The sequence below is a fragment of the Oceanicoccus sp. genome, from assembly GCF_029238675.1.
GTDB lineage: Bacteria > Pseudomonadota > Gammaproteobacteria > Pseudomonadales > Dasaniaceae > Oceanicoccus.
On the sequence record NZ_JAQWFR010000002.1, the window covers coordinates 230,686 to 286,494 of the forward strand.

Sequence of the window (55,809 nt, forward strand, 5' to 3'; positions counted from 1 at the left end):
TTGAAGCGCGTTTAAATGCCACTAACCAGGCGCTACAGCCACACGCTGGCGGTATTATTGAGCGTTGGTCAAATTGCGCCGAAGGTGAAGTCCGTGATGACCAGGGTATTAGCATGCATAACCCTGATACTGATGTCTTTATGAAGTACCACTTAGCTGGTGCATACGATTCCAATATTGCCTTATTGCTAACCGTAGGTGATACCCGCCTAAGCAGCTACGAGCGCTTGGCTGAAGTGATTCGCCGCACCAACTTACGCGGTAAAGATTTAGCCACAAACCTTGAATTCCATTATGGTTTGCTTAACTGGTTTATTGGTCAGAATATCAATGCCCGTCCAAGCACTCGCTTTATCGTGCCTTACCTGACGGCAGTGGGTCAGCTTAAAGAAGTGGCTAACAATATTGATTTAAAATTTGCCTATAACCAGATTCGTGGCAAATACCTTAGCGATGCCGGCGATAATAAAGCCGCCTTTATCAACGCTCTTGATCGCAAAGCCGGTTTATTACTGCGTCCATTAGATATGCTATTTGCCGAGCCGCATATCTTATCTGGTTGGTTAAGCCTTAATCACAAAAACTACAGCGTTGATGGCGAAACCATTAGCTGGTTAAAAAACCCGATGGAATTAGTGGCTGATCTTTATCACTACTTGAATATGGATTATGTGGCTGGCAAGCCTGCGGCTAATATGATTTGGGATCACGATAATGATTTGCTGCAACAGGCCGTCGCTTTCTATGCCACGCTAAACGAACGTCTTGGTATCGATAATTTTATCGACCTTAATAAGGCGGTGGCGGGTAAAGCCCCTAAAAGCTTTACCGCTGAGCAATGGAGTGAAGTGCAGGCCGCCCATGCTGGTTTCCAGGCGGGTACTGAAATTATTTCAGTACTGCCTTATATCGCTTTACAAACCGGTTATTTCGATTTGTCTGTTAATGACGACCTCAGTATTAATATCCCTGATGTACTGACCGACGAAGACTTGCAAGATAAAATGGCTAAAGTTCTGGTGCCACCACCTGTAGCCAAGTCCGATGAAATTCTGGCGGCCAGTGGTGGTATGCTTTATCCGCGGGAAGCGCCGGGTATGGAGCCGTTTGTAGAAGTCGGCTCACACTTTAACGAAGGTGATCCGCTGTATATCGTTGAAGTGATGAAAATGTTTAACAAAGTCTATGCACCGTTCTCCGGAACCATTGATAAGATTTTGGTGGAGGGCGATGGTGTGATTATCAAAAAAGGCCAGCCGCTATTTAAGATTACACCAGATGAAATTGCAGTGGTGGAAACCCCCGGGGAAATTAAAGCGCGTCGACAAAAAAGCACTGCTTTATTTCTGCAATGCGTAAAATAGAGTAAAGATTATGATTGTTGCATTAGATCACATTGCTATCGCCGTTCCCGATTTAGAGGCCAGTATCAAGCGCTTTATGGACGACTTTGGGTTAACCTTTGAAGGTACTGAAGATGTTGAGGCGGCTAAAACCTCAACGGCTTTTTTCCCATTGCCTCCTACTAGTATTGAGCTGGTTCACCCTTTACGTGGTGAAGGTCCTATTGCCAAATATCTGGAAAAGAAAGGTGGCGGCATGCATCATCTGTGTTTTCGCACCGACAATATTGAAGAAGATATTGCTCGCTTAAAAGAGAAGGGCTATCAGTTTTTATCCGATGGCCCCTCCAGTGGCGCGCATAACTCCAAAGTTATTTTTATTCATCCCAAGTCCTGTGACGGTGTGTTGATTGAACTCAATCAGCCCGGTGAAGAGCACTGAGTATTCAATAAAGGTTGATCATGTCTGATTACAAACCCAAGCAAGCCAGTGTCGAAGAGTGGAGAGAAGCTGCCACTCAACAAATGAAGGGTAAAAGCCCCGATGAGCTGACCTGGAATACAGCAGAGGGTATAGATGTTAAATGCCTATATACCGCTGAAGATATTGCCGGCCTGGAATATACCAATACTATGCCAGGTACTGCGCCCTATATTCGTGGGCCGCAGGCAACCATGTATGCCGGTCGCCCATGGACGATTCGTCAGTACGCGGGTTTCTCAACTGCTGAAGAATCTAACGCTTTCTACCGCAAAGCCTTAGCGGCAGGTGGTCAGGGTGTTTCTGTAGCTTTCGATTTGGCCACTCACCGTGGGTATGATTCCGATCATCCTCGCGTAACTGGTGATGTGGGTAAGGCGGGTGTGGCGATTGATTCTATCGAAGATATGAAAATTTTATTTGATGGTATTCCATTGGATAAAGTCTCGGTGTCTATGACCATGAACGGTGCGGTACTGCCGGTACTGGCGGGTTATATTGTAGCCGCAGAAGAGCAGGGCGTTAGCCAGGATCAACTAGCGGGTACTATCCAGAACGATATCCTGAAAGAATTTATGGTGCGTAATACCTACATCTACCCACCGGCGCCTTCAATAAAAATTATTGGGGACATTATTTCCTATGCCACTGAAAATATGCCCAAGTTCAACACTATTTCTATTTCCGGTTACCATATTCAGGAAGCCGGTGCCGATGCAGCACTGGAATTAGCTTACACTTTGGCGGACGGTAAAGAATATATCCGCACAGCGATTGCAGCCGGTTTGGATATTGATCAGTTTGCACCACGCCTGTCTTTCTTCTGGGGCATTGGTATGAACTTCTATATGGAAATCGCCAAAATGCGCGCGGCCCGCCTATTGTGGGCCGAAATTGTGAGTGAATTTAATCCTGCTAACCCCAAGTCTTCCATGTTGCGTACCCATAGCCAGACTTCAGGTTGGTCCTTAACCGAGCAAGATCCCTATAACAATGTGGTGCGTACCACGATTGAAGCCATGGCCTCTGTGTTCGGCGGTACCCAGTCTTTGCACACTAACGCTTTAGATGAGGCGATTGCGCTACCTACAGAGTTCTCTTCACGTATTGCCCGTAATACCCAGTTAATTATTCAGGAAGAAACCGGTATTACTAAGGTGGTTGATCCATGGGGCGGCTCTTATATGATGGAAAGCCTGACTAAAGAGATCGCCGATAAAGCCCGTGAACTGATTCAGGAAGTGGAAGATAAAGGCGGTATGGCTAAAGCCATTGAAACCGGGATTCCAAAACTGCGTATCGAAGAATCGGCAGCGAAAAAGCAAGCCCGTATCGACCGCGGTGATGACGTTATCGTCGGTGTTAACAAATACACCCTTGAAGAAGAAGACGATGTTGAGATTCTGGAAATCGATAACAATGCGGTGCGTGACTCACAAATTGCCCGCCTGGCCGAAATTCGCAGCAACCGCGATGAAAAGGCTGTAGAAGATGCTTTGGAGGCGATTTACCAAGCCGCTGTGACTGGCAATGGCAATCTGCTAGACTTGGCCGTCAAAGCCACTCGCTTACGGGCGACAGTCGGGGAGATTTCATTCGCTATGGAACGTGAGTTTGGTCGCTTTAACGCTAACACACAGACTGTGTCTGGTGTTTATGGTAGCGCTTATCAGGACGATGAAAACTGGCAAGGTATCTCGGGTGATATCGATAACTTTGTTGAGAAGCATGGTCGTCGCCCTCGTATGCTAGTGTGTAAAATGGGGCAGGACGGTCACGACCGTGGCGCCAAAGTGATTGCCACAGCCTTCGCTGATGTAGGTTTTGATATCGATTTATCTCCGATGTTTTCAACCCCGGAAGAAGTTGCCAGGCAGGCAGTAGAAAATGACGTTCACGTTGTGGGCGTTTCCTCGCAGGCAGCGGGTCATAAAACCCTGGTACCTACACTGATCGAAGAACTGAAAAAGCAGGGCGCCGACGATATTATCGTAGTGGCCGGTGGCGTTATTCCTAAACAGGATTATGATTACCTGTATGACGCAGGCGTTAAAGGTATCTTTGGTCCCGGTACCAAAATTCCACTAGCGGCCCGCGATGTACTGGACTCCATTAATGCGGCTTATAAATTATAAATGACGATCGACCTGGACCAATTACAGCAGGGTAATCGCCGGGCGCTCGCCAAGGCAATTACTTTAGTCGAAAGTAAGTTAGATCTTCATCGTGCTGAAGCTCAGCAAATTCTCGAACAAGTTCTACCTAAAGCCGGCAATAGTATTCGTATTGGTATTACCGGTATTCCGGGTGTGGGTAAATCCACCTTTATTGAGACCTTTGGTTTATACCTGATCTCCCTTGGTAAAAAAGTTGCGGTTTTGGCGGTAGATCCCAGCTCTCCTTTAGCGGGCGGTTCCATCCTCGGCGATAAAACCCGGATGGAAGAGTTGTCGCGTAATGACGCTGCCTTTATTCGTCCTTCGCCCTCAGAAGGTGCCTTGGGTGGTGTAGCCCAAAAAACCCGTGAAACCATGCTGCTGTGCGAAGCGGCGGGTTACGATGTGATACTGGTTGAAACCGTAGGAGTGGGGCAAAGCGAATACGAAGTGGCCGGTATGGTCGATTTCTTTATGGTACTAATGCTGCCCAATGCCGGGGATGAATTGCAGGGGATTAAAAAAGGCATTATGGAACTGGCGGATGCTTTGGTGGTGAACAAGGCCGATGGCGAATCGATTAACCTCGCGCAACAAACCAGGCGCCATTATGAAAACGCCTTGCACCTATTACGGCAGGCCTCTTTCTGGTCGCCACAGGTATTAACATGCTCCGCCCATGAGAATAATAATATCGACACTATATGGGGCATGATTTCTAATTATCATGTCGATGCATTAAAGAATAACGCCTTCCATGAAAAACGCTCCCGACAAAACCAGGAGTGGATGGAGAAATTATTATTCGAGATGCTGGAGCTCAAGCTCAAGCAAAACCCTGAAGTAAAACAACAGTTACCCGACCTGTATAAAAAGGTTGTCAATGGCGAAACCACACCGTATATCGCCGCCAAAACACTAATCGAATTACTATAACCATGGCTGAATTATTACCTCCTGAACAGGCAGGTCCTTTGCTGGATGAGTTTTTTGCCGAAACGCTGCCCATCACCAAATACCTCAATATGCGTCTGCATGAGTACACCGGCGATAAGTGTTCATTGGCGATTGATTTAAACCCGTCTGTTAATGATAAGATGACGGCCTTTGGCGGTAGCCTCTACTGTGTATCTGTTATGAATTGCTGGGGCATGGTTTATCTGCAAGGTCGTCAGCGGGGCATTAACCCGAATATGGTGGTGAGCCACGCTGAGATTGATTATCTGGCGCCGGTGGATGATGAGGTGATTATCGCCACCTGCTACGAGCCCGATGATGCGGATTGGGATGGTTTTTTTGAATCCTTCCATAACCGCGGCAAAGCCCGCGCCAAAGTTAGCTCCAGTATTTGGTGTCGAGGCAAAGAAGCGGTGCGTTTTAATGGCCAGTATGCAATTATTGGCATAATTGATTAATAATTTAAATAACACTATGACCTTAAAAGTTTACAACAGCTATAGCGGCGAAAAAGAAGTCTTTATCCCGATAGAACCCAATACAGTAAAAATGTATGTTTGTGGCCCCACCGTCTATAACCGAGTCCATATCGGTAATGCTCGCCCGGTTGTGGTATTTGATACTTTATATCGACTATTAAAAACCCTCTATAGCAACGTTATCTACGCCCGCAATATCACCGATATCGATGACAAAATCATGCAGGCGGCCAGCGATAATAACGAGGCCATCAGCGATGTGTCTGCCCGTTATACCAAAGCCTATTTTGATGATATGGCTGAGCTGAATAACCTGGAGCCGGATGTGGTTCCTTTCGCCACCGAGCATGTAGGTGAAATGATTGCCATGGTTAGCACCCTGATTGAAAAGGGCCATGCCTACGCCGCTGAAGGTCATGTGCTATTTGATGTTAAATCCATGGATGATTACGGTAAGTTGGCCAAGCGCTCCTTAGAAGATATGTTAGCCGGCGCCCGTGTTGAAGTCGCTGCCTATAAAAACTATGCCGGTGACTTTGTATTGTGGAAGCCTTCTTCTGAACAAGAACCCGGTTGGGATAGCCCATGGGGTAGAGGCCGCCCAGGTTGGCATATTGAATGTTCCGCCATGATTGAAAAGCATCTAGGTAACACCATCGATATACACGGCGGTGGTGTCGACCTACAGTTCCCGCACCACGAAAACGAAATCGCCCAAAGCACCTGTGCCCATGATGGTGAACAGTTTGTGCGCTACTGGATGCATAATGCCTATATCAATATTGATGGCGAGAAGATGTCTAAATCTTTAGGCAACTTTAGAATGGTGAAAGATCTGCTAGACCATTATTCCGGTGAGGTCCTGCGTTTTACTATTTTGTCGGCCCATTACCGCTCCGAATTAAACTTTAGTGTTGATGCCCTGGATACGGCGAAGAAGACTCTGGATAATCTTTATAGCTATCTTCAGTCAGTGAATGATGTGGCAGTGGATGATTTGGTGGATATTACCGGTACGGATATTTACCAGGCTTTATTGGATGATTTAAATACGCCTATTGCTATTAGAGAGCTTCACGCTTTAGGCAAAAAAATGAAAGCAGCAACCGGTGACGAACAGGCTCAGCTTAAATCACTCTTTATCAAATCGGCTGGTTTAATGGGTTTATTACAGCAAGACCCTGAGGCTTGGTTTTATGTTGAGGCAGCCGACGGCGAAATGTCTGATGCGGATATTGATAAAGAAGTGGTAGCCATGCAGCAAGCCCGACAGGACAAAGATTATGGTCTGGCAGATGAAATCAGGGATAAACTGCAAGGGCAGGGCATAGTCTTAACCAGAGACGGCTGGAAACGCGGCTAACCGTCATTCCCGCGAAGGCGGGAATCCAGTGCTGTTATTTCCGCCCTGGCGGAAATAACAGCATAAGCATACAGTCTGGATTCCCGCCTTCGCGGGAATGATGGGGGATATTTTCGGGTATTGTATTATGTCGCTTTAAATCACTTTAAATAATTTTCCCCGTACCGATTTCCGATAAGCCAAAGGTGTCTGCCCCATTGCCTTTTTAAACCGCCCACAAAAATAACTACTATCTTGATAGCCAGAAGCACAAGCCACTTCTTGAATACTCAAGTTACTTGTACGCAATAACTCCCGGGCACTATCCAGCCGTTGTTGTTGTAAATAGTCACTGGCTGTTGTGCCTACCGCTTGCTTAAAACGTCGATTAAAAGTCCGTGGACTTAACTCCAGTTCAGCGGCTAACTCTGATAAATGAATACTCTCCCGGTAATGACGCTGCAACCATTCCTGTGCCTCAATAATTGTTTCATCCTGATGGGGGCTGCTAACTTGTTCCGCATAAGCGTGGTCAGCAAAAGGGCGACGAATTTCCGGGGAAAATTGGCCTTCAACTTGCCGGGCAATGGCCTGCCCATAACACTGTTGAATAAAATGCACCATTAAATCCGCAATAGAGTTAACACTACCGACGCAGTAAATATTATCGGCCTGGGTGATAAGGTACTGACGTTTTAGCTCTACCTGCGGATAGCGTTCAGCAAATTGATCACAGTAATACCAGTGCGTAGTGGCTGGCTGTTCATTCAATAAACCGGCCTCCGCCAAAAAATAACTGCTGGTACCCACCGCACAAATCAAACTCTGTTGTCTGGCCATGCGTTGCAACCAGGGAATAATCCAGCGGTGTTTTTTTAAATTATTTACCGGGTTACGCCATAACGAAGGAATAATCACCAGGTCCGTTTGTTCAATCATGTCAGGGGTTGCCGTCGCCACGATGCTTAAACCGCCCGCTGTCATTACCGGCCCAGTTTGCTGGCTAACAATTTCAATCTGTAAGCGGGGTTGTTTGCGGTTACGTGTCCGAACCTGCTCATTAGCTGCGTTGAGGATTTCCAGCGGTAGGCTGATGCTGGTGGCAAGGCAGGTTTGGGGAGCCAGTAGGGTGATATGTTGCATCAATGATGACCTAAATGTCCGGTTGGCGTAAAAGTTACATTGTATGTCTTTATGGTTTCATTTTAATAGCGCTTTTGCGAGTAGAATGTTCTCAAATTGCTTCATTACTTATACATAAAGCATTGCCCAGGCAGGACACACTATGGCTAAAATTCCCGTAATTACTGGTTTTGGCGGCATTAATACCGCCGGTAGAAGTTCCTTTCACCACGGTTACCGCCGTTTGATTCTGGATGCACTGAATCAGCAGCAGGCCGACCAGACCTACCGAAGCCTCGCCAGTTTAATGAAGTTGGAATTAAACGGTACCGAGCAGCAAAAACAGTTTATTCGTGACCATACCTTGATTCGCCGTATTGAAGATGAGCGTTTTAAGGTTGATGGCATTCGTATTAACAAACGTATACCGGTTAGTGTCTCTGGCGATGACTCTGCCAGCTTTATCACCAAAGCCCGTAACCTGCCTCAGCAGATTCCTGAAAACTGGAAGGTTAGCCCGATTGAAGACAAAATGGTTAAAGTCGATATCACCGGTGAAACAGAATTTATGTACCCCACCAAACGCAGTATTGCGGTTCAGGCGGCGGGGCAGTTACCCACTGGTTTTGATCCCGGCAGTTTATACCCCGCACGCAGCCACCCCCGCGGTTTGGAAATGGCAGTCTATGGTGCCTCTGATGCGGTGCGGTCCATGGGTATTGATTGGGATGTGGTTTGCCAGCACGTGTCACCGGATCAAGTGAGTGTCTACGCCGGCAGTGCTATGGGTCAATTAGATCAGCATGGTCACGGTGGTATGTTGGGGGCTCGCTATAACGATAAGCGTACTACTTCAAAACATTGTCCTTTTGGTCTGGCAGAAATGCCAGCGGATTTTATTAATGCTTATGTACTGGGCAGTATGGGTAATACCGGTACTTATGTGGGTGCCTGTGCCTCGTTCCTCTACAACCTGCGCGCTGCCGTTAGTGATATCCAAAACGGCAATGCCCGGGTGGTGGTGGTTGGCAGTAGTGAAGCCCCGGTAGAATCGGATGTTATGGAAGGCTATGCCGTAATGGGGGCGCTGGCAACAGACCAGGCCCTATTGGAACTTGATACAAAACAGGGTTTGAACAGCCCGGACCACCGTCGTGCCGCCAGACCATTTAGTAGTAACTGCGGTTTTACCATTGCCGAGTCTTCGCAATATATCGTATTGATGGATGATGCATTGGCGATGGATTTAGGTGCTACGGTGCATGGCGCGGTAACCGATGTTTTTGTGAATGCCGATGGCCATAAAAAGTCGATTTCTTCACCGGGTGTTGGCAATTACATCACTATGGCCAAAGCAGTAGCTTCCGCCCGTGGTTTGTTGGGTGATGAATCCATCAGGCAGCGTTCTTTTGTTCAAGCTCACGGTACCAGTACACCGCAAAACCGTGTCTCCGAGTCCCATATCCTTAATGAAACCGCCAAGATGTTTGGCATCGAAAATTGGCCAGTAGCGGCGATTAAAGCCTATGTTGGGCATTCACTGGGTGCTTCTCCAGGTGACCAGATAATGGCTACCCTGGGTGTTTGGTCTGACGGCATTATTCCGGGTATTAGTACCATTGATCACGTGGCTGAGGATGTTTACCAAAGCAACCTGCAAATCGGCAGCTCCCATATTGATGTCGGCGCCCGCAATATTGATAGCGCCATTCTCAACGCCAAAGGTTTTGGCGGTAACAATGCTTCAGCTACCGTTATCGCTCCCCATATTGTGGCGACCATGCTGGCCAATAAACACGGTGCAGAGGCAATGACAGCCTATAAAATCCGTAATGAAGCTGCCCTGGAACAAGCGGCAGCCTATGATGAATCTGCCCTGAGTGGCGATGCTTTACCTATCTATAAGTTTGACCACAATGTCCTGGGCGATGAGGATCTCAGCTTCTCTAGTCGTAAAATCAGCGTCCCGGGCTACGAGTTTGATATTGATCTGGACCTCACATCACCTTATGCTGAGCTGCTTTAGCGGCAGATTATTAATTATAAAAAAGGTGTACCCAACAGTGGCTTCACAGAGTCAACAGAGCAATACCAGACCCTACCTGTTAAATGTTCCCTCCCTTAACAAATCTGTCAGCCTATGGGTGCACGACCAGCGTGACCAACATGTCTCCAAGGGGATTGCTGAACAGGGCATCTGGGAAAGTTACGAAACCCAGTTATTTATGCAGCGTTTAAAGCCGGGTATTAACGTGGTTGATGTGGGTGCCAATATTGGTTACTACAGTGTTATCGCCGCTGACCAGTTAGCCGGTAGTGGATACATTGCCGCCTTTGAACCCGACCCGGAAAACTATCAACTACTCCAAAAAAACTTACAGCATAATCACTTTGATGCTATTGATGGAGGAAAGGTTGATGCGGTACATGCAGGCTTGGCAGGGCAAGATAGCGAAGGCGAATTATTTTTAAGCGATAGCAATTTTGGTGACCACCAAATTTATGACGCAGGCGAGGGCAGGGCTTCACGATCTATTCGTTTACTGAATGGTAGCGACTATTTACAGCAAAAAATCCAACATATCGATTTACTAAAAATTGATACCCAGGGGGCGGAGTCCGCAGTGATAGCCGGCTTGTTGCCCCTGTTGCAAAATAGCGGCGATAAACTCAGCATAATAATAGAGTTTTGGCCCTATGGTTTACGTCAATCAGGTTCCAGTGCTCACCAGTTGGTGGATATGTTAAGCAGCTTAAATTTGCCAATAAGAATCATTGACCATCTTGACCGTAACTTACTGCATTGCACCGAACAGCAACTCAGGGAGTGGGTAGATATGGTAGAAACCAACCCGCAAGATCAGGGGTTTATGAATATATTACTGGGGAAATAAGTCCTTCCTGAACGGTACACCCACCATCAGGAGTAATTACCCCTGAAAGCTTGATTGCGGGGTGCATAGTCACTATTATTTGCGCCCCTGCCACTCAAAGTTATCCGCCGACTCTATGGATGCCCTGACCCTACTTCACAGCCGAAATTCAGCACCAAGACTCCGTGAACCCGCCCCAGAGGGCGAGGCATTGGAGAATATGTTTAAAGCAGCCTTAAGGGCCCCAGACCATGCCTGGCTGCGCCCCTGGCGATTTTTAACCATCACTGGTGATAGCCGCCATGAATTGGGCCAGCTATTTGTAACAGCGACCCAGCGTCGTCGGGAGCAAGCCGGTGAACCGGCAATGACCGCAGAAGAAATTACCAAATTAACGGCCAAGCCATTGCGAGCGCCGTTGATAATCACAGTGATAGCCAGCATCAAGGAACACCCCAAAGTGCCCGCCGTAGAGCAGGTGATATCTGCCGGTTGCGCCGCCCATGGGCTATTATTGGCAGCCCACGCTCAAGGTTTTGCCGGTGTTTGGCGCACTGGCAGCAATGTTGCTGATCCCACCGTTATGCAGGGGCTGGGTTTACAGCCCCATGAAGAAATTATTGGTTTCTTATACTTTGGTACTGTGGATGGTAACTACAAAACTTTGCGTGAGCTAACGGTTGATGATTACAAGCAGTCCTGGAAACCCTCTAAATAATGACCTGAATACTAATAAGGAACAGTAATGATACAGCCAGAACTAACCACCTTATCGCTTGATATAACCGATCATATTGCTACCGTAACCCTCAACCGTCCCAGCAAAGCCAATGCCATGAGTGTTGAAATGTGGGATCAGCTGGAACTGTGTTTTAACTGGCTGGATGCAAACCCCGAGGTTCGCGTAGTGATCCTGGCGGGAGAGGGCAAGCACTTTTGCGCGGGGATTGATTTAGCCATGTTTGGTGGCATGGCCGGTGTCGAAGGCATTGACCCAGCCCGAGCTGCAGAATTGCTGCGACTAAAAATCCTCAGCCTGCAAGGCAATCTCACTGCCATCGAGCAGTGCAGAAAACCAGTATTGGCGGCCATTCATTACACCTGTGTGGGTGGCGGCATTGATATGATCGCCTGTTGCGATATGCGCTACTGCACGACAGATGCTTATTTCTGCATCAAAGAAATTGATATCGGTATGACCGCCGATGTCGGTACACTGCAGCGCCTGCCTTATATTATTGGTGATGGGCAGGTGCGTGAGCTGACCTATACCGGCCGCACGGTACATGCTGATGAGGCTTTGAATCTTGGGTTGGTGAATAAAGTTTACCAGGATCGCGAAGCCATGCTGGAAGGGGTTACTGAAATTGCCAGGCAAATTGCTACCAAGTCTCCCCTGGCCATTCGTGGCAGCAAAGAAATGCTGTTATACAGCCGCGACCACAGCGTCCAGGACAGCTTAAATTATATGGCCACATGGAATGCAGGCATGTTAAGCATGTCCGATGTGCTATTAACAGCAGAGGCCGCTGCCAAAGGTGAAATTCCTGACTATGAAGATTAGTCACTGAGTAAATATGTTATTTTCCTGGCCCAATAAACCTTACCTATATGATATTTAAAGGCCTCCAGCGAAGAATATGTCAATTTTGTTAAAAAAAAATGTAAATAGAGGTGGGGAAAAGCGCTCTTAAAGTGTCTTAGTGTACATAACAGAAAACAATCATCGATTGCGAGGTTATTATGTTCACTAGTACCGTTAAGGATGAACAAAACCCCCTCATGGAAGATAAGAGTTATATCGAAGGCCTCATGCAGGGTGCAGTACTCCAAGGCTACGACCCGAAGAGTATTCTGGATAGCGCCGATATTCCCTTTGAAAATTATACTAGTACAGCCGTACCACTTAGTGGCGAGGAGCTACAGCGGCTGATTCTGGTACTGCGCAATTTGATGAACGACCATTATCTGGGCTTTTTACAGGTGCCAGGTAAGCTTGAGATGGACAGTATTGCAGGCAGCGTGGCGGTCAAGGAAAAAACTCTGGGTGCAGCCATGCGTGTAATGGCCAACTTTATTAATGCAGTGCGCAGTGATGAAGAGCATGATTTGGTGATTGATAAAACAACCAGGGAGGCGACCTTGAATTTTCATTTTTCTGGCTTGACCCCCGGCGTTGATGACCGCTTACTCTACTGGTTTCGTATGTGCTGGACCTTTAAGTTTTTATGTTGGTTGGTTGGCAGAAAGCCCACCATTACCCAAGTAAGCTTTTCAGCCAAAACCCCGGTCCGGGGTTTAAATTATGAAGAAATGTTTCGTCATCAGGTCGATTTTAACCAGCCCTGCAACAGTATTACTTTTCGGCTTAAGGATTTAAGGCTGCCGGTACTGCGCAGTCAGTTGGAGTGGTCGCGGGGCCACTTTTTGTATAAACATCCCAATTGGTTTGGGGTGGCAGGGCAGGACCACAGCGTGGCGGGGCAGGTCCAAAAAATGCTGTTTGATGCTCATAGTGACGGCTGCTCCATATTGACAGCAAAAGAAGTGGCCGAAAAAATGGATATTTTGCCGCGCACATTATCGCAGCACCTGCGCAATGAGAGGGTCAACTTTCAGGCTGTACGTTCAGGTGTGTGCCTTGAGCTTGCCAAGGGTTATTTACGGCAAACTGAAATGCCGGTGAGTAAAGTGGCAGAAAGGTTAGGTTTTGTTGAGCTTAGTGATTTCACACGCTCTTTTCGTCGCTGGGCGGGCATCACTCCCACCAACTATCGCCGGCAGGTCTCACAACATTATGAAGCCTTAATGGAGCATGATGACACCATGAGCGAAGAAAAAGTGCAGACCATAGTCGCCGACATTATGGAGAACAAAGCGGTAATGAAAGTCCCAGTGAAAAAGAAAAAAACAAGAAGACAGCGTAAGCGTAAACTGGAGGCATGTTCCTGATAGTTTGAAGGTACGAAGTGCTTGTGCCTAAGCCATACCTAAGCCATACCTAAGCCATAGTACCTAGGCCATAGCGCCTATGTTTTTATTAGCTTTTATCGGTGTCTGGCTCTTCCCCAGGCTCCATAAAACGCATCACTTGCTTGTTAAAGAACTTCTTGGTTGGACGAAATACATAAGCGCAGGCAGCTGTCATCAATGAATAGAACAGTCGCTCTTCGTTATCCTGGGCAACTACAGTTACCAGGAACACAATCAGGGCAGCGGCTGCAACGGTGTATACTCCCCAGGCAATCTTGCTGTATCTGGCAAACTTAGTGTTAACGTCTTCGGTCATATTTCCTGCCATACCTTATTGTTATAAATAATAAGAGTACATCATGCCAAGTCTTTAGAAAGATGTGAAGGGGGGGCTTACAAAAAAATCAGTACTTAACCACCAAGACCGGGCAAATCAGGCTTTAGTAAGGTTTTGCAAAATGAATGATAGTTGGTGGGAAATACCGTTACATGCGTATGAGCAGGGTTTTGGGGATTGTTGGGGGCGTTGATAGCCCCCGGTCGTTTATTTATTGTATCTGTTATCCGATTCTTCTAGTTCATCCCAATCTTCCTTTTCTCCCTCTCTATTTTTCTCTGCCTGAACTCGCCGGTAGATCTCCTCCCTGTGAACCGATATTTCCTTGGGGGCATTGATGCCTATTCGTACCTGGTTGCCCTGAGTTTCAAGCACCATAACAGTAATGTCATCGCCTATACGAAACTGTTCGCCTATTCTACGAGTTAAAATCAACATGGGTGTAGCTCCTTTCCTTTGCGTTTCGGATTAATTTCCTTGAGTTTTTATAGTAGGACTTTTTTGGGATTAATGACATTGTGGTGATTATCAGAAAACCTGTGGAATTCCTCTATTGAAATGTCAGTTTTTTGCTTGTCAAAAATGTTAAATTTTCATGTAATAACTGTTAAATGAAGAGGTTTTTTCTGAAAAAAACATCTCTAATATTTTAAAAAACAACTTGGAAAAACCTTCATGTTTATGTATCTTCCTGCGCTCAACAAATGGTTTTACGGATATAGAAATTTTTTTAAAGTTGATTGGATGGCTACCTGGTTTTTATAGTTATCAAAACAGATAAGGGGGAGGTATGACGAAGTCAGAAATCATAGAATCAGTATCTACTGGTGGTATTCCACTTTATAAATACGGGGAAGCCTGTTGGGCGCTGACTCGGCATCAGGCGCTAATCGCCCTGCGTAAACTTAAGCCAACTAAGGTTGGCGTAGTAGGTGGCGATATGTACCAATTGGTTGAAGGCAAGTTAGAGCCCAATGGTGATAGCTGGTATTTTGCAAAGCGGCATAAAGAATCTGATGAAGCCTACTCCCGGCGTACCATTGATGGCACCAGACGTTATATTTTGATGTATGAAAACTTTGGTGTTGATGATACCTACTTCACGCTGATTCTTGAAGGAGTAAAAAACTGCTAGCTCTGTTATCGTAGGTGCCAATAACCAAGCATTGGGAACCCTATGAAATTATCAGCCTTTGGAAAAAAGTTTTCCGGCGAGTCCGGTATTGTTGAGTTAATGGATGACCTGGGCTCAGCACTGAATGAAAACCCCGATATGATCTTTATGGGTGGCGGCAACCCCGGGCGTCTGGTAGAGGTTGAAGAAGCCTTTCAAAAACGGCTGCAAAGCATCATCGCCAACCCCTCCCAGCGCCACAGCCTGTTCGGCATCTACCAGTCACCCCAGGGCGAAAGGGAATTTCGTGACCAGGTTGCGCAATTTCTAACAAAGCAGTTTGGCTGGAAACTCACAGGCAACAATATCGCCGTATCTAACGGTAGCCAGTCTGCCTTCTTTGTATTGTTCAATATGTTCGCCGGCCCCATGCCGGACGGCAGCCACCGCTCCATTCATCTACCCCTGGCCCCTGAATATATCGGTTATGCCGATATTGGGCTAAGCGATAATTTCTTTACCGCCACCCGCCCCAGTATCCAACTGCTAGAAGATAATCTATTTAAATACCGTGTAGACTTCTCCCAGCTACAACTGGACCAGCAGGCCGCAGCCTTATGCGTTTCCCGCCCCACCAACCCCACCGGTAATGTATTAACCGACAACGAAATCGCCCACCTCGACGAAATCGCCCAGGCCCATAATATTCCCTTTATTATCGACGGCGCTTACGGCTTACCGTTCCCCGGTATTTTATTTAACCAGGCCAAACCCCATTGGAATGAAAATACCATCCTGGCCTTAAGTCTCTCTAAACTCGGCCTGCCCGGCGTGCGCACCGGTATTATCGTAGCCAGCGAAGAAGTCATTCAGGCCTATACCAATGCCAATACCATCGTTAGCCTCGCCTGCGGCAACCTTGGCCCGGCACTGGCGATGGAAATGTTCAAAACCGGCGAAATCCTTTCCCTGACTCGGGACCATGTAACCCCTTTCTACCGCGACCGCTCCCGGCAAACTGTGCAGTGGTTTAGAGAACAATTGGGTGATTTGCCTTTTCATATTCACAAACCAGAGGGAGCAATTTTCCTTTGGCTATGGTTTGAAGGTCTGCCCATTACCTCGCAAGAGCTTTATGAGCGCTTAAAAAAACGTGGCGTGTTAATTGTGCCGGGGCAAAACTTTTTTGTCGGCATTGAAGACGACTGGTCTCACCAGCATGAATGTATCCGTGTTTCCTATGCGCAGGATGCCGCTACGGTGAAGCGTGGTGTCGAGATTATTGCGGAAGAAGTTGCCAGGGTTTATGCATAAATCATTTGGTTTAATTGTTTAGACTGGTATGGGTTTTTATAGCAGTAGCCAATAAAAGACAACAGAACTAAATGTCAAAAGTGTTAAATATTTTTGACTTTTGATACAAAATTATTTCCTGAATATAATGCTTTTGCATTAGCCCTCATGTCTCTTCGACGTATTTATATTGATTCCCTGATTTTTGGCTACAGCTCACGCGCCATATGACCATGTCAAAAATGTTAAATTTTAGTGTGCGTTTTGCCCTAGATTTCCTGCCTATTCTATTTACGATGCTCCCTCCGTTATTCACAAACGGCATTTTCCTGGTTCTTCAAGGGTTGATTTGTTATAGGGATTTTTATAAATGGATAGTCCAGAAAATAAAGGCAATTATATTACGGTCAGAATCGTCTGCTTGATTGTAGTGGTTGCAGTCTTATTCGTTGTCATCTGTTTTAGTCTTTTGGGTGGTGGTATTGATGGTGAAAAACCATCTACCAATCCTACTGTTGCCTATAAGAAACTAACGGAATACATAACTCCAAAAACTCCTTCCCGCTTTTTAAATCAACTAATGCACCACATTTAGGCCGCAGCCCCAGTATGGTCCGCTATGGTATTGCCCACAATTCAAAACTGGGCTCTGTCCAGACATTATCAATACGGCCTGCTTATTATGATAGCCTCGATGCAGAGGAGGGGCATATTGCCAATGCCCAGTTATCAATGATGGAGATGGATTTTGGGCTGCTCCATAACAGTCAATCACTATATCTTCGCAGTTTGGATTTAATAAATATTGAAAGTATCAGTAATCAAAGAACAGGGCTTCCCGCCGATAATGGCCGGGCTTGGAAGATCAAGGTTAGTATTGAGCAGGCTTTTCTGGATTGTAAAAATTGCCTCACCCCAAAACTGCAGGGTGATATAGGTATGGGCGCACCTATAGGTAAGCGGCTTTTTATTAGTACTTATGCTGGGTTGGCGCTGCAAGATAATAAAGACTCTGCGGGAGCGATCTTTCCAAAGGCGAGTGCTGCAGCTAATTTAACCTTGTCAACTAAGATAAAGCTCCGAGCAGCAGTAGAGCATCGTAGGCATATAGGCGGCGATGAAAAATTCCAGACACTAGCTTCTTTAAAACTTCGATACCGGTTTAAGCCTAATCTTGATGTCCGCCTGAGTTACACCAAGGATCGATCTGAGGAGTTAAGTTTGGCAACTTCTTTTTACTGGTAATAGGACAGGCACTCAATAATGGTTTGATTTTTTAAGCCAGCTTTCAATACTTCCCCAACTATCCCTTTCAACCAGTGTTTAAACTGGTACGACGATCATACCAATGCTAGTCTGCCCTCGCGTTGGCTCAGGAGTTTTTGCCTTTCAGTAAGTAGCTAGCCACTGCCACGGAACCTGGCGTTATGCCGGTGTGTGGTTGTTATATCTAAAAAGGGAGATTGATCAATGAAACTTAAGGTAATTATTTTTGTAGTTCTCACAATGGGTGCTTCTGTAGCCTCTGCCCAGGAAGACGAAAAAACAGGTGGTTTTTGGGGCGGTTTCGATGCTTTGCTGTATAAGGTTGATGAAACATCGGCCCAGGTTAACCAGCTTAGCGAGAGGGTGAATACTTCTGCTAAGACTATAAAGCAAACCAACCAGACGATTAATGATACTAAAAAAAATGTTAAGGACGCCACTTCAGGTGAAGGCGTGGATGTTATTGAATAAGGGCTAACTGGTCACCACCAAGTAGCACACCAGCTGCTTACGCCCACCCTTTTTAATCATATGTTGTAAATCTACACAATAATGGGCGGGGTACTGTTTAAATGGTACCAGAGGCCGGACTCGAACCGGCACACTATTGCTAGCGGGGGATTTTGAATCCCCTGTGTCTACCAATTTCACCACTCTGGCACTGAGGGTATAAATTCCATTGAGTTGGTTATCGTAGTTTTGAGTCTTTCAAAACACGTCGCAGTTTGCCTTTGGAGGGGTCACATTGAGCGCGGCATTATAGCAATGTGACCATAAAGGTCAAAGGCTTTCCCGGTTATTCTAAGTTGTTCAAAAATAAGCCATTCCACTGGTCTGGATAGGGGTTTTACGATACCCTTGCGCGCTTGTTAGTTAGCCTATATACAACCCCATGCAATTATCTGATTTCCATTTCGAATTACCCGATGCCCTAATCGCCCGTTACCCCATGCCTGAGCGCACGGCCAGTCGTCTATTGGTGCTGGATGGTGCCACGGGGGGCATTCAACATCAGCAGTTTACCGACTTGCTGGACCTGTTGAATAAAGGCGATTTGCTAGTCTTTAATGACACCAAGGTATTGCCTGCGCGTCTGTGGGGTAAAAAGTCCACGGGTGGCCGTATCGAGATACTGGTTGAGCGGGTGTTGGATGAAAACCGTGTGCTGGCCCATATGCGTTCCAGCAAGTCGCCCAAGGCCGGTGCCGAGCTGCATTTAGTGGCCGATCAAGACAGTGATGAAGTTCTGGCTAAAATCGAAGTGTTAGGCAGGCAAGAGGCGTTATTTGAATTGCAGTTTACTGAAGGGGGCAATGCCCTTGAGGTAATGAATGCGATTGGCCATATGCCATTGCCGCCCTATATTGATCGCGCCGATGAGCTGGATGACCGGGAGCGTTATCAAACGGTTTTTGGTAAGCGAGAAGGGGCGGTAGCAGCACCGACGGCCGGTTTGCATTTTACTGAGGACTTTATTGGCCAGTGTCAGGCTAAAGGTGTAGATACCACTTTTGTGACCTTGCATGTAGGGGCGGGTACCTTTCAGCCAGTACGGGTTGATAATATTACCGAGCATAAAATGCACGCAGAATATATCGAAGTCTCCCCAGAGGTTTGTGAGCAGGTCAAAACCACACGAGCCAATGGCGGGCGAGTTATTGCGGTGGGCACCACATCCGTTAGAAGTTTAGAGAGTGCTTCGCAAAGTGGTGAATTGCAGCCCTTTAGTGGCGACTCGGAAATTTTTATTTACCCCGGTTATGATTTTAAGTCGGTTGATGCCATGGTGACTAACTTTCATTTACCGGAATCTACCTTGATCATGTTGGTTAGCGCCTTTGCCGGTCAAGACAATGTGTTAGCGGCTTATGGTGAGGCCGTAGATCAACAGTACCGTTTTTTCAGTTATGGTGATGCCATGTTGGTATTACCTTCTGCTACAACTAGTGAGAATTAAATGACCCGTGAATGTGCAATGAAGTTTGAGCGCGAAGGCAATGATGGCAAAGCCCGTCGTGGTCGCATTACGTTTCCCCGTGGCACTATAGAAACGCCAGCCTTTATGCCCGTGGGTACCTACGGTACGGTTAAAGGGATGTTGCCCCGTGATATTGAAGAAATCGGCGCAGAAATTATTCTGGGTAATACTTTTCACCTTTGGTTAAGACCAGGTACTGAAGCGGTTAAGCAGCATGGTGAAGATAATAGCGGCACCCTGCATGATTTTATGAATTGGGATAAACCTATCCTAACCGACTCCGGTGGTTTTCAGGTTTTTAGTCTTGGCGCATTGCGCAAAATTACAGAAGAGGGTGTTTCATTTAGGTCGCCTATCGATGGTTCTAAGGTATTTCTCGATCCTGAAACTTCGATGCAAGTACAAAGAGATTTAGGCTCCGATATCGTTATGATATTCGACGAGTGCACGCCCTTTCCCGCGACTCACCAGGAAGCCAAAGACTCTATGGAATTATCCCTGCGCTGGGCGCAGCGTTCAAAAGATGCCCATGGTGATAACCCGTCAGCCTTATTTGGTATTGTGCAGGGAGGTATGTATGAAGATTTGCGTAAGCAATCTATGGCGGGGCTGGCAGAGATAGATTTCGACGGCTTTGCTATCGGTGGTTTATCCGTGGGTGAACCCAAAGAAGATATGATGAATGTACTGGATGTCGTCGCTCCTGAAATGCCGGAAGATAAGCCCCGCTATTTAATGGGCGTTGGCACGCCGCAGGATTTACTAGAAGCCGTAATGCGCGGTGTAGATATGTTTGACTGTGTAATGCCAACCCGTCATGCTCGCAATGGCCATTTATTTACTTCCGAGGGAGTGGTGAAAATTCGCAATGCCAAGCATAAAACCAGCAACCAACCCCTTGACCCTAATTGCGATTGTTATACCTGCAAAAACTTTAGCCGCAGTTATTTGCACCATTTGGATAAATGCAAAGAGATGTTGGGCGGCACCTTAAATACCATTCATAACCTGCGTTATTATCAAAAGCATATGCAAAATATTCGCGAAGCTATTGAAGAGAATCGCCTCGAGGATTATGCCGCAGAATTTTATGCCGCCCAGGGCATAGCCGAAGCCGATCAAAATCCTGTTGTCTAACCCCAACACCATTGTTTGGTGGATTGCAATCCGCCCTACGGTTTTGGTGTTTTGCGGATGACTTTTGTTATGGTGTTGGGAAGTTTAAAATTTTTGCATTTAAAGATGCGTTAGGATTAGCGAGTGCGGTGGTTTGTTGTGGCCGTTGTACGGCCTGCCTGAGTTCTTCTAGAGAGTTGTGCATCATTTCAGAGAGGCGAATGCAGGCGGCGAGTGGTGTTTTGGATAATTTACAGGTGGTATCTATTTGAAATTGTAAGCCCCTTAAGCGTTGGCGAACGGACTCAGGCGCCGAGTTGATCGTTTTCATGGCGAGCTGGCTTCGTATTTCTTCCAGTTGCTCGGGGTCGTTTAGTGCGAGGTCGAGCAGTGTGTCAAAGTTCGGCATTTTCTGTTTCATTGGTACACCCTTTAACAGTAAAGCTAAAATCTGTTTTTTCTCGATAGTAACCCCATTTTGAATATGAGTATATTCATGTGTTAGGACAGATTTGTGGGGGAGTTATTTCATTTTTTATTATTATTATAAAAAATATGAACTTATCTTCGTTTTCAAGAAAAAGCTTTAAGTTTAAGGTATCGTTCTTTCGCATAAAAAGCGATGATTTGAAGGTGTTGGCTGGCTGTTTAAGAGGGGGCTGAGTGTATAATCCACCCCCAGTCCGTCCCCAGTCCGTCATTCCCGCGAAGGCGGGAATCCAGTGCTGTCAATTTCCGCAGCAGCGGAAATAACAGTATTAGCATGCAGGCTGGATTCCCGCCTTCGCGGGAATGACGTTGTTTTGGGAATGACGTTGTTTTGGGGGTAGCGTTGTTTCGTGGGAATGACGAATGTTTATTTAACCGGGGTGTTTAGTGATTTACAGTCTTGATGGTGTAAAAGTCAGTTTTAAAGGCGATGCATTTGTTGCCGACAATGCCACCGTGGTTGGCAATGTGAGTGTCGGTCATGATGCCAGTATTTGGTTTAATGTGGTGATTCGTGGCGACAACGAATTAATTACTATTGGCGACCAAACTAATATTCAGGATGGTAGTGTGATGCATACCGACCCCGGTTGCCCAATCACTTTAGGTACCGGCGTAACGGTGGGCCATAAAGCCATGTTACATGGTTGTACCGTTGGCGATTATAGTTTGATTGGGATTAACGCCGTGGTATTAAATGGTGCCAAAATTGGCAAGCATTGTTTAATAGGTGCCAATGCCCTGGTTAAAGAAAATATGGAAATCCCCGATGGCTCTATGGTGCTGGGTTCCCCTGCCAAAATAGTCAAACAACTCTCTGAAGAGCAGCAGGCGGGTCTTGAGTGGAGCGCCAAACACTATGTAGAAAACGGTCGCCGTTTTGCTAAAGGTTTAAAACAGGAAAAATAACTACCATGAGTGAACAAGTCGTCGATATAAAATCCCCCTGTGTTTCAGTGTGTGTATTAAGCGAAGAAGATATTTGCGAAGGCTGTTACCGCAGCGCACAGGAAATTACCGATTGGTCGGTATTATCCGTGGAGGATAAGCAGGTGGTCATGGGGAATGTTAAACAGCGCTTTAAGCAACTCAATAAACACTTATTATTATAGGGATTGCATAGCTTCCCCTACATTTGCCCCTTATCCCGGTTGGCATTAAGTGCCGCCACAAAGGCATTGGCCGCATTGCTCAGGCTGCGGTTCTGGTGAAATACATAGCCCAGTGTCCGCTGCAATTTAATATCCGCAATATCCAGTGTTGTCAGTCCCTCATCAATCATGGTGTGGGGCAATACACTCCAGCCCAGCCCAATCGAAACCATCATTTTAATGGTTTCCAGATAATTGGTTTCCATCGACACATCCAGTTTTAAGCCGTGCTTTTGGAACAGGGCCTTAATAATTTGCCCGGTATAGGTATTAAGGCCCGGCAAGATAGCGGTGAACTGGCTAAGGGTTGAAAGGTTGACGCTATCCAATACCGCCAAGGGGTGGTCAGGGGCAATAACCACCACTAAGTCATCCTGCCAAACCGGTTGCCGCATTAAGGGGCTACTTTCAGTGGGGTCTAAGGTCACCACCCCCAGTTCAATACGCCCATGCATCACTTGCTCATAGGCTTCTTCCGAATCCATAAAATCAATATCGAAATGCACCTTGGGATAGCTGTTGTTAAAGGCTTGTAATACCGGTGGCAGGCGGTGCAGGCCGATATGGTGGCTGATACCGATGCTTAGTTCGCCACTGATCTCACCCTGTAAATCAACAATGCTGCGTTTGGCTTCTTGTACCGCATTAAGAATACGTTCAGCTCTTGGCAGCAGGGCGGTGCCTGCTTCCGTCAGTTGTACTGTTCTGCTAATACGGTCAAATAACTTACAGCCGAGTTGGCCTTCCAAAGCTGCAATGCGCTTGCTTACCGCTGGCTGGGTAATATGGAGAGTCTCGGCTGCATCCGAGAAGGATTTTGACTCGGCTACTTCGACAAAGGCCTGCAGATTCTGGGTGTCCATGGGGTATTTAAACCTGTAATGCGTTGATGATTAGGGATTTTATAGGATTCCTATTAGTTATCCAATCTATAAAGAATATGAATTTGTTTTATTGGAGTGAGGGGCCTAGAATTCGTCAACGTATAAAAGCCCAACCAGTGGGTAGCAACTGGAATCAAATGCCGAGGTGACAAATGGCTGGTAAAACCCTTTATGACAAGTTGTGGGACGCCCACTTGGTCAAGCAACGGGATGATGGAACCGCATTAATCTATATTGACCGTCAATTAGTCCACGAGGTGACTTCACCCCAGGCCTTTGAAGGTCTTAGATTGGCTGGTCGTCCTCTATGGCGCAGCGATGCCAACCTCGCAACCCCAGACCATAATGTGCCGTCTTTAAAGTCGGAGCGCGATGGCGGTGTAGCCGGTATCGTTGAAGATATTTCCCGTATCCAGGTGCAAACACTGGATGATAACTGTGATGAATTTGGTGTTACCGAGTTTCAGATCAACGATGTCCGTCAGGGTATTGTGCACGTTATTGGACCTGAGCAGGGCGCTACCTTGCCGGGTATGACGGTTGTCTGTGGCGATTCTCACACTGCAACACACGGCGCTTTAGGTGCTTTAGCTCACGGTATCGGTACTTCAGAAGTTGAGCATGCCCTGGCTACCCAGTGTTTGATCCAGAAAAAAATGAAAAATATGCTGGTTAAAGTCGAGGGTGAGTTAAACCCCGGTGTTACGCCAAAAGATGTGATTCTCGCCATTATCGGTGAGATTGGTACCGCAGGTGGTAACGGTCACGCCATTGAGTTTGGTGGCAGCGTATTCCGCAATATGTCGATGGAGGGCCGTATGACCGTTTGTAATATGGCCATCGAAGGCGGCGCCCGTGTTGGTATGGTCGCCGTTGACCAAACCACACTGGACTATGTTGAAGGTCGTCCCTTCTCACCTAAGGGTGAAGATTGGGATAAGGCGCTTGAGTACTGGCATACGTTGCACAGTGACGATGATGCCGTATTCGACCGGGTGGTTGAAATCGACGCTGCCGCTATTGTTCCTCAAGTTACCTGGGGCAATTCTCCGGAAATGGTGACCGGCGTAAACGGTACTGTCCCCAAGCCAGATGATATTGCTGATCCCAGCCAAAAAGCCGCTATAGAACGCGCGCTTGACTATATGGGTTTAACCGGCGGTATGTCGATTACTGATATCAAATTGGATTGTGTCTTTATTGGTTCATGTACCAATTCACGTATTGAAGATTTACGGGCAGCAGCCTCTGTTGCCAAAGGCAATAAAGTGGCGGACACCGTTAAGCGTGTCTTGGTGGTTCCCGGTTCGGGCCTGGTTAAAAAAATGGCTGAGAAAGAAGGTTTGGATAAAATCTTTTTAGACGCCGGAATGGAATGGCGCGAGCCCAGTTGTTCCATGTGCCTGGCGATGAATTCCGATAAGTTGGGTGAGGGCGAGCACTGTGCATCAACCTCAAACAGAAACTTTGAAGGTCGTCAGGGCTTTGGTGGACGTACTCATCTGGTTAGCCCTGAGATGGCTGCCGCCGCTGCCATTGCCGGACATTTTGTTGATGTCCGTGATGTTATCAACGCCTAAGGGAGAAATATGATGAAAAGCTTTACTACAGTAACAGGTGTTGTGGCGCCAATGGATCGCGCCAATGTTGATACCGATATGATTATGCCCAAGCAGTTTTTAAAATCTATCAAGCGCTCGGGTTTCGGTCCGTTTATGTTTGATGAGCTTCGTTACCTGGATGTGGGTAAGCCTGATATGGATTGCTCAAAGCGTGCAAAGAACCCTGACTTTCCGCTTAACTTTGAGCGCTATCAGGGGGCAGAAATTTTATTGGCCCGTGAAAACTTCGGTTGCGGTTCCAGTCGAGAGCACGCGCCATGGGCGATTGAAGACTACGGCTTCCGCGCAATGATCGCTCCAAGCTTTGCCGATATCTTTTTTAATAACAGCTTTAAAAATGGTTTGCTGCCCATCGTATTGGATGCGGCTATTGTTGATGAATTGTTTAAAGAAATGTATGCCACCGAAGGCTACCAGCTAACGGTTGATTTGGAAGCGCAGCTTATTCGTAAGTCTAATGGCGACGAAATCCCTTTTGAAGTTGATGCCTTTCGTAAGCACTGCCTATTAAATGGTTTGGATGATATCGGTATTACCTTGCAAGACGCCGATGCCATTCGTAAGTTTGAAAAAAACTGGCAGCAAAAATCACCCTGGTTGTTTGATGCTATGCAATAAAGGAAGTAGGAATATGAGTAGAAAAGTATTAGTAATTTCTGGTGATGGTATTGGCCCTGAAATCACCGCCGAAACGCGCAAAGTTTTAGAGGTTGTCAATTCGCGTTTTGATTTGGGTATGGAATTTGATGAGGCCCTATTAGGTGGTGCGGCTCTTGATGCTACCGGTATTCCCATGCCCGACGAAACTTTAAGCAAGGCGCAGGGCTCCGATGCGATTTTATTTGCTGCCATCGGCGGTCCCCAGTGGGATGATATTGGCCGCGATTTGCGTCCCGAGAAAGGCCTGTTGCAGTTCCGTTCAGCGCTGGAATTATTTGGTAACTTGCGCCCCGCGATTTTATACCCGCAATTGGCCGATGCCTCTTCATTAAAACCTGATGTGGTTTCTGGTTTGGATATTTTAATTGTCCGGGAATTAACGGGCGGTATTTACTTTGGTGAACCCCGTGGTATTCGCACCCTGGAAAATGGCGAGCGAGAAGGGTACAACACCTACAAATACAACGAGACTGAAATTCGTCGCATCGGTGCCATGGCGTTTGAAGCGGCACAAAAGCGCGGTGGTAAATTGTGTTCAGTGGATAAATCCAATGTACTGGAAGCCACTGTCTTGTGGCGTGAAATTATGGAACAAATGGCACCGGATTATCCCGATGTTGAATTGACCCATATGTATGTCGACAATGCTGCCATGCAGCTAGTGCGTGCGCCAAAACAGTTTGATGTGATAGTCACCGGCAATATGTTTGGTGATATTTTATCGGATGCGGCGGCCATGCTTACCGGTTCTATCGGTATGCTGCCATCGGCGGCGCTGGATAAGAATGGCCGTGGTATGTATGAACCTTGTCACGGTTCTGCACCGGATATCGCCGGTGAAGGTAAAGCCAACCCACTGGCGATGATTTTGTCAGCGGCGATGATGTTGCGTTACTCCCTTGATGCCGTCGAAGCGGCTGATGCCGTTGAGAAGGCCGTGGGTGATGTGTTGGATCAGGGTTTAAGAACCGGCGATATTTATTCCGAAGGCACCCAGTTGGTCAATACCAGCACCATGGGTGATGCCGTTGCTGCCGCTTTGCAGGCTTAGAATTAATGAGTGAGTTAGAGATTAGAGTTATGAAAAAAGTAGGTTTTGTAGGTTGGCGCGGAATGGTTGGTTCCGTATTAATGGAACGCATGCTGGCTGAGGGTGATTTCAAGCATATTGAAGAGCCGGTATTTTTCACAACCTCCAATGCGGGTGGGCAGGGGCCTGATATCGGTGTGGATATTCCACCGTTAAAAGACGCCAGCGATATTGATGAGCTAAAGGCTATGGATGTGATTATCTCCTGCCAGGGTGGTGATTACACCAAATCCGTTTTTCCTGCGCTACGCAATGGCGGTTGGGACGGTTACTGGATAGATGCTGCCTCAAGCTTACGGATGGAAGACGATGCCCTGATTATTCTTGATCCGGTGAATATGGATGTGATCAAAGATGGGCTTGCCAATGGCATTAAGAACTTTATTGGTGGTAACTGTACCGTCAGCCTGATGTTAATGGCCATGGGTGGCTTATTTCGTGAAGGCCTGGTCGATTGGGCTTCCGTTATGACTTACCAGGCGGCCAGTGGTGCCGGAGCGCAAAATATGCGCGAGCTGATTAAGCAAATGGGTACCATAGAAGATGTTGTGGTGGATGAGTTAGCGAATCCCGCCAGTGCCATTTTGGATATTGACCGCAAAGTGGCTGCCTCTATGCGCAGTGCTGAGTTCCCCACCGACAACTTCGGTGCTCCCCTGGCTGGCAGCCTGTTACCGTGGATTGACAGGCAGGTAGAAAATGGCCAAAGCCGTGAAGAATGGAAAGGGCAGGCGGAAACCAACAAGCTGCTGGGAGCTTCTTCTATCATTCCTATTGATGGCTTATGTGTCCGAATTGGCGCTATGCGCTGTCATAGCCAGGCATTAACAGTAAAGCTTAGCCAAGATGTGCCGATGGATGAGATAGAGTCCATGCTGGCCGCTGCCAATGATTGGGTGAAGGTCGTGCCAAACGAGCGCGAAGTCACTCTGCAGGACCTAACACCGACGGCAGTAACCGGTTCATTGTCAGTCCCTGTGGGTCGTTTGCGCAAAATGAATATGGGCCCAGAGTATCTATCGGCTTTTACCGTCGGTGACCAGCTTTTATGGGGGGCTGCAGAGCCCCTTAGACGGATGTTGCGTATTCTGATTGAGGCCTAGGCTTACCGTTCCAATTTCTCTTCTTGCCGGCTAGGGAGTCTCGATTTTCCACTCGCATTCGTCGATTTGTGCACCAAGTCTGAAAATGCGGAAAAAGAGGCTTCCAGCCCCTTCTTCCCACGGGTTGGATTCTTGCTAAAAAGCTATTTCTAACTAATACTTACGTGGAATAGTAGATACGTATTCTAGCTTTGTTTGCTAACTAACCAGCTAGGCAGATTTGAAGTAGCCGGGGCGTAATGCCGCGGCTGTTTGCTAATTTAAGTGACGAAAAACAATACCCACAGGGTTAAAAGGGAACGATTATGGTACGTAAGAAGCTTGCGGTTGCGGTTGCAGCGATTGGGGTCTTACAGGCAAACGTGGCGAATGCACTGGGAGTGGGCGAGTTTTCCCTGTTTTCGGCGCTTAATCAGCCATTAGAAGCAGAAATACGGCTTCAGAACACTGGAGACCTTGATAATAACCAGGTCATTATCAAACTGGCTGAGCCGGAAGATTTCAGTAATGCCGGTATCAGCAGGGACTTTTTCCTCACCAATATTAATTTTAAGGTCGAGCTTGATAGCCAGGGTAACGGCATTATCAAAGTGACTACCCGTGAACCTGTGGTTGAGCCCTACCTGAATTTCCTGATTGAAACCCGCTGGCCCAGCGGCCGGTTGTTGCGTGAATATACTGTATTACTGGATCTACCCGTATTTAGTGAGAGTGATGTCGAGCCGGTACAGGCTGCGACCTCCTCAATGTCACAGCAAACCGATACACCACCACCTGCTACAGCTACTGCCGCCTCAGTCCCAGTAGTTACCCATAGTAGACCTGCCAGCTCCGCTAGTACTCCTCGCAAAACCCTGGAACAAGGTGAGCTAAGTCCGGGTGAAAAATACCGTGTACGCAATCAGGATACTCTTTGGGAAATTGCACTGAAGAGCCGTCCTGCAGAGGGAGTGAGCGTACAGCAGACCATGGTGGTTATTCAGCGTTTAAACCCACAGGCTTTTATTAATGGCAATATCAACCGGTTAAAGGCCGGTTCTGTATTGCGCCTGCCTACCCAGGATGATATCTCAGTTTCGGAGAAACAAGCTGTAGGCGAAGTGGCCAACCAGAATCGCTCTTGGCGATCAGGTGATGATACGGTAGCACCTTCCTCAGATGCCCAGCTGGATGCCACTGCAGCTGGCTCTAGCGAGAACACCTATTCAGAGCAACCTCGCTTATCGATTGCCGCCAGTGGTGACAGTGATGTATCAAGCACTGGCGAGGGGGAAGGTACTGATAGTTCAGATAGTGTTGATAGTACTAATAGCGCAAGCGTTGCTTTGCAAAATGAGCTGGCAGCCAGCGAAGAAAGCCTGGATAAGATTGAGCGTGATAATCAGGAACTGAAGACTCGTCTTGAAAATATGGAAGCCAGAATGGCTACCCTACAGCGCTTACTAGCGCTCAAGGAAAGTCAGCTGGCAGATCTGCAAGATAGCGCCGCAGCTGCAGCGCCTGTGGCGGCCAAACCAGAACCCAAACCTCAACCCAAACCTCAACCTCAACCAAAGCCCAAATCAAGTCCGGTAGACCAAGTGCTGGATAATCCACTTTATGTTGGTGGCGCTGCTGCGTTGCTGCTGGCAGCTATTGCTATTGTGTTGTTGCGTCGCCGCAAAGAGGCCGCCGCAGCTGATGAAGATTTCACCACTGACTATGTCCAAGAAGCTGTTAAAGAAGGTATTGAGGAAGAGGCAGATACTTTAGCTGATGTCGCAATGGACGAAACCGTAACAGATACGGTTGCTGAGATTGAAGGGGTCGATGAGACCGATAACCTGATTGCTGAGTTAGAGCAGCAAATTGCAGCTGACAATGCTAATGAAGCCGCCATGGCTGCAGCAGATGATGCTGAGGAATCATTAATTGAAGGGGTGGAGCCTTTAGACAATGCCGCACCTGTAGAGTCTGCAGCTGAAGTGCCGTCAGAGACTGGCGATGCGATGGCTGAAGCGGATATCTATGTGGCCTATGGTCGCTTTCAGCAAGCGATTGATTTGCTTCGCTCTGCTATCGACCAGAAGCCTGAGCGCAGTGACCTGCAATTAAAACTATTAGAAGTGTATATCGAAACTCGCGACAAGCCGGGTTTCCAGCAGCAGTACCTGGCCTTAAAGGCTTTAGGTGATGATGCCGCCACTGGAGAGGCTAAAGAAATCCTCTCCAGTGTTGAAGGTGTTGCCGATTGGTTGGACGACCTGCCGGGGAATAGTAATAACTTTACCGATGAAGATATGGATGCTGAGATTGCCCTGGATGATTTGGATTTAGATTTTGATGAAGACAACAGCGATGACTTTGTCGAGGCTACTACGGTACAGTTAGATGCTGCCGAATTGGAAGATACACCGACTAAAGCCGATTCATCTAGTCCTTTGGATTTGCCTGAAGAGCCTGAATTGAGTGACAGTTTGGGTGATAGTTTAGGTGATAGTTTAGGTGATAGTGAAGCCTTTGACCTTGATTTGGAATCTTTAGCCGATACTGATCTTTCTGAATTGGAGGCTGAGTTTGGCGATGCCGCCCCAGCTACTGAAAGCTCCGCCACTGAGACCTTTGGTGCCGATGTTGCAACTGATGCTGATGCCGATGATTTTGACTTCCTTGCTGATACCGATGAGATCGCCACTAAATTAGATCTGGCCCGGGCCTATATCGATATGGGTGATGCAGAGGGTGCCAGGGATATTCTTGATGAGGTGATGCAGGAAGGTTCTGCTGTACAAAAGCAGGAAGCGCAAGCTTTATCAGAGCGTATAGACTAGTTCGCCCTATGAACAAACCTGCTTTTAACGCCCAATTTTGCAAGGGTGATCGTGTAGCCATGGCCGTTAGCTATGACGGCAGTGCCTTTCATGGCTGGCAGAGTCAGCGCAAGCCGCAGGTAGCCACGGTACAGGAGACCCTCGAACAAGCCCTCAGCACCATCGCCAATGCCCCCGTTATTGTCCAGTGTGCCGGTAGAACCGATGCCGGAGTTCATGCCAGCCACCAAATCGTACATTTTGATAGCCCCTCGGATCGGGGAGAAAAGGCTTGGGTGAGCGGTGGTAATACCAACCTGCCACCCAATATCTCCATTAGTTGGGCCAGACCCGTTCCCGAAGACTTTAATGCCCGTTTCTCCGCCACCGCCAGGCGTTACCGCTATGTGATTTTAAATACACCAGCGCGCTCAGCCTTGTTGGCAGGAGGCGTTACCTGGGAAAATCGTCCCCTCAATGAGCACGCCATGCACGAAGCGGGGCAGGCCTTATTGGGCGAGCTGGATTTTACCTCCTACCGAGCCGTTGCTTGCCAGTCCAAAACCCCCATGCGCAATGTGCATTTTGTGGAGGTCCGCCGTCGCGGTGATATGGTGATTATCGATATCCAGGCCAATGCTTTTTTGCATCATATGGTGCGCAATATTGCTGGTGTGTTACTCGCCATAGGTGCCGGTATCAAACCCGTTAAGTGGGCAGAACAAGTATTATTAGCCAAAGATCGCAAGGTCGCGGCTGCAACAGCCCCTCCCTTTGGTTTGTACCTGGTGGGGGTGACTTACCCCGAGCATTTTCAGCTACCTCAATCCGACCCGGGACCCTACTTTTTGTCCGGTTTTTAGCCTCCTGTGGTGCAGACAGCGGGGGCAGCGTTTGTTACTATAGCGCACCTTAATTGATTGATTATTAATACACTTTTGCCTGTGAAGTCTGCTGTGAGTCATGCCCTTAAAAGTCGCACCCGTGTCAAGATCTGTGGGATTACCGATCCCTACGATGCGCAACTGGCGGTTACAGCTGGTGCCGACGCTATCGGGTTGGTGTTTTATGAGCCAAGCCCACGGTCGGTCACCGTGGCTCAAGCGGCTGAAATTTGCTCGGTAATACCAGCCTTTGTTTCTGTGGTGGCGTTAACGGTTGATGCATCGCCAGAGTTAATACAGCAGATAACAGCGTTACCCATTGATCTTTTACAATTTCATGGCAATGAAAGCCCAGAGCAATGTGCCGCTGCCGGTCGCCCTTATATGAAGGCGATCAGAATGAAACCCGGTTTGGATATTTCCAGTGAGATTGAACGTTTTAATGGTGCTCGCAGTATCCTGTTAGATGCCTATCGCAAGGGAGTGCCTGGTGGTACCGGAGAATCTTTTGACTGGGATTTAATCCCCATCGAGTATCGCCATCGTATAGTGTTAGCGGGTGGATTAACGCCCGCCAACATTGCCGATGCAGTGACACAGGTTAAGCCTTATGCCGTTGATGTTAGCGGTGGTGTAGAGGTATCGGCAGGCAAAAAAGATCAAGTGAAAGTTGTTGAATTTATTAAAGGTGTTCAGCGTGCTGATACCGCCCTTAAATGATATGAAGTAATGGTGTAGTTAGATGACAGACAAGACAACAGAAAAAGCAGTAGATTATTCAGCGGTTCCCGATGAACATGGCCGTTATGGCCCCTACGGAGGACGCTATGTTTCTGAAACCTTAATATCAGCCCTGGATGATTTGGCAGCATCTTATAATAAATTATCCGCTGATCCGGATTTCCAGGCTGAGTTTGATAAAGATATGGCCCACTATGTAGGTCGTCCTTCACCTCTATACCATGCCGAGCGTTGGAGTAACGAGGTTGGTGGTGCCCAGATCTATTTGAAGCGTGAAGACTTAAATCACACTGGCGCCCATAAGGTGAATAACACCATTGGCCAGGCTTTATTAGCGAAATACTCCGGTAAAAAGCGAGTCATCGCTGAAACCGGTGCCGGCCAGCACGGTGTTGCCTCCGCTACCGTTGCCGCCCGTTTGGGGATGGAGTGCCAGGTATTTATGGGTGAAGACGATGTTAAACGTCAGTCACTCAATGTTTACCGCATGAAATTACTCGGCGCAGAAGTCATCCCGGTAACCTCTGGCTCGAAAACTTTAAAAGATGCCATGAACGAAGCCATGCGCGACTGGGTAACCAATGTCGATGAGAAATTTTATATTATTGGTACCGTTGCAGGCCCCCATCCTTATCCACAGTTGGTTAGGGATTTTCAATCTATCATAGGTCGTGAAACCAGGGCCCAGCACCTGGAAATGACCGGCAAGCTGCCCGATGCCCTGGTTGCCTGTGTAGGGGGTGGTTCTAATGCTATTGGTTTATTCCATCCATTCCTGGAAGACGAAAGCGTTAAGATGTATGGCGTTGAAGCGGGTGGTAACGGTGTTGAAACCGGTGAACACGCTGCGCCACTGAGTGCCGGTGAGCCCGGTGTGCTCCACGGTAACCGTACTTATCTAATGCAAGATGAAGATGGTCAAATCAGCCGTACTCATTCTGTTTCTGCCGGTTTGGATTATCCCGGTGTGGGGCCAGAGCACTCCTGGTTAAAAGATATTGATCGCGTTAATTATGTGGCTATCAATGACGATGAGGCCTTGCATGCATTTCGTCAGTTAACATTGACCGAAGGTATTATGCCGGCGTTAGAGACTAGCCATGCATTGGCTTATGCAGAAAAGCTGGCCAGGACTATGACACCAGAGCAAAGCATTGTGGTGAATTTATCCGGCCGCGGTGATAAAGATATACTCACCGTTGCTGATATCGATGGCATTGAAGTTTAACGTAGACAAAAAGCTAAGAGGAAAAAACCTTGAGTCGTATCACTGCTTGTATGCAAGCATTAGAAAAAGAAGGCCGTAAAGCACTAATTCCCTATATTGTTGCTGGCGATCCGACGCCGGATTTCACCGTAGACATGATGCATCAGCTGGTAAAAAGTGGTGCTGATATTATTGAACTGGGAGTGCCTTTTTCTGATCCTATGTCAGAGGGGCCGGTTATTCAGTTGGCCCACGAAAGAGCGTTGGAACACAGTGTGAGTTTGACTGGCATTATAGCGATGGTGAAGCAGTTTCGTCAGCAGAATCAAACGACCCCCGTTGTATTAATGGGCTATGCAAACCCCGTGATGAAAATGGGTTATGATAACTTCGCCAACGCTGCGCTAGAATCTGATATTGATGGTTTGCTAACGGTCGATTTACCACCGGAAGAAGCGGATGCACTAAATGCCGCCCTAAAGCGAGTAGAAATAGACAGCATTTTCCTGATTGCCCCAACCACTACCGAAGAGCGCATCAAAAGCATCGCCAACTTAGCCACCGGTTATTTGTACTATGTTTCCCTCAAGGGGGTGACGGGTGCAGGGCATTTGGATATTGATTCGGTCAAAGAAAAAATGGCGATAATCAAGGCGATTACAGACCTGCCTGTGGCGGTTGGTTTTGGCATTAAAGATAATGAGTCCGCCGTATCGATTAGCCGCTTAGCCGAAGGTGTCGTAGTTGGTAGTGCGCTGGTGAACAAAGTGATTGAGGTTGCCGCTGCAGGCGAAGATAATGTGGCTGAGCAATCATCAGCGTTGATTACTGGCATGCGTGAAGCAATGGATATTGCCTGAGCTTGATATACAATGAATAATCACAGTAGATCCACAACAATAGTTCCACAACAATAGTTCCACAACAACAGGAAAACCCATGAGCTGGCTAGACAAAATACTTCCCACCCTTGGTAAACCGGAACAGCAGGACCGCCGTGCCAGTGTTCCTGAAGGTTTGTGGAAAAAGTGCGTAAAGTGCGATGCGGTACTCTATCGTCCAGAATTAGAAAAAAATCTCGGTGTTTGTCCCAAGTGTGAACACCATATGCGTGTCGGTGCCCGTCGCCGTATTGATAGTTTTTTAGATGAGTCAGGTCGCGAAGAGGTCTTTGCAGAGATTGAGCCCATTGATCGGCTGAAATTTAAAGACAAGAAAAAATATAAAGACCGTTTAACCACAGCGCAAAAAAGCACCGGCGAGAAAGATGCTTTGATAGCAATGCGCGGCTCAGTTAAAGGTATGCCGATTGTGGTAGTGGCGTTTGAATTTAACTTCCACGGTGGTTCCATGGGTTACGCGGTGGGTGAGAAATTCACTCAAGCGGCTAACCTGGCCCTGCAAGAAAATATTCCCTTTGTCTGTTTCTCAGCATCCGGCGGCGCCCGTATGCAGGAAGCTCTTATTTCCCTTATGCAAATGGCAAAAACCAGTGCCGTGCTGGAGCGCTTAAAGCAAAAGGGCGTACCTTATATTTCGGTGATGACAGACCCCATTTACGGTGGTGTATCAGCTAGCCTGGCCTTATTAGGTGATATTAATGTGGCGGAACCTGCTGCCCGCGCTGGTTTTGCCGGCCCGAATATTATCGAGCAGACTATTCGCCAGAAATTGCCACCGGGTTTCCAGCGCAGTGAATTCCTGATGGAGCATGGTGCCATTGATATGATTATCCACCGTAAAGATATGCGCGATACTTTATCCAGCATTCTTTCCAAGCTGACACATCGACCAGCGGCTTAAATGCGTTTTGATAAACTGCAGGACTGGTTGCAATGGCAAGAGTCCTGCCACCCCAATGAGATAGAGCTAGGCCTCGAGCGCGTGGGTAACGTTGCCAAAGCTATGGCTGTCTCGCTCAGTGACTGCCAGGTGATTACGGTTGCCGGTACCAATGGTAAAGGTTCCTGTGTCGCCACCCTTAATGCTTTACTGCTCTCCGCGGGATACCGCGTCGGTTGCTACACCTCTCCTCATTTTCTCCGGTATAACGAACGGGTAATGCTCAATGGCTTTCCTGTCGATGACCAGACGTTAATGAAATCCTTCCAGCGTATAGATGATGCCAGGGCAGAGACCGCGCTGACTTACTTTGAATTTGGCACCCTGGCCGCCCTCGATATTTTTGAGCGCAGCGCTTTGGATGTGGTGGTGCTCGAGGTGGGTTTGGGCGGGCGGCTTGATGCGGTCAATATCATTGATACCGATGTCGCCGTTGTTACCAGTATTGATGTGGACCACCAGGACTGGCTGGGCTCAGACCGCGAGCAAATAGGCCGGGAAAAAGCCGGTATATTCAGGGTTGGTAAACCCGCTATTTCAGCAGGGTTAAATCCGCCCGCTTCCCTACGGCTAGCGGCGCAAGAGTGCGGCGCTGAATTTTATCAGGCAGGGCAGCACTTTCAGTATGACGATACTCGTTGGTCAGGGACAAACCTGAGCCAGCAAACGGTTGAATATAGTGATTTACCGGAACCCCGGCTACCGAGAGAAAGTGTGGCTGCAGCCATACAGGCAATACAGCTATTGCCCTTGCCGGTGGCTGGGACCGACTACGCCATTCTTAATGATATTCAGCTGCCTGGGCGCTTTCAGCAGATTGACATCAAAGGCAAACAGGTCATTCTTGATGTTGCCCATAATCCGGCGGCAGCCAGCTATTTATCCCGCCGTTTACAAAGCCAGGTCTGCCGTGGCCAGACTTTTGCGCTTATGTCGGTGATGAATGATAAAGACCTTGATGGTATTGTTACTGCGCTTAATGCGACAATTGATAGCTGGTTTATTGCTGACCAGCCGAATAATAACCGCGCTATGCTCGCCAGTGAAATGGCAGCCGAGCTAGCACAGCACAATATTGAGAGCATAGACATCAGTAAAAATATTCAGCAGGCCTGCCAAAGGGTACTATCTTTGATGGAGAAGGCAGATCGTCTGGTCGTTTTCGGGTCTTTTTTTACTGTTGCCGAAGTATTAACACTACACGATGCCCAAAATGGACATCATCAAGAACAACATCAAGAATAATAACAATAACAAGTTAAGAGAATCACTCAATGAATGATGGTTTTAAGCAGCGATTAGTAGGTGCGATTGTATTATTGGCCATTGCCCTAATACTCTGGCCGGTTATTTTTATCGACCCTGACGGTATCGTTATGGACCGCAGCAGCCAAATTCCGCCGGTCCCGGATTTTGACCAATACCGTGTGGCAAAACCCGTTCGCCCACAAATTATTGAGCCTATCAATAAACCTTCGCCAAAGCCTGTTGCTAAACCCGCTTCTAAGTCTGCCCCCAAGTTGGACCAAAAAGGTTTACCAGAGGCTTGGGTTCTACAGGTAGCCAGCTTTACCCAGCTTCAAAAGGCGGATGACTTAAAGCAGGCCCTGCAGAAAAAAGGCTATAAAACCTTTACCCGATCTATCTCCACCAAAGAAGGCAAGTCAAAACGCGTCTATATTGGCCCCCGCTTTAAAAAAGACGCTTTTAATAAAGATAAAAAAACCATTGATAAGGTCTATAAAGTCAATTCCATGGTGGTGAAATTTGAGCAGTAAGCGGGTAGAATTCGCGCTGCAATAAAACGAGCATAAACAATGGTCATGAATTGGGCAGATTGGACTATCGTGGGTATTTTAACGGTATCCAGTTTAATCAGTATCAAGCGGGGTTTTGTCAAAGAAGCGATATCGCTGGCAATATGGGGCATAGCGCTTTTTGTTTCCGTAGCCTTCCATGAGCGTATGGCCGTATTGATGCAACAGGCAGTAGAATCCGCTTCACTTAGGTACCTGCTGTCATTTGTTGCCCTGTTTGCCGCTACCTTCGTGGTTGGCTCAATGGTTAAATACCTGGTTGGCGAATTAGTTAAAATGACGGGCCTTAGCGGCACCGATCGTTTATTTGGAATGGCCTTTGGCATGGCACGTGGTGTTATTGTTGTCATGGCCCTGTTGATACTGGTGCCCATGGCATTCCCGGTAAATCAGGATGCCTGGTGGCAGCAATCCAGCCTGATTCCACAGTTTTTATTGATTGAGTATTGGTGTAAAGATACCTTTGCGTTACTGCTAGATCTATTTGGGCGCTTAATGCCCTGACTTCTTCTGAGGACCAGAGAAGCCATTAATGAAGGATTCTGGAACTGTTGTTGTTTGAAATCAGCAATAGACACTTTAAGCGTTAGTGCTTTGTGAGGTTTGATCGATGTGCGGCATTGTCGGCATAGTAGCCAAGTCCAATGTAAACCAAGATATCTATGATGCCTTAACGGTATTACAACACCGGGGGCAGGATGCAGCGGGTATAGTGACCTGCGATAACGGTCGCCTGAACCAGCGCAAAGGCAACGGCCTGGCCAAAGATGTTTTCCATAACCGCCATATGCAACGCCTTACCGGTAATATCGGAGTAGGGCATGTGCGCTATCCAACGGCAGGCAGTTCCAGCCCAGCATTGGCCCAGCCTTTTTATGTCAACTCCCCTTACGGTATAAGCCTTGCTCACAACGGTAATCTGACCAATGCGGCAGAATTAAGTAAAGAGATATTCCAGACGGACCTGCGCCACCTGAATACGGATTCTGATTCTGAAGTTTTGCTGAATGTCTTTGCCCATGAATTACAACGGCTGGGCAAGTTAGCCCCTTCAGCTGAGGATATTTTTTCTGCGGTTGAAGGTGTTCATGCTCGCTGTCGTGGTGGTTATGGCGCGATTGCTATGGTGGCTAATTATGGTGTGGTAGGTTTTCGTGACCCTCATGGTATTCGCCCGATGGTGTATGGCAAGCGTGAGACCGAGGCCGGCACTGAATATATGATCGCCTCAGAAAGTGTTGCGCTGGATGGTTTGGGCTTTACATTGGTAAGAGATGTAGCCCCGGGTGAAGCCGTTTATATTGATGTGGATGGCAATTTGGAATCTCGCCAATGTGCAGCCAACACCAAAGCAACCCCCTGCATTTTTGAACATGTTTATTTTGCCCGTCCAGATTCCATTATGGATGGTGTCTCGGTGTATAAATCCCGTTTACGCCAGGGCGATAAACTTGCCGCTAAAGTGCTGCAACTCAGACCCGATCATGATATTGACGTGGTTGTGCCGATTCCTGACTCTAGCCGTATTGCTGGCCAATCTATGGCGCAAAGACTGGGTGTGAAGTTTCGCGAAGGTCTGGTTAAAAACCGTTATATCGGCAGAACTTTTATTATGCCTGGGCAAAGCCAGCGTAAAAAATCCGTTAAGCAAAAACTGAATACCATCGGTTTGGAATTTAAAGACAAAAACGTCATGCTGGTTGATGATTCGATTGTTCGTGGGACTACATGTCGCCAGATTATCGAAATGGCCAGAGACGCCGGTGCAGCAAAAGTTTATTTTGCTTCCGCAGCACCACCGGTTCGATATCCCAATGTTTACGGTATCGATATGCCTGCGGCCGATGAGTTAATCGCCCACGGTCGCACCGAACAGGAAGTGAGTGATCTAATCGGCGCCGATTGGTTGGTCTATCAGGACCTTGATGATCTGGTGGCCAGCTCAGTTGAAGGTAACCAGGAAATTCCAGAGTACGATTGCTCTGTTTTTAATGGCGAGTATATTACCGGTGATATTGATGAGAACTATCTCAACAGAATCGCCGCGGCACGTAACGATAAATCCAAGTCGCAGCAAGCGGAAACCGAAGATGGTGCCGGTATTGCTTTACATAATGACGAAGCATCCTGAATCTACTTAATGTAGTAGCTAGACAGCAAAGAGAAACAACATGTCTGAAAAAGATATTGAACGCAGAGCCGCATTAGCCAATGCACACATTGATACCTTAGCGATTCGTGCGGGTCAAATGCGTACCAGTGAAGGCGAAAATGCGGAGCCTATCTACCCGACCTCCAGCTATGTCTTTGATAGTGCGGAACAGGCCGCGATGCGTTTTTCCGGCGAAGAGACCGGCAACGTTTACTCCCGTTATACCAACCCAACAGTGCGTAACTTTGAAGAGCGTATTGCCGCGATGGAAGGTGGTGAAGCGGCAGTAGCAACATCCTCAGGTATGGCAGCTATTTTGAGTACCTGTATGTCATTGCTGCAGGCGGGTGATCATGTTGTTTGTTCACGCAATGTATTTGGTACCACGACTAACTTATTCTTAAAGTATCTGTGTAAGTTTGGTCTGGAAGTGACCTTTGTTGACCTGGTTGAATTACAGGAATGGTCAGCAGCCATTCAGACCAATACAAAAATGCTATTTTGCGAAACGCCCTCCAACCCCATTTGTGAAGTGGCAGACCTGGCGGCTTTATCGGCATTGGCAAAAGAGAATGATTGCCTGTTTGTCGTCGATAATTGCTTTTGTACACCGGCGCTGCAAAAGCCTCTGGAGTTTGGTGCTGATCTTATCATTCACTCAGCCACAAAATATCTCGATGGTCAGGGACGTTGTGTTGGTGGCTGTGTAGTAGGGCGTAAAACATTAACTGACGAGATTGTTGGCTTTCTACGTACCTGCGGCCCAACCATGAGTCCCTTTAATGCCTGGGTGTTTTTAAAAGGCCTTGAAACCTTGCGCCTGCGTATGGATGCCCATAGCAGCAATGCGATGGCGTTAGCGCTATGGTTGGAGCAGCAGCAAGGTATCGAGAAAGTCTACTACGCCGGTTTGGATTCACATCCTGGCAAGCCCTTGGCCACTAAGCAGCAGCGTGCTTATGGTGGTGTTTTATCCTTCTGTGTTAGCGGAGATAAAGCGGCAGCATGGCGCTTTATTGATGCGACCTGTATCTGTTCACTGACCGCCAACCTCGGTGATGTGAAAACCACTATTGTACATCCCGCTACAACTACCCATGGTCGTTTAACGGATGAACAGCGCGCTGCGGCCAGTATTAGTGATAACCTGATACGTGTTGCTGTTGGCCTTGAAGATATCGACGATCTTAAAATCGATATGCAGCGTGGTATAGCAGCGCTTTAAATACGATTCCTCCAGCGCTAAAAATCTCAAAAAAAAGCCCTGATCAAAAATGATCAGGGCTTTTTATTAAGCTAATTAGAAAACTGAAACTAGCCTGCAACTTTCACCGGCACAGCTTGTGGCTCAACGCTCAGGTCTTGCGAAGGTGGCGCAAAGTCGGTCAAGGTAATACCTTTAACGGCGGCCTTGTACTCTTCGAGGGTTGGAATGCGACCCAGAACAGTAGCCAGTACTACCATTGGCGTTGATGCCAATAGTGACTCACCTTTTTTCTCGTTAGAATCTTCAACCACGCGGCCTTGGAATAAGCGAGTAGAGGTGGCTAGTACAGTGTCACCCTTAGCGGCTTTCTCTTGGTTGCCCATACACAGGTTGCAGCCAGGACGCTCCAGGTACATGATGTTCTGGTATTCAGTACGGGCAGCGCCCTTCGGCGCGCTGTCGTCAAATTCGAAACCAGCGTACTTTTGTAGCAGCTCCCAGTCGCCTTCGGCTTTCAGTTCATCAACGATATTGTACGTTGGTGGCGCGATAACCAGTGGTGCGTTGAACTTCACTTCACCCTGGGATTCAAGGTTGCGCAGCATCTGGGCGATGATTTGCATGTCGCCTTTGTGCACCATGCAAGAGCCGACAAAGCCCAAGTCAACTTTCTTGGTGCCAGCGTAGAAGGAAGTAGGGCGGATAGTGTCGTGGGTGTAACGCTTGGATACGTCGGCGTTGTTCACGTCTGGATCGGCAATCATTGGCTCGTCGATCTGGTCCAGATCAATAACCACTTCTGCATAGTAGCTGGCGTTGTTGTCTGGTGCCAGGGCTGGGTTTTCACCTGACTGGATCTCAGCGATACGCTTGTCGGCCAGGTCGATGAGGCCTTGTAGCATGCTTACGTCGTTATCCATGCCTTTGTCGATCATTACCTGAATACGGCTCTTGGACAGTTCCAGAGACTTAATCAGTGTTTCGTCATTAGAAATACAGATTGAGGCTTTTGCCTTCATCTCCGCAGTCCAATCGGTAAAGGTGAAGGCTTGGTCAGCCATCAATGTACCGATTTGAACTTCAATGATGCGGCCCTGGAAGACATTTTCGCCGCCAAACTGCTTTAGCATCTGTGCCTGGGTTGCGTGTACTACATCACGAAAGTCCATGTGGCCCTTCATATCGCCTTTGAAGGTAACTTTCACAGACTCAGGAATTGGCATGGCTGATTCGCCAGTAGCTAGTGCAACCGCAACGGTGCCCGAATCTGCGCCGAAAGCTACACCTTTAGACATACGGGTGTGTGAGTCACCACCGATAATGATGGACCAGTCATCTACAGTAATGTCATTCAATACTTTGTGAATGACGTCGGTCATAGCGGGGTAAACACCTTTAGGGTCACGCGCGGTGATCAGGCCAAACTTATTCATAAATGACATTAGCTTGGGAATGTTGGTTTGAGCCTTGGAGTCCCAAACAGAAGCGGTGTGACAGCCTGACTGATAAGCACCATCAACACTTGGAGAGATAACGGTAGCCGCCATCGATTCCAGTTCCTGGGATGTCATCAGGCCGGTGGTATCCTGGGAGCCAACAATGTTTACCCGTACACGTACGTCTGAACCGGCGTGCAGTGCTGTGTCAGAGGCAACGCCAAGGGCGTTCTTGTTGAAGATTTTCTCAACAGCGGTCAGGCCCTGATTTTCAATAGAGATCTCTTTAGAGGGTGCAAACACTTGAGGTGCTTTGATACCCAGGGCGTTAGCAGCAATGGTCTGTAGCTTCTTACCGAAAACAAGAGCGTAAGAACCGCCGGCTTTCATAAATTCGACTTTCTGTGGTGTGAACGAAGAGGATACGTCAGCCAATTCCTGACCACCGTTGTACAGCTTTTTCGCTTTAGTATCGATAGTCAGCACGGTGCCGGTGGCTACTGAGTAAGCTTCTTCCAGTACTGGTTCGCCGTTGGCGTCCAGAACCGTGTCGCCGCTGGCGTCTACTTTCTTAACCCAGTTTTTCAGGTCAAGGCCGATACCGCCGGTTACGTCAACGGTGGTTAGGAAGATAGGAGAGATGCCATTAGTGCCCGCAACAACCGGTGCAAAGTTAACAAAAGGTACGTATGGGCTGGCTTGTTGACCGGCCCACAAGGCTACGTTGTTAACGCCAGACATACGCGATGAACCTACACCCATGGTACCTTTTTCTGCAATTAGCATTACCTTGGCGTCTGGGTGCTGTTTTTGCAGTGCAACGATTTCCTGTTGGGCTTGCGGGGTCATCATGCACTGGCCGTGCAGTTCACGGTCTGAACGAGAGTGCGCCTGGTTACCAGGTGACAGCAAGTCAGTAGAGATATCACCTTCGCCGGCGATATAAGTAACGACGTCGATTTTCTCGGCGATCTCTGGAAGCTTGGTGAAGAACTCGGCTTGCGCATAGCTTTCCAGAATATCTTTAGCGATGGCATTGCCCGCCTTAAACGCAGCTTCTAGGCGGTCGGTATCGGCTTCGTACAAAAATACCTGGGTCTTCAGAACTTCAGCGGCAGGGGTTGCAGCGGCAGCGTCATCAGACAGGGCCAGGTCCAGCAGGGCGTCAACAGAAGGGCCGCCTTTCATATGAGACAGCAACTCAAAGGCAAACTCTGCAGTAATGCCTTCAACGGAAGCACCCAGAATGATTTCTTTCAGAAATTGCGCTTTAACACCGGCAGCACTGGTAGTGCCTGGCAAGGTGTTGTAAATGAAGAACTTCAGAGAGTCGGCGCGGTGCTCATGCCCGGTATCTTTGATTTGTTCAATAATTTCTGACAGCAGCTCGGCGCTATCAATTGGCTTTGGATTCAACCCTAAGTCTTTCTTACGGGTTGCGATTTCATCCATATATTCTGAATATAAGCTCATTCAAACCTCTCACAGCAGGCAATAGTTATTAGTTTCTCATCTGAGACTAGAAGATGTCTCCATCGAATGGGGCGCGAAGTATACTAAAAATCATGGATGAAGTTAAGTTGTTGATCTCTATAGAGGTATTCTTTCTTTTGATTGGCAGTATTGTGGGGCTGAATGTTGGTGTAAAGCTAACAGACCGCTGGTAAAGGTAGTTGTTCGTTAATCAGGAATTGCTCAAAGCTAAAGCGGTAAATAGCCTGTTCAACAGCAGAATAGAATAGGACCTCCTGGCTGTTTGTATCGCATAGCAGCTGCTTTTGATAGGTGGGGGATTTACACGCTAAGGCATCCGGCGTAAACAGAGCCACATTGACCCCTCGCAAAGGGGCTCTGGCGGAGGTGAATTCAAAGGCCTCTACATGGCAGTTGCGTAATTCCGCGCCAATGGCCTGGCTGTACTGGTAGTTGTCTGCAGCAGTCAGTTCTGCCTGGTAATCAGCAAAAGGCGGTTTATGTAATTGGGCACCTTTGGCAGTGTGGTATTTAGCGCCCCAAATAGTGTGCTGGGTGCTGAATTTTTGGGAGGGCGGTGGTACTTCCATGCCACACCAAAAAACAAACCGGTAATAAGCCGCTTCGGCTAGTGCTGTCGGGGTATCTTTTGAACCATAAAACAGACTGGGCTCCGATCTTTTACCAAAGCGGGAGCCGTATTTTAGCGGGGGGTACCGGAATGGGGTGGCGAGAAGATAATGCAGACCGGCATGGCAGTGGCCGGGTTTATTGTCTTCCAGCATTTGCTCAAGCAGGTGTTGCTCTTCCAGATTTTCGACCAGGTGATTGGTTGCGACTTGTTCCTGGCTTTCGATAACACGGACCAACTGGCCGCTGAGTTGCTGGTGGCTAAAGCTGTTTTTGCAAGCTTGCCATATATTAATAGCATGATTCATAACAACGTCCTTGTCGGTTATTTATACTTTTCCGCGGATGGCATCCAGATATTCAAGTACATTGGTAAGCCCCTGAATAGTTTGAATTTCTTCCCTTGGGATTCCTTGTATATGGTGATTATGGGTTTTCATCCAATGTTTCATATCTTCAGGCTGCCCACCCACCAGAACATATAAGCAGCGGTAGCAGCGAATCAATAGCAATGCCAATTCTCCGGACTTACTGGATGGGTGGATACCGCGACTCAGCGAAGTGCGGTCTTTGCCGATGACCTTGCCAATATCGGCCTTTGATAGCCCCAGGCTTTTACCCGCGTTGAGTAATGCCTTAAGTAATACGGTGTGTGGGTCAGTTGTATAATGTGTTTGTTCGGCTGCGCTCATTAAGCTTACCTCTGTTCGTATACCTCATTCTTATACTATTTTGTTGTGTTTGCAACTCTTTTGTTGATCTTACCCTTATCTAGCCCAGTAACTTGCGGGGTTTACCGTTCAGTGAAGTTGAGTTGGGGTAGGTGGGGATATTAGGGCTTGAAGTGTCTTATATTTTAATGATTACCATTTCGAAAACAGTCAGGCCAATATAGAATGTGCCCTCAACAATAATAAGCGGCCCGACTGCCTCAAGCAGTGCTGCCGTTATCCCTTTCACGCAATATTTGACTGTTATTGAGCACCGAGTGAGTAAAGAGTTAGAGATTAGAGTTAAAACCCCCTGTATTGGTGTTTGTTCAACAGGAATAGGTGATAGCGTTTGCCGTGGTTGCAAGCGCTTTGCCCATGAAGTTATCCATTGGAATGGTTATACCCAGGCAGAAAAACGCATTATCGACCAGCGCCTTGAGGGTTTCCTGGCCCAAATCGTTGCCACCAAAATGCGAGTGACCAATCAGGATCTGCTGCAATGGAATCTGGATACCCAGCAAATCCCATACCCCGCCCATAAAAGCCCCTATATCTGGGCCTATGAATTACTGCGTGCCGGTGCCAGCCAGTTGGTTGATTTGTCCCAATATGGTCTGGAGCTGGATGCACAATACCGGGACGTTGATTTGCGGAATTTGCGGCTGGCTATCGATGCTGAATTTTATATTCTCTCCGAGGCTCATCACCAGCGTTACTTCACTAATGCCAATCAGCAAACTGAAGCCGATAATGAGTTGGAACAGACATAAATGTTGCTGTTGAAATTATTTTTACCCTTTTTACTAGCAGTCGCCATCACCGCCTGTGGAGGCGGTGGCGGTGGCAGCGACCCTGTTTCATCTGAGCCTCCAGCATCATCGGGAGATCCAGGGTCTGCATTATTGTTGCAGGGAGGCTTTTCTGCTGTTGATACCCCTTCAAATAATCAATCGCTAACTTCTTGTCTGGCAACAACAGCAGTAGCTGGTAATAGCACCTTAACCGGCCGCGTTTATTACCAACGAGTTCCGCTTAACGCTTTTGGTTTGGATTACAGTACTGTTGCCCAACTACCTATGCGAGGCCTGGTGGTAGAGGCTGTTGATGCCAGTGGCGGTGATTGCAGTGAACGCGTATTGGCAACCACCTTATCTAACGGCAACGGCGAGTACGGGTTAAATGTCCCTGAAAACCAGGCTGTCTGTGTACAGGTACGTGCGCAACTGTATCGCGATGGTGCCAATGGTGGCGCCTCCTGGAATATTCAAATAACCGATAATACCAATGGCAACGCCCCTTACTATTTATTGGATGCCACAGTGGCAACACCGGCCGACCAGCCCGAACGTGATTTATTAGCAGCTGCTGGCGTTGAACCAGGTTCCAGTAATTATACCCAACCCAGGGCTGCGGCTTCTTTTGCCATTCTCGATACCCTGTGTGAAGCCATTAATACCATGATTAGTGTGGATAGTGATATTGAATTGCCTGTTTTGGCGGTGCGCTGGAGTGAGCTCAATAATACGGCTGAAATCGAAAACGGCAACAGTATTGAGCAAGGCGATATCGGCGGCAGTTTTTACCGCCAGCAACTTTTTACCCGTGGTGCTGAGATAATAAGCTCGACCCATGAGATTTTTTTACTCGGCGATGAAGATAGTAATACCGACGAATATGACCCCCATGTAATTACTCATGAGTTTGGTCACTATTTAACGGCTAGTTTTGCTCGTTTCGATGCCATCGGTGGTGAGCATGCGATTGGCGACCACCTGGATTTACGGCTGGCCTTTGAAGAGGGTTGGGCTGATGCTGTCTCAGGTATTACTTTGGATAATGCCGCCGCAGCTCTGGTGGATGACCCGGCAATCTACCGCAATAGTTTTGGCGAAAACCAGTCCCGGGCTTCTCGTTTTCCCCTGCAGGCAAGAGGCCGTAGCGTCGCGGGTTGGTATAGCGAGGCCTCAGTCGCTTCAATTATTTATAATCTATTCGATAGCAGCAATGATAGTGTTGATAATATAAGCCTCGGCTTTGCCCCTATATTTAATGTGCTTAGAAGTAGTGCTTACCAATCGTCTGATTCAGTGGTCTCACTCTATACCTTTGTTAACCGATTGAAACAACAGCGCCCGGAGGATATCGCTATTGATGCATTGGTGGCCGACCAGGATACCGAAACAGTCATTGATGACTTTGGTAGTGACGAAGATATATCCAATAATGATATTTTTGGTGGCCAGGATGTTGCCGCTGTTTATACCGAATTAGCTTTAAATACTTCAGTAGAGGTTTGCTCTAATAACCAGTATGGCAATGTTAATAAATTGTCTGTCAGTCAGTTTTTAATTCTCGATGCTGATATTAATAAAAACTATCGCTTTGAAATCCGGCCAGTCACTGGTGTTGATGGCGGCGGCAGGGCAGTTGCATTCGTGTATAAGCGAGGTGAGCTGCTGACTTCTCAGCAAGCGGTAGCCGATGGCTCTGCACTTGTTTTTTCCACCGCTTTACAAGGTCGTCATATTGTGACGCTTGCCCATACTGATTATTTGGCAGGTGAGGATGACCTGATTGGGCGACGTTGCTTCAGCGTGTTAGTTGAGTAGAGGATAAGGTCATGCTAAATAAACAGGCGCTCTATGGGGTGCCCTTGCTAGTGGTGTTGATGGTTGCAGTTATTTATAGTCAGCAAAATTCTTCACCGGCAATTGATATTCAGCCAGATGCCGAGGCATTAGAGGTGCATACCGTTACCAGCCACGCTATTGCAGGTGATCGTATCGCCATGAAACATAGCGTCAGCGGTGAACTACAAATTGATACTACGATTATGTTAGAGCTGGAATTTGCATTGTCTCCCGGCCAGCTATTGGAATTGGATTTTGTAGCTAGTGAACAGTATCAATTTAATAGTGAGCTAGCCGCCGTTTATAGTGCGGATGAGCGAGGTAAATTGAAGGTTCAATTATATCTGACACCGTTAATCGCTGGAAAAATATATGTTAAATTTTTGGCCGCTACCTCTGATGGTGAACGTGTTCGACCATTTTCAATCCCGCTTCGAGTTAAAGATAATAATGGGCTGGTACCGCAAAAAACCACTGTCCCCAAATCCAGGGTCATCCTCCCGGTAAAAGGTTCTTCTTAATGGCTCAGCCAGATCTCTCTGCAATTAATGAATTTCTCGCCTGCGAAACACCCGATCGCTGGGTAGAAACCGCCTTACAGCATCAGGATATTATGTTGATAGATCATGCCAATTGCGAGAAAAAGGCAGCTAGTACAGCGTTAAATATGATTTACCGCTATGTGGAAAAATTTGATCTGCTCAATAAAATGTCGCGTCTGGCAAGAGAGGAGATGCGACACTTTGAGCAGGTGATTGCCATTATGAAAAAGCGTGACGTTGAGTATATTCAGCTCAGTTCGGCTCGTTATGCGGGAGGTATGCGTGAAGGTATGCGAACCCACGAACCGGAAAAGCTGATTGATTGTTTAATTATTGGTGCTTTTATTGAGGCCCGTTCCTGCGAGCGTTTTGCTAAATTAGCACCGCATTTAGATGATGAGCTAAAAGACTTTTATCTATCACTGCTGAAATCTGAGTCGCGTCACTTTTTAGATTATTTAGCCCTGGCTAAAAAATATGCCGAGTCGCCCATCGATGATCGTATTGCTTACTATGCGGAGCTGGAAAAAAACCTGATTGAAAGCCCTGATCAGGAATTCCGTTTCCACAGTGGGCCGTTGCGGGAATGACGGGGACGGGGTGATGACAAACGTTAAATTATCGAAAACTCTTCCAGCTTAAATTCACCATCCGCTGGATAGCGAATAATCCAGCCAGTGTCATGCCAATCACCCAACACAACACGCTGGGCGCTGTTATCTAGCTGATGAATCGCAGGGCGATGTGTATGCCCGTGGATCATAAGGTCAACGCCGTGCTGCTCAAACATACGCAACACTTCACCCAGGTTAACATCCATTATATCGTCGGCCTTATTGCTATTGGCCTCTTTGCTGTCAGCTCGCATTTGTTGGGCTAACAGGCGACGTTGTTCAATGCCGTGGGAAAGCAGGGCGCTTTGCCAGGCTTCAGACCGGCACTGTTGGCGAAATTGCATATACTCGGTGTCATCTGTGCAAAGAGTATCGCCATGAACTAATAAGATATCCCGCCCATAGAGGTTAATAACGATGGGGTCGGGTATCAACCGACAGCCTGATTGCTGGCAAAATTGCTTACCGATAAGAAAGTCACGGTTACCATGCATAATATAAACAGGCGTACCGCCAGAAGTAAGAACATTAAGTGCAGCAATGACTGTCTGGTTTAACTCTGCGTCGTCATCATCACCAATCCACACCTCAAAGAAATCACCCAGTATATAAAGGGCATCGGCACTGCGGGCTTCGCCGGCCAATAAATCCAAAAACGCCCGGGTTACCGCCGGGCGTGATGGATCCAAATGCAGGTCTGAGATAAACAACGTTGTCATTGTGGCTATCAGCCCTCAGTCAACCTTCGATCAATCTTCAGTCAGTTCGGCTGTTTCAATAATAATATCGTCAACAGGTACATCCTGGTGGCCGCCTTTCATGGTGGTGGGCAGCGACTTCATTTTATCAACCACGTCCATACCATCAACAACCTTGCCAAATACAGCATAACCCCAGCCCTGGCTGGTTTTAGCGGTGTGATTAAGAAAGTCATTATCTTTAACATTAATAAAAAACTGTGCGCTGGCGGAATCCGGATCCATGGTGCGAGCCATAGCCAGGGTACCGACGTCATTTTTCAAACCATTGTCAGCCTCGTTGGCGATGGGCTCGCGAGTTTCTTTTTGGCCCATACCTGGCTCAAAGCCGCCGCCCTGAATCATAAAGTTATTAATCACACGGTGGAAAATGGTGCCATTATAAAAACCGTCTTTGACGTACTGGGCAAAGTTCTCAGCGGTTTTGGGGGCGTTATCAAAGTCCAGTTCAATACTGATATTGCCGTAGTTTGTTTTAAATATAACCATAAAAGTCTTTACCCTGTGTGTTCATATTGAGAAAGCCGCTATAATACGGGTTTTGCCCCTCCGGCGGAACCTTAAATCTCGACATATCACTGCAAAACTACTGCGGAAACAAACGATCCATGAGCAAGACTGAAGACAGCGGCGTTGAAACTCCCAAGGCCGACAATTTTATTGAAGCTATTATTAAGCAAGACCTTGCCGAAGGGCGTATTGAAAAGGTGGTTACTCGTTTTCCACCTGAGCCCAACGGTTATTTACATATAGGTCACGCCAAATCGATCTGTGTGAATTTTGGCTTAGCGGAAACCTTTGGTGGTGAGTGCAACCTGCGCTTTGACGATACCAATCCCGCTAAGGAAGACCAGGAGTATGTAGACGCTATTAAAGAGGATGTACGCTGGCTAGGTTTCCAGTGGGCAGGCGATATTCGCTATGCCTCCAGCTATTTTGACCAGTTTTACCAGTGGGCGCTGTATCTGGTGAAGGAAGGCAATGCCTATGTTTGTGATTTAACCGCCGAGCAGGCCAGTGAGTACCGTGGCTGGGCAACCGCACCGGGTAAAGATAGCCCTTTCCGCAGCCGTAGCCCTGAAGAGAATTTGGCTCTGCTCGAAAAAATGCGTGCCGGTGAATTTGATGAAGGTCACTGTGTGTTGCGTGCAAAAATCGATATGGCATCTTCTAATATGAATTTGCGGGACCCGATTCTTTATCGTATCCGCAAAGAGTCTCACCACCAAACCGGTGATAAGTGGTGTATCTATCCGGCTTATGATTTTGCCCATGGACAAGAAGATGCCATCGAAGGTGTAAGTCATTCTATATGTACCCTGGAATTTGCTGACCATAGACCTTTGTATGAGTGGTTTCTTGAGCATTTACCGGTACCGGCAAAGCCACGGCAGTATGAGTTTGGCCGCTTAAATATTAACTATACCGTGACCTCCAAGCGCAAACTTAAGCAACTGGTTGATGATAAAGTTGTTGCCGGTTGGGACGACCCAAGAATGCCCACTATCTCTGGTATGCGTCGTCGTGGTTATAGTCCTGCGGCGGTGCGCAATTTTTGCCAGAGCCTGGCTGTCGCCAAAACTGATGGTGTGGTAGATATGGCTCAGCTGGAATTTTTTATTCGCGAAGATTTAAACGACAATGCCCCCAGGGCAATGTGTGTGTTAAACCCGGTTAAATTAATCATCAGTAACTTTGAGGAGCATATTAACGGCGATGTGCAGACAGTTGCTGCACCGGTACACCCAGGTAAAGAAGAGTTGGGTACAAGGGAGCTGCCTTTTACCAAAGAGCTGTATATTGACCGTGCTGATTTTAGTGAAGATACTACCCTGGGCCGTAAGAAATTTAAGCGTTTGGTGTTTGGGGAATATGTGCGTTTGCGCAGTGCCTATGTTATCAAGGCGGATGAAGTGATTAAGGATGCTGAAGGTAATATAGAAACGATTATCGCATCATTGGTACCTGATACAGTGGGTGAAAGTCCTCCGGAAGGGATCAAGCCTCGCGGCGTTATCCACTGGGTATCAGCCAGCCATGGTAAGCAGGCAACGGTTCGGGTCTATGGTCGCTTATTTGTTCACGAAGCGCCTGATCGCGGTGAAGAAAATTTTATGCAGCACCTCAATCCTGATTCACTCTCTGTGCTGCAGAATTGCTGGGTTGAGCCCTCGCTAGCTGATGCGGCACCGGAAGGTGCTTTTCAATTTGAGAGGGAAGGCTACTTTGTTGCTGATCGCTATGATCACCAAACCGGTAGCCCAGTGTTTAATATGACGATAGGTTTGAGAGCCAGTAAATAATGAATGATTTGTCCGCATCTACTTACCGTTTAATAATTTCCTGTCCGGATCAGGTGGGTATTGTTGCCAAAGTGACTCAGTTTATTGCTGAGCAGGGTGGCTCTTTAATGGAAGCCAATAACCATACGGATGTTGATAAGGGGTGGTTTTTTATTCGCTGCGTTATCAATGCAGAAACTTTGGGCTGCGACCTTGATACCTTCCGCGAGCGTTTTGCGTCGATTGCTACTGACTATAAAATGAAATGGTATATCCGCGACTCCCAGGTGAAGCAGAAAGTGGTATTGCTGGCCAGTCATGCCTCTCACTGTTTAGCCGATTTATTGCATCGCTGGCATAGTGGTGAGTTGGATTGTGACATTCCCTGTGTGGTTTCTAATCATGAAAATTTACGCAGCATGGTAGAGTGGCATGGTATTCCTTTTTATTATGTACCGGTTGATAAAAATGATAAGGCACCGGCCTTTGCCAAAATGGAAGACATTATTGAGCGCTACGATGCAGATACTATTGTGCTGGCCCGCTATATGCAGATTATTCCTCCTGCACTTTGTGAGCGTTTTGAGGGGCGTTTGATTAATATTCATCACAGTTTCTTGCCCTCTTTTATTGGTGCCAACCCTTACCAAAAAGCCTTTGAGCGCGGTGTTAAATTAATCGGTGCTACCAGCCATTATGTCACCCAGGATTTAGATAAAGGCCCAATTATTGAGCAAGATGTAGTGCGGGTTACTCACCGTCATGGCAAAGATGAGTTGGTACGTTTGGGTAAGGATGTTGAAAAAAGTGTATTGTCACGTGCCCTGCGTAATCACCTTGAAGATAGAGTAATTGTGTTAGGTAATAAAACGGTGGTATTTGATTAAAGTTCGGCTATGATCATTAGCTTTTCAGACTGTTGAGTTACTTCCTTGCTTAAACTCTATAAAAATCGCTCCTTCAGAACTATCTTCTTGGCTATTTTTGCCACGTTAACCTTTGTAGGTTCGGCCATCTTTATCTTTGATGTTGAGGCCAAACTGATGTTGCAGTTTCTAGGTGTTAGCCTGTTAGGTGTAGTCACAATGATTATTGCGGCGTTGGCATTTACCGGACTACGTATTGCCATCCGCCGCTTGTTCAATAAATAACTTATCTGTCCCGTCATTCCCGCCTTCGCGGGAATGACGATGTTAATCTTCCAGACTAATATCCACATCCAACTGGTTGGCGATATCATCCAGTTTATCGCTTAAATCCCCAATATCCAGCGCAGCGGGTACTTGTATCTCTGCTGAGGCTGAAAATAAAAGTTCGGCTGACATGGGGGCGCTGCTAACCTGGGTATTCATTTCGCACACATTAATATGCAGTGCGGCCAGAGCACTGGAAAGCTCCTTAACGATACCCGGGCGGTCATTGCCCAACAGGTTGAGTTTAATGTCTTTATGGCCGGCAATGTCATGGCTGGTATTAGGGTCTTCCAGGCTTACTGATAAGTCATCACCAGAGAGAGTACTAAGGGCGCTGCGAAGTTGCTCAGCCTTATCACTGCTGATTTGCACACGGGCAATGCCGGCAAAATGTCCGGCAAGTTGGCTCATACGGCTTTCCAACCAGTTACCGCCTTGCTCCGAGACGGTATTGGATAGCTTCTCTACCAAGCCGGGTTTGTCGTTGCCAATAAATGTAAAAACAATCGAAGTGCTCACTGATTAATCTCCGTTAAACCTGTTATTGTTTAGTAATGATTATTAGTATAGTCCGATTAGCGAACTACAGGAATGACTACCGTGGATAACTATATTGAAATTCCTCCCGGGCAATTGAGCGAGGAGGTTCTGCGGGCGGTGATCGAGGAATTTATTACTCGTGAAGGTACCGATTACGGTTTGCAGGATTATTCCCTTGAGCAAAAAGTACTACAGGTGAAACGGCAGTTGGACAGCGGCAGGGTAGTTATTGCCTATGATCCGGTATCAGAGAGCTGTACTTTGCTAGCTAAAGACTAATCATCCCTGCCAATAGCTAAGGGATTAATTGTATCCAAAAAACTTTGCGCATAGAGTAGCCAGTCCAGTAAGGTTTGGTGGATGGTTATCATTTCTTGTTTACTATGCTCATCACTTTGCGCAGCTTGCTGGGCGACTTCGGATAAGGCGGTGACAATATCGCTGATGATGTGTACATCCAGCTCTAACGGAATCAGTTTATCTTGCATATTATGCTGATGTTCGGCGCGGGATTCTGCAAGCAGGTTTTGTACAATTAGCGCCAGGGAGGGATGTTCTTCCCTGAGGCAATGGAAAGAAAACTCAAGGCAGTCCTGGCTAAAATAACTAGCTGAAATAACCAGTGGGTTAATGGGCAAAGACTCGCTAAAAGAAGGATGTTGTTTATCCAAGACGCACTCCGAATATACAAAGCAAGAGTTCGATACAGCACTTAAAAGGATTGTAGCAGCTTCCCCTTGCTAAATAATATGAAAGACGGACAATAGACAATAATTTCTTACAACTTTAGAGTATTGCATGGACTTTTCACACGCAGCTACGCTGGATACCAGTGGCCTATTATGCCCTGAGCCAGTGATGATGCTACATAATAAAATACGTGACGTTGATGTCGGGGATATTATTGAGCTAATAGCCACAGACCCATCTACCGAACGAGACATTCCCAAGTTCTGTGCATTTCTTGGTCATAGCTTAATGGATAAACAAGAGCGCGATAAAAAATATTATTACTATATCCAAAAAGCGGACACTGCTGTCCGAGACTAGCCTTCGTACTCTTCAAATAATAAGCTGATTGCCGCCAGTGCATCGGGGTCTTCAGCCTTGATCTGGTTGGCAATATGATGCTGGAAATAATAGCGGAAGTGGGGGTTATCGCTAGTCGGGTAGAGGCAGGGGTCACCGGGCAAAACCGGTGTAGTACTGACCAGGTCTTCATTAATTATCATACCTTCGATCGTGCCATTATTGAGCAATCGCCAGCTAAGAATTTCTGTTAATACAATACTGTCGCTGTCTTCGGCATTTAACATGGCATGAGTACCGATGGTGTCTGGAATCTCCTGAATAATATCGGTATCGCCAGCTTGTTCAAACTCAAAGTAATCAGCGGCAGTTTCCAGTTCCAATACTTTATGAGCTGGGGCTTGGGAGAAAATACATTCCGTCGCCATATCATAATAGCCCTCGTATTGACCGTGCTGCTGATGATTTAACTCTTCACAGGGCATAACCTGGTTGAGCCAGGGTACCATGCCGACTACTTCTCCATTGTCTCGCAGTCCCCAGCATAAAATTTTCATCGCATAGAGCTTTTCCGGCTCACAGGTGCTGTTAGAGTAGAGCATGCACATACCATCGTGCTCCGGTGAAAGCCGAATAATGCGTTCATTCTTTAACGTGGAGAGCGTTTTTTTGGAAAAAAGATCGACAACATTATTGTTGTCGCGGTTTGCATCGCCTGCACCGTTACGGGGGATAAGCGTGGTCATGAGTGTACCTCCATCTTTACAGCTGATGAAAATAACCGCAGCGCCAGTGTGTTGCCTCAACCGCTACGAGTACGTATAAATTATTGTTTACTTCGTCTCAATCTACATTCGCTATAGATCTAATTATAGTCTTTTGTGAGCAGATGGCTAGCATTGATTTAAGCCCTGTCAAAGCATTCTATAAAAGCTGGCTTTGCTGTATTATGCTGAGCTTATTTTTTATAACTCTATGCAAATCAGTTGGTTGTGTGATCGAATATTATTTTGCCTACGGCAATGATGGGCATAAATCGGAGTTTTAGTAAACCATTTAAAAATCATATGCTTAACCCACTTTTCTTAGGTTTGTTTTAGAGGACTTGCAATATTCTTGCAATATTCTTGCAAAAAGAACTCTAGCCGGAGCGTATGTTTCTACTATTTTGTAGAGGGTTTCGACGGCGTCGAACTCCCACCTAAACCACTCGCCGCGCTCCCGGTACTCACTTAATTCGTAGTGCATAAGCTGCTCTACGTTTAGCGCAATCCTCTTTGTCGCAAAGGCCATTTCATAAACAATTTTTAATTCTCTCGGGTTCCCTGTTTGCATTTGGGCCAGCCTGTTAGGTGTTGAATCTGACATGCCGATTTTTAAAAAATCTTTCCCGTCTGCTACGAAATAGACCGCCGTTGATTTGCGCGCTGGCTCTACAGGGGCTTTACGACAGTCCAGCCACGCCAACCATTCACCCGCCCTGAATATGCCATCAACATCA

58 protein-coding genes and 1 tRNA gene (1 of these 59 only partly in view) are annotated in these 55,809 nt (G+C 47.3%); 44 read left to right on the forward strand and 15 right to left on the reverse strand.

The genetic code is table 11. From position 1 onward, the window contains the following. The 6 genes in view from P8H32_RS01260 to cysS are tightly spaced (at most 20 nt apart) and all read left to right on the forward strand, a layout consistent with a single transcriptional unit that may run on beyond the window. Window positions 1–1,364: the 3' portion of a biotin/lipoyl-containing protein gene (locus tag P8H32_RS01260; protein ID WP_301088248.1), read on the forward strand. The gene continues 1,477 nt to the left of window position 1, outside the view; the window shows 1,364 of its 2,841 coding nt (coding positions 1,478–2,841); the start codon falls outside the window, past its left edge; the stop codon is at window positions 1,362–1,364. Between the two features lie 10 nt (window positions 1,365–1,374). Then, window positions 1,375–1,785 (forward strand): methylmalonyl-CoA epimerase, encoded by a 411-nt coding sequence (mce, locus tag P8H32_RS01265; protein ID WP_297292508.1) that lies wholly within the window; start codon window positions 1,375–1,377, stop codon window positions 1,783–1,785. A 20-nt stretch (window positions 1,786–1,805) separates the two neighbouring features. Next, the gene (gene scpA, locus P8H32_RS01270; RefSeq protein ID WP_301088249.1) at window positions 1,806–3,959 is read left to right on the forward strand and encodes a methylmalonyl-CoA mutase; all 2,154 of its coding nucleotides are present in this window, start codon (window positions 1,806–1,808) and stop codon (window positions 3,957–3,959) included. Next, the gene (meaB, locus tag P8H32_RS01275; RefSeq protein ID WP_297292506.1) at window positions 3,960–4,916 is read left to right on the forward strand and encodes a methylmalonyl Co-A mutase-associated GTPase MeaB; all 957 of its coding nucleotides are present in this window, start codon (window positions 3,960–3,962) and stop codon (window positions 4,914–4,916) included. A 2-nt stretch (window positions 4,917–4,918) separates the two neighbouring features. Continuing rightward, the gene (locus tag P8H32_RS01280) at window positions 4,919–5,395 is read left to right on the forward strand and encodes a YiiD C-terminal domain-containing protein (RefSeq protein ID WP_301088250.1); all 477 of its coding nucleotides are present in this window, start codon (window positions 4,919–4,921) and stop codon (window positions 5,393–5,395) included. 16 nt (window positions 5,396–5,411) lie between these two features. Next, window positions 5,412–6,779: a cysteine--tRNA ligase gene (gene cysS, locus P8H32_RS01285; protein ID WP_301088251.1), complete on the forward strand. Its 1,368-nt coding sequence runs from the start codon at window positions 5,412–5,414 to the stop codon at window positions 6,777–6,779. Window positions 6,780–6,914: 135 nt separating this feature from the next. Here the strand turns inward: cysS and P8H32_RS01290 are convergent, their stop codons facing one another. Beyond that, entirely contained in the window at window positions 6,915–7,901 is a 987-nt protein-coding gene (locus tag P8H32_RS01290) for a GlxA family transcriptional regulator (protein ID WP_301088252.1), read from the reverse strand. 142 nt (window positions 7,902–8,043) lie between these two features. On the opposite strand from P8H32_RS01290, the gene P8H32_RS01295 reads away from it, so the two are divergent. The 5 genes from P8H32_RS01295 to P8H32_RS01315 all read left to right on the forward strand — a co-directional run bounded on the left by P8H32_RS01295 (window position 8,044) and on the right by P8H32_RS01315 (window position 13,705). After that, window positions 8,044–9,906 carry a beta-ketoacyl synthase gene (locus P8H32_RS01295; RefSeq protein WP_301088253.1) on the forward strand — a complete coding sequence of 621 codons (1,863 nt, stop codon included), beginning with the start codon at window positions 8,044–8,046 and terminating at the stop codon, window positions 9,904–9,906. A 37-nt stretch (window positions 9,907–9,943) separates the two neighbouring features. Next, the gene (locus tag P8H32_RS01300; protein ID WP_297293187.1) at window positions 9,944–10,774 is read left to right on the forward strand and encodes an FkbM family methyltransferase; all 831 of its coding nucleotides are present in this window, start codon (window positions 9,944–9,946) and stop codon (window positions 10,772–10,774) included. Between the two features lie 115 nt (window positions 10,775–10,889). Then, window positions 10,890–11,471 (forward strand): nitroreductase family protein, encoded by a 582-nt coding sequence (locus P8H32_RS01305; protein ID WP_301088254.1) that lies wholly within the window; start codon window positions 10,890–10,892, stop codon window positions 11,469–11,471. A 27-nt stretch (window positions 11,472–11,498) separates the two neighbouring features. Continuing rightward, complete coding sequence (locus P8H32_RS01310) at window positions 11,499–12,317, forward strand: crotonase/enoyl-CoA hydratase family protein (protein ID WP_297291148.1); 819 nt, start codon at window positions 11,499–11,501, stop codon at window positions 12,315–12,317. Window positions 12,318–12,496: 179 nt separating this feature from the next. Continuing rightward, window positions 12,497–13,705, forward strand: coding sequence for an AraC family transcriptional regulator (locus P8H32_RS01315; protein WP_297291147.1), 1,209 nt, complete (start codon window positions 12,497–12,499; stop codon window positions 13,703–13,705). Window positions 13,706–13,793: 88 nt separating this feature from the next. Here P8H32_RS01315 and P8H32_RS01320 read toward each other — a convergent pair whose 3' ends face one another. Both P8H32_RS01320 and csrA read right to left on the reverse strand, forming a co-directional pair. After that, on the reverse strand, window positions 13,794–14,042 hold the full coding sequence (locus P8H32_RS01320; RefSeq protein ID WP_297291146.1) for a hypothetical protein: 249 nt from the start codon (window positions 14,040–14,042) through the stop codon (window positions 13,794–13,796). 228 nt (window positions 14,043–14,270) lie between these two features. Further along, entirely contained in the window at window positions 14,271–14,501 is a 231-nt protein-coding gene (csrA, locus tag P8H32_RS01325) for a carbon storage regulator CsrA (RefSeq protein WP_301088255.1), read from the reverse strand. Window positions 14,502–14,853: 352 nt separating this feature from the next. On the opposite strand from csrA, the gene imm40 reads away from it, so the two are divergent. The 5 genes from imm40 (at window position 14,854) to P8H32_RS01350 (ending at window position 18,207) form a co-directional block, all read left to right on the forward strand. Next, the gene (imm40, locus tag P8H32_RS01330) at window positions 14,854–15,198 is read left to right on the forward strand and encodes an Imm40 family immunity protein (protein WP_297291144.1); all 345 of its coding nucleotides are present in this window, start codon (window positions 14,854–14,856) and stop codon (window positions 15,196–15,198) included. Between the two features lie 42 nt (window positions 15,199–15,240). Next, window positions 15,241–16,491, forward strand: coding sequence for a valine--pyruvate transaminase (locus P8H32_RS01335; protein WP_297291143.1), 1,251 nt, complete (start codon window positions 15,241–15,243; stop codon window positions 16,489–16,491). 349 nt (window positions 16,492–16,840) lie between these two features. Next, entirely contained in the window at window positions 16,841–17,065 is a 225-nt protein-coding gene (locus P8H32_RS01340) for a hypothetical protein (protein WP_301088256.1), read from the forward strand. 14 nt (window positions 17,066–17,079) lie between these two features. Next, complete coding sequence (locus P8H32_RS01345; protein ID WP_301088257.1) at window positions 17,080–17,715, forward strand: hypothetical protein; 636 nt, start codon at window positions 17,080–17,082, stop codon at window positions 17,713–17,715. Between the two features lie 225 nt (window positions 17,716–17,940). Continuing rightward, complete coding sequence (locus P8H32_RS01350) at window positions 17,941–18,207, forward strand: hypothetical protein (RefSeq protein WP_301088258.1); 267 nt, start codon at window positions 17,941–17,943, stop codon at window positions 18,205–18,207. 102 nt (window positions 18,208–18,309) lie between these two features. On the opposite strand, the gene P8H32_RS01355 is transcribed toward P8H32_RS01350, so the two are convergent. Beyond that, window positions 18,310–18,396 (reverse strand) — tRNA-Leu (locus P8H32_RS01355). A gap of 232 nt (window positions 18,397–18,628) precedes the next feature. Here P8H32_RS01355 and queA point away from each other — a divergent pair. Further along, window positions 18,629–19,693 carry a tRNA preQ1(34) S-adenosylmethionine ribosyltransferase-isomerase QueA gene (gene queA, locus P8H32_RS01360; protein ID WP_301088259.1) on the forward strand — a complete coding sequence of 355 codons (1,065 nt, stop codon included), beginning with the start codon at window positions 18,629–18,631 and terminating at the stop codon, window positions 19,691–19,693. 18 nt (window positions 19,694–19,711) lie between these two features. Beyond that, window positions 19,712–20,851: a tRNA guanosine(34) transglycosylase Tgt gene (gene tgt, locus P8H32_RS01365; protein ID WP_301088283.1), complete on the forward strand. Its 1,140-nt coding sequence runs from the start codon at window positions 19,712–19,714 to the stop codon at window positions 20,849–20,851. Between the two features lie 67 nt (window positions 20,852–20,918). Here the strand turns inward: tgt and P8H32_RS01370 are convergent, their stop codons facing one another. Further along, window positions 20,919–21,251 (reverse strand): DUF3135 domain-containing protein, encoded by a 333-nt coding sequence (locus tag P8H32_RS01370; RefSeq protein ID WP_297292450.1) that lies wholly within the window; start codon window positions 21,249–21,251, stop codon window positions 20,919–20,921. A 455-nt stretch (window positions 21,252–21,706) separates the two neighbouring features. Here P8H32_RS01370 and P8H32_RS01375 point away from each other — a divergent pair, with 455 nt between their 5' ends. Beyond that, window positions 21,707–22,228 carry a gamma carbonic anhydrase family protein gene (locus tag P8H32_RS01375; RefSeq protein WP_297293568.1) on the forward strand — a complete coding sequence of 174 codons (522 nt, stop codon included), beginning with the start codon at window positions 21,707–21,709 and terminating at the stop codon, window positions 22,226–22,228. 5 nt (window positions 22,229–22,233) lie between these two features. Continuing rightward, window positions 22,234–22,431 (forward strand): DUF1289 domain-containing protein, encoded by a 198-nt coding sequence (locus P8H32_RS01380; RefSeq protein WP_301088260.1) that lies wholly within the window; start codon window positions 22,234–22,236, stop codon window positions 22,429–22,431. A gap of 17 nt (window positions 22,432–22,448) precedes the next feature. Here P8H32_RS01380 and P8H32_RS01385 read toward each other — a convergent pair whose 3' ends face one another. Beyond that, entirely contained in the window at window positions 22,449–23,333 is an 885-nt protein-coding gene (locus P8H32_RS01385; protein WP_297293572.1) for a LysR family transcriptional regulator, read from the reverse strand. A gap of 173 nt (window positions 23,334–23,506) precedes the next feature. Between P8H32_RS01385 and leuC the strand changes: the two genes are divergently transcribed. The 15 genes from leuC to P8H32_RS01460 all read left to right on the forward strand — a co-directional run bounded on the left by leuC (window position 23,507) and on the right by P8H32_RS01460 (window position 40,486). After that, window positions 23,507–24,934, forward strand: a complete 1,428-nt coding sequence (gene leuC, locus P8H32_RS01390) for a 3-isopropylmalate dehydratase large subunit (RefSeq protein ID WP_297293574.1) — start codon at window positions 23,507–23,509, stop codon at window positions 24,932–24,934. A 12-nt stretch (window positions 24,935–24,946) separates the two neighbouring features. After that, entirely contained in the window at window positions 24,947–25,594 is a 648-nt protein-coding gene (gene leuD / locus P8H32_RS01395; RefSeq protein ID WP_301088284.1) for a 3-isopropylmalate dehydratase small subunit, read from the forward strand. Window positions 25,595–25,607: 13 nt separating this feature from the next. Next, the gene (gene leuB, locus P8H32_RS01400) at window positions 25,608–26,687 is read left to right on the forward strand and encodes a 3-isopropylmalate dehydrogenase (protein ID WP_297293576.1); all 1,080 of its coding nucleotides are present in this window, start codon (window positions 25,608–25,610) and stop codon (window positions 26,685–26,687) included. A 29-nt stretch (window positions 26,688–26,716) separates the two neighbouring features. After that, a complete protein-coding gene (gene asd, locus P8H32_RS01405) occupies window positions 26,717–27,829 on the forward strand; it encodes an aspartate-semialdehyde dehydrogenase (protein ID WP_301088285.1) in 1,113 nt (370 codons plus the stop codon). A gap of 305 nt (window positions 27,830–28,134) precedes the next feature. Next, complete coding sequence (locus P8H32_RS01410) at window positions 28,135–30,639, forward strand: FimV/HubP family polar landmark protein (protein ID WP_301088261.1); 2,505 nt, start codon at window positions 28,135–28,137, stop codon at window positions 30,637–30,639. A gap of 8 nt (window positions 30,640–30,647) precedes the next feature. Continuing rightward, on the forward strand, window positions 30,648–31,481 hold the full coding sequence (gene truA, locus P8H32_RS01415) for a tRNA pseudouridine(38-40) synthase TruA (RefSeq protein WP_297293016.1): 834 nt from the start codon (window positions 30,648–30,650) through the stop codon (window positions 31,479–31,481). 93 nt (window positions 31,482–31,574) lie between these two features. After that, a complete protein-coding gene (locus tag P8H32_RS01420; protein ID WP_297293015.1) occupies window positions 31,575–32,222 on the forward strand; it encodes a phosphoribosylanthranilate isomerase in 648 nt (215 codons plus the stop codon). A 22-nt stretch (window positions 32,223–32,244) separates the two neighbouring features. Beyond that, window positions 32,245–33,471, forward strand: a complete 1,227-nt coding sequence (gene trpB, locus P8H32_RS01425) for a tryptophan synthase subunit beta (RefSeq protein WP_301088262.1) — start codon at window positions 32,245–32,247, stop codon at window positions 33,469–33,471. 29 nt (window positions 33,472–33,500) lie between these two features. Further along, a complete protein-coding gene (gene trpA, locus P8H32_RS01430) occupies window positions 33,501–34,310 on the forward strand; it encodes a tryptophan synthase subunit alpha (protein WP_297291916.1) in 810 nt (269 codons plus the stop codon). A gap of 79 nt (window positions 34,311–34,389) precedes the next feature. Beyond that, window positions 34,390–35,253 carry an acetyl-CoA carboxylase, carboxyltransferase subunit beta gene (gene accD / locus P8H32_RS01435; RefSeq protein ID WP_297291915.1) on the forward strand — a complete coding sequence of 288 codons (864 nt, stop codon included), beginning with the start codon at window positions 34,390–34,392 and terminating at the stop codon, window positions 35,251–35,253. Beyond that, window positions 35,254–36,537: a bifunctional tetrahydrofolate synthase/dihydrofolate synthase gene (gene folC / locus P8H32_RS01440; protein ID WP_301088263.1), complete on the forward strand. Its 1,284-nt coding sequence runs from the start codon at window positions 35,254–35,256 to the stop codon at window positions 36,535–36,537. Between the two features lie 29 nt (window positions 36,538–36,566). Then, window positions 36,567–37,070, forward strand: a complete 504-nt coding sequence (locus P8H32_RS01445; RefSeq protein WP_297291913.1) for an SPOR domain-containing protein — start codon at window positions 36,567–36,569, stop codon at window positions 37,068–37,070. 45 nt (window positions 37,071–37,115) lie between these two features. Then, window positions 37,116–37,613, forward strand: coding sequence for a CvpA family protein (locus P8H32_RS01450; protein WP_301088264.1), 498 nt, complete (start codon window positions 37,116–37,118; stop codon window positions 37,611–37,613). A gap of 106 nt (window positions 37,614–37,719) precedes the next feature. Further along, a complete protein-coding gene (gene purF / locus P8H32_RS01455) occupies window positions 37,720–39,240 on the forward strand; it encodes an amidophosphoribosyltransferase (protein ID WP_297291911.1) in 1,521 nt (506 codons plus the stop codon). 40 nt (window positions 39,241–39,280) lie between these two features. Beyond that, window positions 39,281–40,486: an O-succinylhomoserine sulfhydrylase gene (locus P8H32_RS01460; RefSeq protein ID WP_301088265.1), complete on the forward strand. Its 1,206-nt coding sequence runs from the start codon at window positions 39,281–39,283 to the stop codon at window positions 40,484–40,486. Between the two features lie 89 nt (window positions 40,487–40,575). Here the strand turns inward: P8H32_RS01460 and P8H32_RS01465 are convergent, their stop codons facing one another. The 3 genes from P8H32_RS01465 to P8H32_RS01475 all read right to left on the reverse strand — a co-directional run bounded on the left by P8H32_RS01465 (window position 40,576) and on the right by P8H32_RS01475 (window position 44,699). Beyond that, entirely contained in the window at window positions 40,576–43,377 is a 2,802-nt protein-coding gene (locus P8H32_RS01465; protein WP_297291910.1) for a bifunctional aconitate hydratase 2/2-methylisocitrate dehydratase, read from the reverse strand. Between the two features lie 176 nt (window positions 43,378–43,553). Then, window positions 43,554–44,315: an RES family NAD+ phosphorylase gene (locus P8H32_RS01470; RefSeq protein ID WP_297291909.1), complete on the reverse strand. Its 762-nt coding sequence runs from the start codon at window positions 44,313–44,315 to the stop codon at window positions 43,554–43,556. A gap of 21 nt (window positions 44,316–44,336) precedes the next feature. After that, complete coding sequence (locus P8H32_RS01475; RefSeq protein ID WP_297290748.1) at window positions 44,337–44,699, reverse strand: MbcA/ParS/Xre antitoxin family protein; 363 nt, start codon at window positions 44,697–44,699, stop codon at window positions 44,337–44,339. 296 nt (window positions 44,700–44,995) lie between these two features. Between P8H32_RS01475 and P8H32_RS01480 the strand changes: the two genes are divergently transcribed. Genes P8H32_RS01480 through P8H32_RS01495 form a run of 4 tightly spaced genes read left to right on the forward strand, consistent with a single transcriptional unit; the run spans window position 44,996 to window position 48,482 of the window. After that, entirely contained in the window at window positions 44,996–45,490 is a 495-nt protein-coding gene (locus P8H32_RS01480) for a DUF1289 domain-containing protein (RefSeq protein WP_297290747.1), read from the forward strand. Further along, the gene (locus P8H32_RS01485; protein ID WP_301088266.1) at window positions 45,491–47,329 is read left to right on the forward strand and encodes a hypothetical protein; all 1,839 of its coding nucleotides are present in this window, start codon (window positions 45,491–45,493) and stop codon (window positions 47,327–47,329) included. It begins immediately after the preceding gene. An 11-nt stretch (window positions 47,330–47,340) separates the two neighbouring features. Continuing rightward, on the forward strand, window positions 47,341–47,871 hold the full coding sequence (locus P8H32_RS01490) for a hypothetical protein (RefSeq protein WP_301088267.1): 531 nt from the start codon (window positions 47,341–47,343) through the stop codon (window positions 47,869–47,871). Beyond that, on the forward strand, window positions 47,871–48,482 hold the full coding sequence (locus P8H32_RS01495; protein WP_297290744.1) for a tRNA isopentenyl-2-thiomethyl-A-37 hydroxylase MiaE: 612 nt from the start codon (window positions 47,871–47,873) through the stop codon (window positions 48,480–48,482). Before P8H32_RS01490 ends, P8H32_RS01495 begins: the two co-directional genes overlap by 1 nt. 23 nt (window positions 48,483–48,505) lie before the next feature. Here the strand turns inward: P8H32_RS01495 and P8H32_RS01500 are convergent, their stop codons facing one another. Next, a complete protein-coding gene (locus P8H32_RS01500; protein WP_301088268.1) occupies window positions 48,506–49,225 on the reverse strand; it encodes a UDP-2,3-diacylglucosamine diphosphatase in 720 nt (239 codons plus the stop codon). 30 nt (window positions 49,226–49,255) lie between these two features. After that, the gene (locus tag P8H32_RS01505) at window positions 49,256–49,753 is read right to left on the reverse strand and encodes a peptidylprolyl isomerase (protein ID WP_301088269.1); all 498 of its coding nucleotides are present in this window, start codon (window positions 49,751–49,753) and stop codon (window positions 49,256–49,258) included. A 119-nt stretch (window positions 49,754–49,872) separates the two neighbouring features. Between P8H32_RS01505 and P8H32_RS01510 the strand changes: the two genes are divergently transcribed. The 3 genes from P8H32_RS01510 (at window position 49,873) to P8H32_RS01520 (ending at window position 52,697) form a co-directional block, all read left to right on the forward strand. Beyond that, entirely contained in the window at window positions 49,873–51,567 is a 1,695-nt protein-coding gene (locus P8H32_RS01510) for a glutamine--tRNA ligase/YqeY domain fusion protein (RefSeq protein ID WP_301088270.1), read from the forward strand. Beyond that, the gene (purU, locus tag P8H32_RS01515) at window positions 51,567–52,433 is read left to right on the forward strand and encodes a formyltetrahydrofolate deformylase (protein WP_301088271.1); all 867 of its coding nucleotides are present in this window, start codon (window positions 51,567–51,569) and stop codon (window positions 52,431–52,433) included. The genes P8H32_RS01510 and purU overlap by 1 nt, the downstream gene beginning before the upstream one ends. An 87-nt stretch (window positions 52,434–52,520) precedes the next feature. Next, window positions 52,521–52,697 (forward strand): hypothetical protein, encoded by a 177-nt coding sequence (locus P8H32_RS01520; protein ID WP_297290739.1) that lies wholly within the window; start codon window positions 52,521–52,523, stop codon window positions 52,695–52,697. Window positions 52,698–52,739: 42 nt separating this feature from the next. On the opposite strand, the gene P8H32_RS01525 is transcribed toward P8H32_RS01520, so the two are convergent. Continuing rightward, entirely contained in the window at window positions 52,740–53,258 is a 519-nt protein-coding gene (locus tag P8H32_RS01525; RefSeq protein ID WP_297290738.1) for an ACT domain-containing protein, read from the reverse strand. An 81-nt stretch (window positions 53,259–53,339) separates the two neighbouring features. On the opposite strand from P8H32_RS01525, the gene P8H32_RS01530 reads away from it, so the two are divergent. Further along, the gene (locus P8H32_RS01530) at window positions 53,340–53,558 is read left to right on the forward strand and encodes a YheU family protein (protein WP_301088272.1); all 219 of its coding nucleotides are present in this window, start codon (window positions 53,340–53,342) and stop codon (window positions 53,556–53,558) included. Here P8H32_RS01530 and P8H32_RS01535 read toward each other — a convergent pair. Continuing rightward, window positions 53,555–53,950, reverse strand: a complete 396-nt coding sequence (locus P8H32_RS01535; RefSeq protein ID WP_301088273.1) for a hypothetical protein — start codon at window positions 53,948–53,950, stop codon at window positions 53,555–53,557. The two genes, P8H32_RS01530 and P8H32_RS01535, sit on opposite strands and share 4 nt — an antisense overlap. Before the next feature lie 127 nt (window positions 53,951–54,077). On the opposite strand from P8H32_RS01535, the gene tusA reads away from it, so the two are divergent. Further along, window positions 54,078–54,329 (forward strand): sulfurtransferase TusA, encoded by a 252-nt coding sequence (gene tusA, locus P8H32_RS01540; protein ID WP_297290735.1) that lies wholly within the window; start codon window positions 54,078–54,080, stop codon window positions 54,327–54,329. Here tusA and P8H32_RS01545 read toward each other — a convergent pair. Together P8H32_RS01545 and P8H32_RS01550 are read right to left on the reverse strand one after the other, a co-directional pair. After that, window positions 54,326–55,054, reverse strand: coding sequence for a hypothetical protein (locus tag P8H32_RS01545; RefSeq protein WP_301088274.1), 729 nt, complete (start codon window positions 55,052–55,054; stop codon window positions 54,326–54,328). The genes tusA and P8H32_RS01545 overlap by 4 nt on opposite strands. 325 nt (window positions 55,055–55,379) lie before the next feature. After that, the coding region (locus tag P8H32_RS01550) for a GIY-YIG nuclease family protein (protein ID WP_301088275.1) at window positions 55,380–55,809 on the reverse strand (430 nt) is incomplete at its 5' end.

Excerpts from the sequence above, each read along its gene's own strand:
- mce (WP_297292508.1), top strand. The coding sequence starts at position 1,375 with ATGATTGTTGCATTAGATCACATTGCTATCGCCGTTCCCGATTTAGAG.
- scpA (WP_301088249.1), top strand. The coding sequence starts at position 1,806 with ATGTCTGATTACAAACCCAAGCAAGCCAGTGTCGAAGAGTGGAGAGAA.
- meaB (WP_297292506.1), top strand. The coding sequence starts at position 3,960 with ATGACGATCGACCTGGACCAATTACAGCAGGGTAATCGCCGGGCGCTC.
- P8H32_RS01280 (WP_301088250.1), top strand. The coding sequence starts at position 4,919 with ATGGCTGAATTATTACCTCCTGAACAGGCAGGTCCTTTGCTGGATGAG.
- cysS (WP_301088251.1), top strand. The coding sequence starts at position 5,412 with ATGACCTTAAAAGTTTACAACAGCTATAGCGGCGAAAAAGAAGTCTTT.
- P8H32_RS01290 (WP_301088252.1), bottom strand. The coding sequence starts at position 7,901 with ATGCAACATATCACCCTACTGGCTCCCCAAACCTGCCTTGCCACCAGC.
- P8H32_RS01295 (WP_301088253.1), top strand. The coding sequence starts at position 8,044 with ATGGCTAAAATTCCCGTAATTACTGGTTTTGGCGGCATTAATACCGCC.
- P8H32_RS01305 (WP_301088254.1), top strand. The coding sequence starts at position 10,890 with ATGGATGCCCTGACCCTACTTCACAGCCGAAATTCAGCACCAAGACTC.
- P8H32_RS01310 (WP_297291148.1), top strand. The coding sequence starts at position 11,499 with ATGATACAGCCAGAACTAACCACCTTATCGCTTGATATAACCGATCAT.
- P8H32_RS01315 (WP_297291147.1), top strand. The coding sequence starts at position 12,497 with ATGTTCACTAGTACCGTTAAGGATGAACAAAACCCCCTCATGGAAGAT.
- P8H32_RS01320 (WP_297291146.1), bottom strand. The coding sequence starts at position 14,042 with ATGACCGAAGACGTTAACACTAAGTTTGCCAGATACAGCAAGATTGCC.
- csrA (WP_301088255.1), bottom strand. The coding sequence starts at position 14,501 with ATGTTGATTTTAACTCGTAGAATAGGCGAACAGTTTCGTATAGGCGAT.
- imm40 (WP_297291144.1), top strand. The coding sequence starts at position 14,854 with ATGACGAAGTCAGAAATCATAGAATCAGTATCTACTGGTGGTATTCCA.
- P8H32_RS01335 (WP_297291143.1), top strand. The coding sequence starts at position 15,241 with ATGAAATTATCAGCCTTTGGAAAAAAGTTTTCCGGCGAGTCCGGTATT.
- P8H32_RS01340 (WP_301088256.1), top strand. The coding sequence starts at position 16,841 with ATGGATAGTCCAGAAAATAAAGGCAATTATATTACGGTCAGAATCGTC.
- P8H32_RS01345 (WP_301088257.1), top strand. The coding sequence starts at position 17,080 with ATGGTCCGCTATGGTATTGCCCACAATTCAAAACTGGGCTCTGTCCAG.
- P8H32_RS01350 (WP_301088258.1), top strand. The coding sequence starts at position 17,941 with ATGAAACTTAAGGTAATTATTTTTGTAGTTCTCACAATGGGTGCTTCT.
- queA (WP_301088259.1), top strand. The coding sequence starts at position 18,629 with ATGCAATTATCTGATTTCCATTTCGAATTACCCGATGCCCTAATCGCC.
- tgt (WP_301088283.1), top strand. The coding sequence starts at position 19,712 with ATGAAGTTTGAGCGCGAAGGCAATGATGGCAAAGCCCGTCGTGGTCGC.
- P8H32_RS01370 (WP_297292450.1), bottom strand. The coding sequence starts at position 21,251 with ATGAAACAGAAAATGCCGAACTTTGACACACTGCTCGACCTCGCACTA.
- P8H32_RS01380 (WP_301088260.1), top strand. The coding sequence starts at position 22,234 with ATGAGTGAACAAGTCGTCGATATAAAATCCCCCTGTGTTTCAGTGTGT.
- P8H32_RS01385 (WP_297293572.1), bottom strand. The coding sequence starts at position 23,333 with ATGGACACCCAGAATCTGCAGGCCTTTGTCGAAGTAGCCGAGTCAAAA.
- leuC (WP_297293574.1), top strand. The coding sequence starts at position 23,507 with ATGGCTGGTAAAACCCTTTATGACAAGTTGTGGGACGCCCACTTGGTC.
- leuD (WP_301088284.1), top strand. The coding sequence starts at position 24,947 with ATGAAAAGCTTTACTACAGTAACAGGTGTTGTGGCGCCAATGGATCGC.
- leuB (WP_297293576.1), top strand. The coding sequence starts at position 25,608 with ATGAGTAGAAAAGTATTAGTAATTTCTGGTGATGGTATTGGCCCTGAA.
- asd (WP_301088285.1), top strand. The coding sequence starts at position 26,717 with ATGAAAAAAGTAGGTTTTGTAGGTTGGCGCGGAATGGTTGGTTCCGTA.
- P8H32_RS01410 (WP_301088261.1), top strand. The coding sequence starts at position 28,135 with ATGGTACGTAAGAAGCTTGCGGTTGCGGTTGCAGCGATTGGGGTCTTA.
- truA (WP_297293016.1), top strand. The coding sequence starts at position 30,648 with ATGAACAAACCTGCTTTTAACGCCCAATTTTGCAAGGGTGATCGTGTA.
- trpB (WP_301088262.1), top strand. The coding sequence starts at position 32,245 with ATGACAGACAAGACAACAGAAAAAGCAGTAGATTATTCAGCGGTTCCC.
- accD (WP_297291915.1), top strand. The coding sequence starts at position 34,390 with ATGAGCTGGCTAGACAAAATACTTCCCACCCTTGGTAAACCGGAACAG.
- folC (WP_301088263.1), top strand. The coding sequence starts at position 35,254 with ATGCGTTTTGATAAACTGCAGGACTGGTTGCAATGGCAAGAGTCCTGC.
- P8H32_RS01445 (WP_297291913.1), top strand. The coding sequence starts at position 36,567 with ATGAATGATGGTTTTAAGCAGCGATTAGTAGGTGCGATTGTATTATTG.
- P8H32_RS01450 (WP_301088264.1), top strand. The coding sequence starts at position 37,116 with ATGAATTGGGCAGATTGGACTATCGTGGGTATTTTAACGGTATCCAGT.
- purF (WP_297291911.1), top strand. The coding sequence starts at position 37,720 with ATGTGCGGCATTGTCGGCATAGTAGCCAAGTCCAATGTAAACCAAGAT.
- P8H32_RS01460 (WP_301088265.1), top strand. The coding sequence starts at position 39,281 with ATGTCTGAAAAAGATATTGAACGCAGAGCCGCATTAGCCAATGCACAC.
- P8H32_RS01465 (WP_297291910.1), bottom strand. The coding sequence starts at position 43,377 with ATGAGCTTATATTCAGAATATATGGATGAAATCGCAACCCGTAAGAAA.
- P8H32_RS01470 (WP_297291909.1), bottom strand. The coding sequence starts at position 44,315 with ATGAATCATGCTATTAATATATGGCAAGCTTGCAAAAACAGCTTTAGC.
- P8H32_RS01475 (WP_297290748.1), bottom strand. The coding sequence starts at position 44,699 with ATGAGCGCAGCCGAACAAACACATTATACAACTGACCCACACACCGTA.
- P8H32_RS01485 (WP_301088266.1), top strand. The coding sequence starts at position 45,491 with ATGTTGCTGTTGAAATTATTTTTACCCTTTTTACTAGCAGTCGCCATC.
- P8H32_RS01490 (WP_301088267.1), top strand. The coding sequence starts at position 47,341 with ATGCTAAATAAACAGGCGCTCTATGGGGTGCCCTTGCTAGTGGTGTTG.
- P8H32_RS01495 (WP_297290744.1), top strand. The coding sequence starts at position 47,871 with ATGGCTCAGCCAGATCTCTCTGCAATTAATGAATTTCTCGCCTGCGAA.
- P8H32_RS01500 (WP_301088268.1), bottom strand. The coding sequence starts at position 49,225 with ATGACAACGTTGTTTATCTCAGACCTGCATTTGGATCCATCACGCCCG.
- P8H32_RS01505 (WP_301088269.1), bottom strand. The coding sequence starts at position 49,753 with ATGGTTATATTTAAAACAAACTACGGCAATATCAGTATTGAACTGGAC.
- P8H32_RS01510 (WP_301088270.1), top strand. The coding sequence starts at position 49,873 with ATGAGCAAGACTGAAGACAGCGGCGTTGAAACTCCCAAGGCCGACAAT.
- purU (WP_301088271.1), top strand. The coding sequence starts at position 51,567 with ATGAATGATTTGTCCGCATCTACTTACCGTTTAATAATTTCCTGTCCG.
- tusA (WP_297290735.1), top strand. The coding sequence starts at position 54,078 with ATGGACTTTTCACACGCAGCTACGCTGGATACCAGTGGCCTATTATGC.
- P8H32_RS01545 (WP_301088274.1), bottom strand. The coding sequence starts at position 55,054 with ATGACCACGCTTATCCCCCGTAACGGTGCAGGCGATGCAAACCGCGAC.